The following is a 56,753-nucleotide window of genomic DNA, read 5'->3' on the forward strand; positions in this document are numbered from 1 at the left end:
GGACGGCCTGCGCGAACTCGGCGTTCTCCGACAGGAAGCCGTAGCCCGGATGGATGGCGTCCGCGCCGGACTCGCGGGCGGCGTTCAGGACCTTGCCGATGTCGAGGTAGCTGGTGGCGGGGGTGTCACCACCCAGGGCGAACGCCTCATCCGCGGCGCGGACATGCAGAGCGTCCCGGTCCGGGTCGGCGTAGACGGCCACGCTCGCGATCCCGGCATCCCGGCAGGCCCGGGCAACGCGGACAGCGATTTCGCCACGGTTGGCGATGAGCACCTTGCGCACGATGAGGCTCCCTCCTTGAAACAAGCCGAGTTTAGGGACTGCCGACACGGCACTTCGACCCGTCCCCAATGGTGAGCTTGCCCACACGGAGCGTGATGCGAGGCTTGCTCGACCCGCGAAATCCCTTGTCGCGGCACGATACGCAGGATTCCTCCGGGAAACCCTAGCCCTCCCATGTGGTCAAGGTCTCTGTGAGAGCGTGCCGCGCCCCACTCCGATTCTTTGTCGAGTCCCTACGAATGGCCCAATGATTCTTTGCTCCCGGCGCAACCCTTGTCCCGCGGTTTACCCGTTAGTAGCGTGCGCGATGTACTCGAACGTACTCGGGGTAACGGCCCCATGTGGCGGTACGGCGGTCGAAAGTGGGTGGGGACCGATGGTGCGCAGGCCGGTGGCGTGGATCGTGGCGCTCGTGCTCTTCGCCGAGGGGTGCGGCATCGCGGCGCTGCAGTGGATCATGGGGATGGTGGTCGACAACCAGGACATGTCCCTGGCGGGCCTCGACCCGGACGTGATGTCCCTGTCCTCGAAGATCGGCGGCGTGGTCTTCGGGCTCTTCTTCGTCCTGTGCGGCGTGGTCGCCCTGCTGGTCGGGGTGCGCGACCGGGCGCCGGCCGGCCTCGGGCGTGTCCTGCTGATCAGCGCGGCCGTGGTGCACGGCGTGCTGGGGGCGGTCGGCTGGGGGCTGGTGGGCCGCGGCGCGTTCCTGTTCATGATGGTGGTGATGGGCCTGCTCGTGCTGCTCCTGATGACGTACGACGGCCGGCGGCCCGCGTCCGAGGAGGCCGGGGACGGCCCGGACGGCACGGGGGACGCGCCGAAGGGCGGCTCCCCGGTCACGGACGCTCCGGTCAGCCCTCCGCCGGCGCCCACAACTCCGTGATCCCGACTCCCAGTTCCGCCAGCAGCCGGCGCACCAGGGGCAGGCTGATGCCGATCACGTTGCCGTGGTCGCCGTCGATGCCGTCGATGAAGGGCGCCGAGCGGCCGTCCAGGGTGAAGGCCCCGGCGACATGGAGGGGCTCGCCGGAGGCGACGTACGCGGTGATCTCCTCGTCGGAAGGATCACCGAAATGGACGACCGTGGAGGCGGTGGCGGACGCGTACCGCCCGCTGAGCGTGTCGTAGACGCAGTGGCCCGTCTGGAGGGTTCCGGCGCGGCCGCGCATCGCCTTCCAGCGCGCGGTGGCCTCCCCGGCGTCGGTGGGCTTGCCGAGCGCCTCGCCGTCCAGGTCCAGCACCGAGTCGCAGCCGATGACCAGGGCGCCCTTGACCTCGGGCCGGGCGGCCACCACGGAGGCCTTCGCCTCGGCGAGCGCGAGCGCCAGCTCGGCGGGCGTGGGCGCGGTGACGGCGTCCTCGTCGACGCCGCTCACGATCACCTCGGGATCGAGCCCGGCCTGCCGCAGCAGTCCGAGCCGGGCGGGTGACTGGGAGGCGAGCACGAGTCGGCGGCGCGGCTGATCAGTCATGCGGCCAGCGTATCGGCGTACTCCGAACGGCTCACCCCAGGCCGAGCACGATCATCGTGAGGACCATGGCCAGCGCCATGAGAACGCCCAGCCGCCGCAACATCTCCTGCATGTCACGCAGTTCCTTCGGCGGTTCGTTCTCCGGGTCGGACCACAGCATGCCCTCGATCGTGAGTCGGCCCTGCCGGGCGGCGCCTGAGTACGCGTACTCAAGTTGAATAAACGGTTCTCTGGTTCCGTTAAGCTAAAGGAACTGCAGTCCCGTTTGAAAGGTCGTGTGCCATGTTCACCACCGCCTGGACCGCCTCGCCCCAGCTCCCCAGCGAGGGCTTCACCCCCAACTGGTCCCGAGAGGGGTTCTGGCGCCAGTCGCTGCGCCAGGCCGTCCGGCTCACGGCGGGCGGCGGCAGGCTGCGCATCCGGCTGTCGAACGCGTACGGCACCTCACCCGTGCGGGTGGCGGGCGCCACGGTGGCGCGCGCGGCCGCCGGTGCCGCCGTCGAGCCGGGCTCGATCCGGCGGCTCACCTTCGGGGGCGCCCTGAAGGCCGCGATACCGGCGCGCGGGCACCTGGTGAGCGATGCCGCGGAACTCGCGGTGGGCGCGCGGGAGACGGTCACCGTGACGCTGCACTTCGACGCGGTCACCGGCCCCGCGACCTTCCACGCCCAGGCCTTCACCACCAGCTACCGGGGCCCCGGCGACCTCCTCACGGACCCCACGGGGGCGGGCTTCGGCGAGGTGACCGAGTCCTGGTACTTCCTCGCCGCCGTCGAGGTGGACGCCGGGCGCGCCGACGGGATCGCGGTGTTCGGCGACTCCCTCACCGACGGTTTCGGCTCCGCCCCCGGCACCGACCGCCGCTGGCCGGACGCGCTGGCCAGGCGCACGGGCCAGCCGGTGATCAACGCGGGGATCGGTGGGAACCTGCTGCTGAACGACTCGGCGTGGTACGGGGAGAAGGGCGTCCGGCGGCTCGGGCGTGACGTGCTCGGACACCTCGGGGTGGACACCCTCGTCGTGCTGCTGGGCGTGAACGACATCGGCTTCAGCGAGACGGACCAGCAGCCGACGTACCGGCCCGCTCCGGTGCTTCAGGCCGCGGAACTCGTCGCCGGGCACCGGGACCTGATACGGCAGGCGGCGGCAGCCGGGCTACGGGTGGCCGGCGCGACGCTGGTGCCCTTCGGCGGCTCCGGCCACTGGGGCGAGCACGCGGCCGAGGTGAGCCATGAGCTCAACGAGTGGATCAGGTGCTCGGGGGAGTACGACGCGGTGGTGGACCTGCACCGGGTCCTGGCCGATCCGGCGGACCCGGACCGGCTGGACCCGGCGTACGACTTCGGCGATCACCTGCATCCGAACGACGCCGGTCACGAGGTGATGGCCGAAGCCGTCGCGGACGTGCTTCAGGCCGGCCAGTAGGTGCGCGCCCACGCCGTCGGGCCCGCCGACGGCATGGGCCGGGCCGCGAGGCGGGCCGGGTCGGACCAGGAGTCCCGCGGACCGGGCGCGCCGGGCGGCAGGGCCGACGCCGCCGCGGCGCGGGCGCGGACCACCGCCAGGGCGGCGGCCAGCTCCTCCGGGGTCGGATTGCCCCGTACGACCTTGATCGTCATATCTGCTCCAGCAGGTCGGGGTCGTCTAGAGGGGGATGTTGCCGTGCTTCTTCGGAGGCAGGGATTCCCGCTTGGTGCGCAGTTGACGCAGGCCGCGCACGATGTGGCTGCGCGTGTCGGACGGCATGACCACCGCGTCGACGTAGCCCCGCTCCGCGGCGACATACGGGTTGAGGAGCGTGTCCTCGTACTCCTGGATGAGCCGCGCCCGGGTCGCCTCGCCGTTGCCGTCGGCCTCCGCCTCGGCGATGGTGCGGCGGTGCAGGATGTTGACGGCGCCCTGAGCGCCCATCACGGCGATCTGGGCGGTCGGCCAGGCCAGGTTGAGGTCGGCGCCCAGGTGCTTGGAGCCCATGACGTCGTAGGCGCCGCCGAACGCCTTGCGCGTGATGACGGTGATCAGCGGGACGGTGGCCTCCGCGTACGCGAAGATCAGCTTGGCGCCGCGCCGGATGATGCCGTCGTGCTCCTGGTCGACGCCGGGCAGGAAGCCGGGCACGTCGACGAAGGTGATCACCGGGACGTTGAACGCGTCGCAGGTCCGGACGAACCGCGCCGCCTTCTCGCTGGCGGCGATGTCGAGACAACCCGCGAACTGCATCGGCTGGTTGGCGACCAGGCCGACCGGGCGGCCCTCGACGCGGCCGAAGCCGGTGATGATGTTCGGCGCGAACAGCGGCTGCGTCTCGAAGAACTCGCCGTCGTCCAGGACGTGTTCGAGCACCGTGTGCATGTCGTACGGCTGGTTCGCGCTGTCCGGGACCAGCGTGTCCAGCTCACGGTCCTCGTCGGTGAGGGCGAGGTCCGCCTCCTCGGGGAACGCCGGGGGCTCGCTGAGGTTGTTGGACGGCAGGTACGACAGCAGTTGCTTGACGTACTCGATGGCGTCCTTCTCGTCCCCGGCCATGTGATGGGCCACGCCGGAGGCGGTGTTGTGGGTGCGGGCGCCGCCCAGCTCCTCGAAGCCGACGTCCTCGCCGGTGACCGTCTTGATGACGTCCGGGCCGGTGATGAACATGTGCGAGGTCTGGTCGACCATGATCGTGAAGTCGGTGATGGCGGGCGAGTAGACCGCGCCGCCCGCGCAGGGCCCGACGACCAGGCTGATCTGCGGGATCACGCCCGAGGCATGGGTGTTGCGGCGGAAGATCTCGCCGTACGCCCCGAGCGACGCCACGCCCTCCTGGATCCGCGCGCCGCCGGAGTCGTTGATGCCGATGACCGGACAGCCGGTCTTCAGCGCGAAGTCCATCACCTTGACGATCTTCTGCCCGTAGACCTCGCCGAGCGCACCGCCGAAGACGGTGAAGTCCTGCGAGAACACGGCGACGGGACGGCCGTCGACGGTGCCGTACCCGGTCACCACGCCGTCTCCGTAAGGGCGGTTCTGCTCCAGGCCGAAGTGGGTGGAGCGGTGCCGGGCGAACTCGTCCAGCTCCACGAAGGAACCCTCGTCGAGCAGCAGAGCGACCCGCTCACGCGCCGTCAACTTGCCCTTCGCGTGCTGCTTCTCGACGGCGCGAGCGGAGCCGGCGTGCGTCGCTTCCTCGATACGGCGCTGGAGATCCGCGAGCTTCCCCGCGGTCGTGTGGATGTCGATCTCGTGACGCTCTTGCAGCTCTTCCGGCTCGGACATCGGGATGCGGCTCCCTGCCTGCTCAAAAGGGGGGACGGTTACTCATCCGTAGCGTAGTGGGGTGCCTATCGATCGGCAGTGCGGCGTTTACCACACCTAGGGTGGCTTGCATGACGCCCCGAGATGCCTCAGACCCGAGCAACCGCTGGACCGATCTGGACCGGCCGCCCCTGAACGCCGCGGCCCTGCGCAAGGCGCTGGTGCGCGAGGGGGGCCTGTGGTCCGAGGTGCACGTGGTGCAGCGCACCGGCTCCACCAACTCCGACCTGGTGGCCCGGGCCGCCGAGGGCAGGGCGACGGAGGGGGCGGTGCTGGTCGCCGAGGAGCAGACCGCCGGGCGGGGGCGCCTCGACCGCCAGTGGACCGCCCCACCGCGCTCGGGCCTGTTCTTCTCCGTGCTGTTGCGTCCGGCGGAGATTCCGGTGGCCCGCTGGGGCTGGCTGCCGCTGCTCACCGGCGTGGCCGTGGCGACGGGTCTGTCCCGGGCGGCCGGGGTCGACACGGCACTCAAGTGGCCCAACGACCTGCTGGTCACCGTCGGCGGCGAGGAACGCAAAGCCGGCGGCATCCTCGCCGAGCGGGCGGCGGACGACGGCGTGGTCATCGGCGTGGGCCTCAACGTCACGCTCCGCGAGAAGGAACTGCCGGTGCCGACGGCGGGATCGCTGGCGCTGGCCGGGGCGGTGAACACGGACCGGGATCCGCTGCTGCGGGCCGTGCTGCGGTCGCTGGAGGAGTGGTACCGGCGCTGGCGGACGGCCGGAGGCGACCCGGCGGCCAGCGGCTTGCAGGAGACGTATGCCGCCGGGTGCGCGACGCTGGGGAGGGTGGTGCGGGCCGAACTGCCGGGAGACCGGTCGATCATCGGAGAGGCGGTCGCGGTGGACGGCGACGGACGGCTGGTGCTGGCGACGGCGCAGGGCGTGCAGGAGCCGGTCGGCGCCGGCGACATCGTGCACTTGAGGGGGGTTCAGTCGCGGTTCCGGGAGGAGTGACCTGGGGCACAGCTGACGTAAAGTTGGGGCCGGTCGAACCTGACCGCGGCAGATCGGAAGGGCAGCAGGCGTGACCGTCGACGACACGGGCTCCGGCATGGACCCGCAGGGCGCCGACTCCGGCGAGGACCCGCTCGCCCTGCGGCTCGAAGGGCTCATCCTGGGCGCCGAGCGGCGCTACACACCGTTCCAGGCGGCCCGCAGCGCGGGCGTCTCCATGGAACTGGCCTCCCGCTTCTGGCGTGCCATGGGCTTCGCCGACATAGGCCAGGCCAAGGCGCTCACCGAGGCGGACGTCCTGGCGCTGCGGCGCCTGGCGGGCCTGGTCGAGGCGGGACTGCTCAGCGAGGCGATGGCGGTGCAGGTGGCCCGCTCCACCGGGCAGACCACCGCCCGGCTCGCCGAGTGGCAGATCGACTCCTTCCTGGAGGGCCTGACCGAGCCGCCCGAGCCCGGCATGACCCGCACCGAGGTGACCTATCCCCTGATCGAGCTGCTCCTGCCGGAACTGGAGGAGTTCCTCGTCTACGTCTGGCGGCGCCAGCTCGCCGCGGCGACCGGGCGGGTCGTGCAGGCGGGGGACGACGAGGAGATGGTCGACCGGCGGCTGGCCGTCGGCTTCGCCGACCTGGTCGGCTTCACGCGGCTGACGCGTCGCCTGGAGGAGGAGGAACTCGGCGAGCTGGTCGAGGCCTTCGAGACCACGGCCGCCGACCTGGTGGCGGCGCGGGGCGGACGGCTGATCAAGACACTGGGCGACGAGGTGCTGTACGCCGCGGACGACGCCGGCGTCGCGGCCGAGATCGCGCTACGGCTCATCGAGACCCTGGCGAACGACGAGACGATGCCGGAGCTGCGGGTGGGTATCGCCTTCGGCACGGTCACCACCCGGATGGGTGATGTCTTCGGAACCACGGTGAACCTGGCCTCCCGGTTGACGTCCATAGCGCCACGGGACGCGGTCCTGGTCGACAGCGCCTTCGCCGAGGAGCTGATCCGCAGCGGTGAGGCCCCCGCCTCCGAGGCGGAGGCGGCCGAGGCCGCGGCGGCCGCGGAGAAGGAGGGCGAGGCGCCGCCGTCGTACCGCTTCGGGCTCCAGCCGATGTGGCAGCGGCCGGTGCGTGGGCTGGGCGTGGTCGAGCCGTGGCTGCTCACGCGGCGGGACGGTTCCTCGTAGCGGCGCTTCCCCTCGGTCAGCGCAGGCCCAGGCACAGGTCGACGATCGGCAGGCAGAGGCCGGGCCGGTCCGGCTCGGGGGCCGGGGCGCTGGGCGTGGGGGAGGGCGCCGGGCCGGCCGTGGGCGGGCGCGGCGGCGGAGTGGTGGGGCCACCGGTGGCCGAGGCGGACGGGACGCCCGGCGCGTGTGGAGCCTCGGGGACGTGCGGAACGGTCGTGGACCGGCCCGGGAGCGGGGCGGGGGCGTGCCCCTGAGGCCGTGCGGCGTCGCTCGGGGCCGACGGCGCGCCGGGGGCCGTGCCGTACACGTGCGGCATGTCCGGGCCGCCCTGGGCGGTGGAGTCCGACGGACCGGTGGTCCGGGTGTCCCCTGGGGCGGCGGGAACCGTGGCGACGACGTCGGTCGCCGGCTCGCTCCCGGCCACGGCCCCGGGGCTCCGCCCGGCCGCGCCGGCTGCGGGACCGCCGTTCCCGTACTCGGGCGTCCCGACGCGAACGACGCTCATCAGCCCGGCGGCCAGGACCAGCCCGCCGAGCGCCAGAAGCACCTTGCGCCGCCGTGGCCGCCGGTGCCGTCCGCGTCCACCGAGAGCAGCGGCGTCGGTCTCGCTGTCGTGGGCGGGCGGGGCGGCGGTCCGGGCAGAGGGCTCACGCGCGGGTCCGGCGGCGGGCGCTGGGGAGCGCCGCTGCCGCTGTGCGGGGCCGGTGGGGCTGTGCGCCGCGGGGTGAGGCGTCGTGCGCATGGTGGCGGTGATGCCGGGTGGGTGAGGCGTCGTGCCTCCGGCGGTGGGGCGGGGCGGCTCGGGTGCCGTGCCCGCGGTGGTGCCCGGCGGCTGCGGCGGCGTGCCTGTGGCGGTCGTGGTGCCGGGTGGTGGGGGCGTTTCGGGTCCGGCTGCGGTGGTGCCGGGCGGCTGGGGCGGCGTGCCTGTGGCGGTGGTGGTGCCGGGCGGCTGGGGCGTTTCGGGTCCGGCGGAGGGGCCGGGCGGTAGAGGCGCGGGTCCGGCGGTCGTGCTGGCCTTCGCCCGCTGATTGTCGCCGGGGGCGGTGGCCTCGCGCTTCTCGCGCTGGGGTTCGGTGGCCGTGGCGTCCGTGGGTGCGGAGGCGGGCGCGGTTCCGGCAGCCTCGGGCTGTGGCTCGGCCGGCCGCACGTGCGTGGGCCTGTTGAGTGTGACCTTGAAGTTGGCGGCGCGGCCGGGGCTGGGAATGCTGGTCGGCTGCAGCGCGGACCCGCCGGAGTGCGTGCCCATCGGCGGCCGGGGCGGTCGGGCGGCAGCTGGGGGCGTGCGCTTGGCCTGAGGTGCCGGCTGGGCGGGTGTGGGCGTGTCTTTCGGCTGAAGCGCGGACGCGGCAGTCGGCGTGCCCTCCGGCTGGCGTGGCGGCTCGGCGGTGGTGCCGCCCTCGTCCTGAGGAGTGCGCCCGGCGGTCGCGGCCTTCCGGGGCTCCGGTGCACGCGGGTGAGCGGGGGCCTGGGGTCCGCCGGGGGCGGTGGTCCCCGGCTGGGCGGGCGCCCCGGTGGTCGTCGTCCCTTCGGGCCGGGAGGCCGGGCGGGCGGGCGTGGCGCCTTTGGGTCGGGACGCCGGGCGGGCGGTGGCAGTGGCGCCCGCGGCGAGGGCTGCGTGCCCGGTGACGAGGGTGTTCCCGGGCCGGGGCGCGGGCCCTGCGGCTGTCGTGGCCCCGGCCTTGGGCGTGGCCCCCGCTTCCGTCGTGGCCCCGGGTGCGGGCCCCGTTCCCGTCGTGGCCCCGGGTACGGGACCCGGTCCCGTCGTCGGCCTGTGGACGGGTGCACCGGCTCTCGGCGTCGGAGTCGTGTGGACGGGTGCACCGGCTGCCGGCGTCCGCGGCGGCGAAGGCGTAGGCCCCGGATGTGCCGGCGGCGTGTTCGTCGTCCCCTTGGCGCGTGGCGCCGGGTCTGTGGGCTGTGAGGCTTTCGGGTGGGGTGGATGGCCGGTGGTGTGGAGGGGACGGGGCGTCACCGTCGGGCGCCCCGTGCCGCCGTCCTCCGCCGGGGCGGGCACGCCGTCGGCCGCTCTCGCGTCGTTCCTCTGAGCGGCCTTCCGGCCGTCCCTCGCCGGGTCGTCCGGCGATGTGTCGGTCCTCATGGCGGTCCCTCCCGATGCGCTCGCGCCCCCCGGTGCGCCGTCGCGGTGCGCACGCTATGCGCTCGCCCGGGGCGGGGGGAGCGAGACGGGCGGGATGTCACTCGAACGGGGTGTCGGTGGGTGAAGCGGGAACCGGGGGCGAGGGGGCCCGGGCTTCCCCCGGAGGGGTGCGGCTGGAATGATCGGGCCGAGCGTTGTTAACCCGCGTTAACCGGGAGGGTGTCATGGGCGAGGAGCGATTCGGGGAGTTCGTGCTGGTGCGGCGGCACGAGGACGGGCATGTCGCGGAGCTGGCCCTCGACCGTCCGAAGGCCATGAACGCCGTGTCGTCCGAGATGGCCCGGTCGATCGCCGGTGCCTGCGCCGCGCTGGGGGCCGACCGGGACGTGCGGGTGGTCGTGCTGACGTCCACGCACGAACGGGCGTTCTGTGTGGGCGCCGACCTCAAGGAGCGGAACTCGCTGAGCGACGCCGAGCTGGTGCGGCAGCGGCCGGTCGCGCGGGGCGCGTACACCGGCGTGCTGGAGCTGCCGGTGCCGACGGTCGCGGCGGTGCACGGGTTCGCGCTGGGCGGCGGTTTCGAGCTGGCCCTGGCCTGCGACCTGATCGTGGCGGACGGCACCGCGGTGGTGGGGCTGCCGGAGGTGTCCGTCGGTGTCATCCCGGGCGGCGGCGGTACGCAGCTGCTGCCACGCCGGGTGGGGGCGGCGCGCGCCGCCGAGCTGATCTTCAGCGCGCGCCGGGTGGAGGCGGCCGAGGCCCGGGAGCTGGGGCTGGTGGACGTGCTGGTGGAGGACGGGCAGGACCGGGGGGAGGCGCTGGCGCTGGCGTCCCGGATCGCCGCGAACTCGCCGGTGGGCCTGCGCGCGGCGAAGCGGGCCCTGCGGCTCGGGCACGGGCTGGATCTGCGGGCCGGCCTGGAGGTGGAGGACGCGGCGTGGCGCTCGGTGGCGTTCTCGGGCGACCGGGCGGAGGGCGTCGCGGCCTTCAACGAGAAGCGCAAGCCGCAGTGGCCGGGTGAGTGAGCCCGAGGAACCGGGTGGGTGAGCCGGTCGGGCCGGGTGGGTGAGCCCCGGGGTGCCGGGCGACTCACCCGATCGGTCGCGCACTGCCCACGCTTCCCCCTCTCACCCCACCGCCCCGCAAACCTCCCCATTCCTCCCGAATCTCCCTAGCCTGGGGTGATGGGTGAGGACGACCGGCTCGCGGCCGTGGTGGCGCTGGCGCAGGGGATGGCCGCGGCACAGTCCGTGCGTGACTCCTGGCGGGCCGCCGCGCTGGGGGCGTGCCGGGCGCTGGACGGGAGTTTCGCCGCGCTCTCGGTGTGGGAGCGGGACCTCGGGCGTTTGCGGGTGCTGGTGAACGTGGGCGAGCGGGCGCAGGACGAGGAGGAGTTCCCGGAGGACGAGGCCTACCCGGTGCACCAGTTCGCCGAGATCACCGAGTTCCTGCACGAGCAGTGGGCGGGGGGCGGTGAGCCCGACGCCTGGGTGGAGACCGCCGAGGGCCCCACCGCCGGGCGCGCCGGATTCTGTCATCAGCGGGTCGCCGCACTGCGGCGCCGAGGGCGGGGGTGCTGCGTCGTCGCCCCGGTCGTCCTGCACGGCCGGGCCTGGGGCGAGCTGTATGTCGCCCGGCCCCTCGGGGTCCCCGCCTTCCACCGCGGCGACGCCGACTTCGCCACCGTGCTGGCCGCGGTCGTCGCCGCCGGGATCGCGCAGACCGAGCGGCTGGAGGAGGCCCGGCGGCTGGCGTTCACCGACTCCCTCACCGGCCTCGCCAACCGCCGCGCCGTGGACACGCGCCTGGAGGAGGCCGTCGAGCGGCACCGCAGGGACGGGGCCGTGGTGAGCCTGGTCGTCTGCGATCTCAACGGCCTCAAGCGCGTCAACGACACCAGCGGACACGCCGTCGGCGACCGGCTCCTCGAACGCTTCGGCTCCGTGCTCTCCCTCTGCGGAGCCATGCTGCCCGGCACCCTCGCCGCCCGCCTCGGCGGCGACGAGTTCTGCCTGCTCGCCGTCGGGCCGCCCGCCGACGACGTCGTCAAAGTCGCCGACGAACTCTGCCGCCGCGCCGCCGAACTGGAACTCGGCGACGGTGTCGCCTGCGGCGTCGCCTCCACCGAGGACCCGATCGGCCAGGTCCGCTCCGCCCGCCGGCTCTTCCGGCTCGCGGACGCCGCCCAGTACCGGGCCAAGAGCCTGCGCGCCGCCAAGGCGGTCGTGGCCGGCCGTGAGGGCCCCGACGACCCCGTCGTACGACTCGCCGACGCGCCCCCCGAGGGCCCCACCCCTGAACGCCGCCGCTTCCGGGGCCGTCCCTGAGCGTGTGCCGCACCGCTCAGTCGTCGGGCGGAGCTGTCTGTTCCGCCCAGATGATCTTGCCGGTCGGGGTGTAGCGGGTGCCCCAGCGGTGGGCGAGCTGGGCCACGATCAGCAGGCCTCGCCCGCCCTCGTCGGTGGTCCGGGCGTGCCGCAGGCGTGGCGAGGTGCTGCTGGCGTCGGAGACCTCGCAGATCAGGCCGCGGTCCCGGATGAGGCGGAGGCAGACCGGTCCGGCCGCGTGGCGGACGGCGTTGGTGACCAGTTCGCTGACGATGAGCTCGGTGGTGAACTCCAGATCGGGCAGCCCCCACTCCCTCAGTTGCCGTGCGGCGAGTGCCCGGGCGTCGGCCACGGCTGCCGGATCGCTGGGCATGTCCCAGGAGACGACCTGGTCCGGGGCGAGGGCGCGGGTCCGGGCGAGGAGCAGGGCGGCGTCGTCGGGCGGCGGAGCGGTCAGCAGATCGTCGACGACTCTGCGGCCGGTCTCCTTGAGGGTCGGCAGGGGTTCCGCGAGGGCGGCGCCCAGCCGGGAGAGCCCGATGTCGATGTCCGGATCGACGGACTCGACGAGGCCGTCGGTGTAGAGCGCGACGAGGCTGCCCTCCGTCAGCTCCAGTTCGACCGACTGGAAGGGGAGGTATCCGAGGCCGAGTGGTGGCCCGGCGGGCAGGTCCAGGATCTCGGCGCCGCCGCCGGGACGGACGATCACCGGGGGGAGGTGACCGGCCCGCGCCAGCGTGCACCGCCTGCTGACCGGGTCGTACACGGCGTACAGGCAGGTGGCTCCCATGAACGCGGTGCCCGCGGCCTCTTCCTCGTCAGCCGGGGACGTGTCGTCGGCGTGTGCCCCCATGAGACCGATGACCAGGTCGTCCAGGTGGGCGAGGAGTTCGTCCGGGGAGAGGTCGAGGTTGGCGAGGGTGCGTACCGCGGTGCGCAGGCGCCCCATGGTCGCCGCCGCGGTGATGCCGTGCCCGGCCACGTCCCCGACGACCAGTGCGACCCGTGCCCCGGAGAGCGGGATCACGTCGAACCAGTCACCCCCCACACCGCTCGGGGCGTCCGCCGGGAGGTACCACGACGCCACCTCCAGGGCGGACCCCCCGGCCAGGTCCTGCGGCAGCAGGTAGCGCTGCATCGAGCGGGCCGCGGTGCGCTCCCGGGTGAAGCGCCGCGCGTTGTCGATGCACACCGCCGCGCGGGAGACGAGCTCCTCCGCGAGGCGTACGTCGTCCCGCTCGAAGGGGCCCAGCCGCCTGGACCGGGCGAAGGTCGCCGCGCCCAGGGTGACGCCGCGCGCCCGCACCGGAACCACCATCAGGGAACGGCAGTCGTAGTCGCGGATGGAGGCGCGCAGCGACTCGTCCTCGGTCACCCAGGGGCTGGAGCCCTGGTCCAGGACCCGCTCCACGAGGGTCCTGCTCTCCAGCAGGCAGCGGGTCACGGGCGAGAGGGGGGCACGCCGGATCGTCTCTCCGACCGCCAGCGTCGACTCCGGGCAGCCCTCGCGCACCGACTGCTGCCCCGCGCGCCGGATGACGGGCACCATGCCGACCGGGCCTGGGGCCGGTTCCTCTCCCGACATCACCGAGTCCAGCAGGTCGACGGCGACGAAGTCGGCGATGGCGGGCACGGCGTCGTCGGCCAGTTCCTGGGCGGTGCGCGTCACATCCAGGGTGCTGCCGATACGGGATGCGGCGTCGTTCAGCAGGGCCAGGCGTTCCTGGGCGCGGCGGCGCTCGGTGACGTCGATGACCATGTACCAGACGCCCACGTTCCGGCCGTGCCGGTCCGTCATGGCGAAGAAGGAGGCGGAGACCGCGTGGTCGGGTTCGCCTCCGTGGCCGGTGTCCGCCCAGGCGGCACCCTGGTACTCGAAGTCCATCACCGGAGTGCCGTTCTCCAGGACCTCGCGCATCTTCTCCTCGAAGGCCTCCGCCTCCGCCTGAGGCAGCACCTCCGCCATGCGCCGCCCCAGTCGCCGTTCGAGGGGGATCAGGCGGTCCAGCGGCTCGTTCACCCAGACGTAGCGCAGATCCGTGTCGAGGACGGCGATGCCGACCGGCGCGTGCATGAGGTGGGGGGTGAGCATCATCTGGCTGACACCGCCGCCCGGTATCCGCCAGAAGGCCCGCTTCGGAGGCCGCCCGACGAATCTGCCGAACACCAGGGCGGCGGCCGTGGCGACCAGGACGCCCGGGACCATCTCGTACACGTCCGATTCCAGCGGACCGAGCAGCGGATTGATCTCCTGCCACAGCAGCACCGTCGCCGCGCCGGACACGATCCCCGCCATGGCACCCGCCCAGGTCATGCGCGGCCAGTACAGCGAGAGCAGGACGACGGGTCCGAACGCCGCTCCGAAGCCCGCCCAGGCGTAGGCGACGATGCCCAGCAGCCCGCCGCCCCTGAACGCGATCATGAAGGCCACCAGGGTCACGACGACGACCGCGGCCCGGCCGACCCAGACCAGGGTCCACTGCGAAGCCCGGCGGTTGAGGAACGCGTGGTAGAAGTCCTCGGTGAGCGCGACGGACGACACGAGGAGCTGACTGTCCGCGGTCGACATGATCGCGGCCAGTACGGCGATCAGCATCACGCCGGCGAGCCAGGGGTTGAGCAGCGCCTGGCTGAGGCTGACGTACACCGTCTGCGGGTCGCCGAGCGGGGCCCCGGTCCGGGCGATCCCCACCAGGCCGACGAAGGTGGCGCCGGTGAGCACGACGACGACCCACGCCGTGCCGATGCGGCGCGCGGCGGGGATCGCGCCGGTGCTGCGGATGCCCATGAAGCGGGCCAGGATGTGCGGCTGGCCGAAGTAACCGAGGCCCCAGGAGAGCAGGGAGATCATCGCGAGCGCGCCGAGCGGCCCCGCGGCGGTCCACTGTCCGTCCAGGTAGTGGACCTCGGCGCCGAGGTCCAGCAGCTCGGGGTTCTTGCTGTCGAGGCCGTCGCGCAGTGCCTGGAAGCCGCCCAGTGCCCCGATGCCGACGGCGGGCAGCGCGAGCAGGGCGAGGAACATGAACGTGCTCTGCATGACGTGCGTGGTGCTCACGGCGAGGAAGCCGCCCAGGCAGGAGTAGACGACGATCACCAGGGCGGTCAGGGCCACTCCGAGTTCGAACCTGATGTCGAACGTGCTCTCGAACAGCAGTCCGCCGGCCACCAGTCCGCTGGCCACGTAGACGGTGAAGAACACGAGCGTGACCACCGCCGAGACCATGCGGAGCAGGCGCGTGCGGTCCTCGAAACGTTCCTCCAGGTAGGCCGACAGGCTCACCGCGTTCTCGGCGCGCTCGGTGTAGGTGCGCAGCCGCGGCGCGACGAAGAGCCAGTTGAGGTAGGTGCCGAGCACCAGGCCCGCCGCGAGCCAGCCCGCTCCGATGCCGGCCGCGTACACCGCTCCGGGGAACGCGAGGAACAGCCAGCCGGACATGTCGCTGGCTCCGGCGGACAACGCGGCGACGGGGGCGCTGAGCCGGCGGCCGCCCAGGGCGAAGTCGGCGAGGGTGCGCGTGCGGCGGTATGCCCAGACCCCGGTTCCGATCATGACGGCCAGGTACACGAGGAACGTGGCCACGATCGGTGCACTCAAGTCGAGCATGCTGCCTCGCCTGCGAGGTTCGTGAGCACGACGTGACCGCCGCACGTTTCGCGGTCGTGGACTCTACGCACAAATGTACAGATTCCCGGTCATCCACGGGACCCGGGCAGCCCGACCAGCAGCAGGGTCACGTCGTCGTCGTGCACGGCCGTGTCCGGAATGAGCGCTCCGATCAGCTGGTCCACCGCCCGCTCAAGGCTTTCGGCCTCCGGGGTGACGTCTTTCAGCGCCGTGTCGAGCGTGTGGGTGAGGATGTCGATCTGGGCCTCGATGTCGGTACCGGGCCGCTCGACCAGTCCGTCGGTGTAGAGCGCGAGCGCGCTGCCCGCGGGCAGCGGCTGGGTCGTCTGCCGGAACGGCACGCCGCTGCCGCACGAGTCGTTGACGCCCAGCGGCACCCCGACCGGTGCCTGCAGCCGGCGGGCCGCCTCACCGGGAGGCAGGAGGACGACCGGGAGGTGCCCCGCCGACGACACGGTGACCTCGTGCGCGCCTTGGTCGATCACCATGTAGACGCAGGTGACCAGCTGGTCGGCCAGGTCGCCGACGAACGCGTCCAGGCCGGTCATGAGGCCGCTGGGCGAGATGCCCGTGCGGGCCAGCGCGTGGGACGCGGCGCGCAGCTGGCCCATGACGGCCGCGGCCTCCAGACCCCGGCCCATCACGTCCCCGACGACGATGCCGGTGCGGTCCCGGCCCAGCGGGACGACGTCGAACCAGTCACCGCCGACCCCGGGGTCCTGGACGGACGCCAGATACCGGTGGGCGGTGGGCAGGCCTCGCAGCCGGGGCGGCTCCCCCATGAGGCTGTGCTGCAGGGTGTAGGCGATGCGCCGGTGCTCCTCGTAGCGCTCGGCCCGTTCGGCCTCGACCTGCCGGCGTTCGGTGATGTCCCGGACGGTCAGGAACACCAGCGTCTCCTCCTCGGCCTGGAGGCTGCTGACGCTGACCTCGACGGGGAACTCACCACCGTCGTGGCGCAGCCCGTACAGCCCCCGGTCCACGACGATCGGCTTCGGGTTCTCCTGCCCCAGGTAGGCGCGCAGGAGCGCGCTGTGCCGTTGCCGCGCGGGGCCGGGCACGAGGTCGACGACCGCCGCGCCGAGAAGGTCGGCCGGCGCGCGGCCGAACATGCGCTGAACCTGCGCGTTGGCCATGACGACGGCGCCCTGGCCGTTGGTGATCAGCAAGGCGTCGGGGGCCGCTTCCAGCAGCGCGACGAAGCGCCGGTTGGCCTGCCGGATCTCGCGCTGGGCCGCGACCTGTTCGGTGATGTCGGTCACGACACCGCCTACGGCGTACGGCCTCCCGGACGCGGTGCTGAGCGGGAACAGGCTGGTGAGGAAGTCGCGCGGGCCTTCGGGCAGGGCGAGCCGTTCCTCCCGCTGCAGGGGCTCGCCGCCCGCCAGCATGGCGAGGTCCGCGGCCCGCGCCTGATTCGCCAGGTCGGGCGGCATGACGTCCCGGTCCCGGTGGCCCAGCACCTGCTCGCGGGGCAGACCGATGCTCTCCTCGAACGTCGTGTTGACCGCCAGGAAACGGCCGTCCAGGTCCTTGATGAACACCACCGCGGGCGTGTGGTCCATGAACGCCTGCAGCAGTTCGTTCTGACGAACCTGCCATTCGGCACGGGCGTGCGCCACCTCGACACGGCGGCCCACGGACAGGACCGCGAAGACGACCGCGCCGAACACGATCACATGCCCGAACACCAGCAGTGCGGTACTGAGCCGTGTTCCGAACAGTCCCGCGTCCTCGCCCGCCAGGACGAGCCACCCCAGCAGCGGCGGCGCCACCAGGACGGTCGCGAACAGCCGGCGCCCCAGCGCGCCCGTGGTGCCGGCGTTCGTCAGCAGACTCGCGGGGCCCTCGTCAGGCCGGACGAGAAGGGCGGACGCGACCAGCAGCATCAGGGCCAGCCCGCTGTACAGGGCCATGCCCTTGTACAGCCCGAACCGTTCCAGCTCCGGCACGGCGTACGTGAAGCCGTACAGCCGCAGCATCCCCAGGGCGAGGACGACCAGGCCGGGGACCTGACTCGTCCAGGCGGGAAGCCGGGTGAGGCTCGCGCACAGCGCAGCCACGCCCGCGATCGTCAGCGCCAGAGCCGTGTTCGCCGACATCCGCCCGCGCGCCATGCCCCCGGGGGGCGCCGCGTCGTCCTTGACGACCAACTCGTCGATGCCCAGGCTCGTGCCGGTCAGGTACTCCACCAGGGTCAGCCCGCCGATCAGCGCGCCCAGGACCGCGGCCGCGCGGGCCGCGGCGACGAGCCATACGGGGACGCGTCCGCGGGCCGGCGCCAGGGCCGACACGAACAGGGAGGCGCCGAGCGCCAGCAGAGCCACGGTGGTGTTGGCGTCCATCGTCGCCCCGGCGCCGGGAAGCCGCCTGAGGGCCTCGAGGCCGGACACCCAGCCGGTCAGGCCCATGGCGCCGAGCGCGGCGCCCGCCAGGGCGGCACCCCGGGACACCGCGCGCGCGGTGTTCAGGGTGGAACGCTGGTACGGCAGGTCCGCGGCTTGCTCTGCTCCCAGTACGCCGTGCAGTTCGGGCGTCCGCTGTTCTTCCACGCCAAACACCCGCATATGTGAGGAAGTCGCCTGATATGCACTAATACCGTAAGCGCTGCGACCACCCGGTGCCCTGTCTCCGGCGGGCAGGGGTGGGGCAGTGCGGATCCCTGGAGTGCGGAGTCGTACGCATCGGGCGGTAAGGGTCACATCCCGCCCCCACTCGTGACATCTTCGAATTCACTGCGTACGCTCCTGAATATGGATATGCACACTGTGGTGGTGGGGACGTCCGGTGTCACCGCGTCCGACGTTCTCGCCGTGGCGCGCGCCGGCGCCCGCGTCGAGCTCTCCGGCGAGGCGGTGTCCGCCCTCACCGCGGCCCGCGAGATCGTCGACGCCCTGGCGGCCAAGCCCGACCCCGTCTACGGCGTCTCCACCGGCTTCGGCGCCCTCGCGACCCGGCACATCGGCCAGGAGCTGCGCACCCAGCTCCAGCGCAACATCGTCCGCTCGCACGCGGCCGGCATGGGCCCGCGGGTCGAACGGGAAGTCGTACGGGCGCTGATGTTCCTGCGGCTGAAGACCGTCTGCTCGGGCCACACCGGTGTGCGCCCCGAGGTCGCGCAGACCATGGCCGACGTGCTGAACGCCGGCATCACCCCCGTCGTGCACGAGTACGGCTCCCTCGGCTGCTCCGGCGACCTCGCGCCCCTGTCCCACTGCGCCCTCACCCTGATGGGCGAAGGGGACGCCGAAGGCCCCGACGGCGCCGTACGGCCCGCCGCGGAACTGCTGGCCGCGCACGGCATCGCGCCCGTCGAGCTGCGCGAGAAGGAGGGCCTCGCCCTCCTCAACGGCACCGACGGCATGCTCGGCATGCTGCTCATGGCCCTCGCCGACCTCGACACCCTCTACAAGTCCGCCGACGTCACCGCGGCCCTGTCCATGGAAGCCCTGCTCGGCACCGACAAGGTCCTCGCCCCCGAGCTGCACGCCATCCGGCCGCACCCCGGCCAGGCCGCCAGCGCCGCCAACATGCTGGCCGTGCTGAAGGGTTCCGGTCTGACGGGCCATCACCAGGACGACGCGCCCCGCGTCCAGGACGCCTACTCCGTCCGCTGCGCCCCCCAGGTCGCCGGCGCCGGACGCGACACCCTCGCCCACGCCCGACTCGTCGCCGACCGCGAACTCGCCTCCGCCGTCGACAATCCCGTCGTGCTCCCCGACGGCCGGGTCGAGTCCAACGGCAACTTCCACGGCGCCCCGGTCGCCTATGTGCTCGACTTCCTCGCCATCGCCGCCGCCGACCTCGCGTCCATCGCCGAGCGGCGCACCGACCGGCTGCTGGACAAGAACCGCAGCCACGGGCTGCCGCCCTTCCTCGCCGACGACGCCGGCGTGGACAGCGGGCTGATGATCGCCCAGTACACGCAGGCCGCGCTGGTGAGCGAGCTGAAGCGGCTCGCCGTACCGGCCTCCGCGGACTCCATCCCGTCCTCCGCGATGCAGGAGGACCACGTGTCGATGGGCTGGTCGGCGGCGCGCAAACTGCGCACGGCCGTCGGCAACCTCACCCGGGTCATCGCGGTCGAGCTGTACGCCGCCACGCGCGCCGTGGAACTGCGCGAGGGGCTCACCCCCGCCCCGGCCACGCGGGCCGTCATCGACGCCGCACGGGCCGCCGGGGTGGCCGGTCCCGGGCCGGATCGTTTCCTCGCCCCCGACCTGGCCGCGGCCGAGGCGTTCGTGCGCGACGGGCGGCTGGTCGAGGCGGTGCAGACGGTCACCGGCCCGCTGCGGTAACCGACGAGACGGCGGGGCCCCGGCGCACGTCGGCCGGGGCCCCGCGAGGGGCTACTTGAGCTTGGCGGCCTGGGCGTCGACCACCGCGGCGGGAATCTCGTACTTCTCGCCGGTCATCAGCGCGCCCATGTTGATCGTGTAGTAAGTCGCCAGCGTGCCGCCGTGCCGCGCCACTTCGGCGTGCACCGTGCCGGGCGCAGCCTGGCCCTCCATCTCCATGGACGCGGAGAACGCCACGGACTCGTCCCCGGTGCCGGAGCCCTTCTCGGTGGCGACCTTGAGGACCTTCTGCTCGGCGCCCTTGGCGGTGACGGTGAAGCCGCCCGCGCATGCGGCGATCGCGTCCGAGACGGACTTGAAGGTCGTCGCGGCGGCGTCACCGTCGTACGACGAGAGGCCGACGGCGGTCATGTTGACGCTCAGGGCGTCCGAGAACGCGTCCTCGAACTCGCCCTCCGTCATGTCCTGCATGGACTGGGAGGCCGTGTCGGTGGGGGACTTCTGCTCGGTCGCCATGTTGCGGGCGTCGCCGGCGGATTCGCCCGGCGCGAGACCGGACATCGCGTAGGCGAGCGGCTCGCACTCCGCCTTGTCGACCTGGACCTCGCTCTTGGACGCGGGGAACTGGGCGTCGGGCGCCTTGACGTCATACCCCTCGACATCGCCCTGGGCGATGATCAGCTTCTTCAACTCGGCGGCGCTCAGGGCCTTCGCGGCCGGGGCGGCGGAGGCCGGATCCGACCCCTTGGCGTCGTCCGAACCGCTCTCGGCGCATCCCGTGATGAGGGCGAGCGACAGGGCACCCACGGCAACCGTGGTGCACAGGCGCGCACCCGATGATCTGTTCATGATCGGACTATGAGGCGCTGGTCAAGGGCACGTCAAGCGAACTCTTCGCTGCGTGGTCCGCCGGTGTCCGGCGGTGCCGCGCCGGCGCTCCGTCAGAGACCGAGACGTTCGCGGCGCACCGAGTACGCCACGAATCCGGCACCCAGCGTGAGGCAGAACGCGCCACCGAGGACGTAGGGCGTGCTGTCGAAGCTGCCGGTGTCGGCGAGGCGGGTCCCACCGGCCCCGGACAGCTCCGTGTCCGCGACGGCGCCCGAGTCCGTGACGGCGGCCGTTCCGGCGTCCGTGGTGGCGGCCCTGGCCTGCGTCGTCATCACCGGCATGGCCCGCTCTCTCACCGGGGCGTCACCGGTCGCGTTCGCGGAGGGTACGAACCACAGGGCCCCCAGCAGGGTGCCCGCGGCGGTGGCGGTCAGCAACGGACGGCGAGCGGATGACACGGAATATCGATCCCCTTGTGACGCTGGCGAATTGGCCGTGTGGGGCGATGCTAGTGAAAGCCGCGGGTCGTGGGAAAGTCGCGGGGGCCCCTGGCCGTACGCTCCGGGCATGAGCACTCCAGAGACAGCAGGTTTTGTACGGCTTCGGGTGGAACTCGTCCTCCAGATCGACGACGCCCAGGCCGTGACCCGGGCGGCACAGCGGCGGATCTCCGAGGACGCCGATATGCAGGCCGAGGAACGGGTACATGCCGAGAGCGCTGTGACGGAAGACACCGCGGAGGCACTCGCGTATCTCGTGGACCCGTTCGACCTGGTCAGCGAGGTGCCCGGGATCGAGCTCCAGCAGGCCTCCTGGAGCAGCGAGCAGGTGGACTACGACCCTGATTCGCCGGACTGGGATCTCGACGAGGATGATGTGGACGACGACGAGGAAGAGCGGGTCGGCTGAAGCGGCTTGGGAAAATCGTGACCCCGGGCGGCAACCACCGCCCGGGGTTCGCTCGTCTCACGGGGCGCACGGACCGACACCAGCACCACGGGCCACCGGGCCGGTGAGGGTGGTGTGCCCCACACATCGAAGGAATGTGGAACGGGACGAACCGGTCGTAGCGTTGAACTTGGTTGATGGGGACTCTCGGGGTTCTGGGGATTCGGCAACGATGGAGAAGCGTGTGATGACGAACAGTAAGCGGCGCAGGGGCCTGACGGTCGCGTCCGCACTGCTCGGCGGCGTACTGGTGCTCTCGGCGTGTTCCGGCGGGGACGCCGCCGGCAGCGACGGCGGCAACGACAGCTCGCAGGCCAAGGTCGACGAGGCGGCCGCGCAGAAGACCTCAGAGGCCCAGATCAAGATCACACCCAAGGACGGCTCGGCCAACGCCTCCATCAACAACTCGGCGACCGTCACCGTGAGCAAGGGCACGCTCACCGAGGTGTCGATGACGACGGCCGACGGCACCGCCGTCGAGGGCGAGATCTCGGCCGACAAGACCAGCTGGAAGCCCAGCGTCCAGCTCGAGCGCTCCACGCGCTACAAGGTCGCCGTGACCGCGAAGGACGCCAAGGGCCTGGAGGCCCACGAGAACGCCTCCTTCACCACGGTCTCCCCGGACAACAGCTTCATAGGCTCGTTCACGCCGGACGACGGCACCACGGTCGGCGTCGGCATGCCGGTCTCGATCAACTTCGACAAGGCGATCACCAACAAGGCGGACGTCCAGAAGGGCGTCACCGTCTCCACCAGCAGCGGCCAGGAGGTCGCCTGCCACTGGTTCAACGCCAACCGCATGGACTGCCGCCCCGAGGACTACTGGCAGGAAGGCTCCACCGTCACGCTGAAGCTGGCGCTCGACGGCGTCGAGGGCGCCGAGGGTGTCTACGGCGTCCAGCAGAAGTCGGTCTCCTTCACCATCGGCCGCAACCAGGTCTCCTTCGTCGACGCGCAGACCAAGCAGATGAAGGTCACGCAGGACGGCAAGGTCGTCAAGACCATCCCGATCTCCGCGGGCTCGCCCGAGAACAAGACGTACGAGGGCCAGATGGTGATCTCCGAGAAGTTCAAGGAGACCCGGATGAACGGCGCGACGGTCGGCTTCACCGACGACGACGGCAAGGGCGAGTACGACATCAAGGACGTCCCGCACGCCATGCGGCTGTCCAGCTCCGGCACCTTCATCCACGGCAACTACTGGGGCGCCGACTCCATCTTCGGCAACGTCAACACCAGCCACGGCTGCGTCGGCCTGAACGACACCAAGGGCGCGAACGACCCGAAGACCGAGGGCGCGTGGTTCTACGACAACTCGATCGTCGGTGACGTCGTGGTCGTCCAGAACACCGGCGACAAGACCATCGCACCGGACAACGGCCTCAACGGCTGGAACATGAGCTGGGAGCAGTGGAAGGCCGGTTCCGCCGTCTGACGCCCGCTTCCTGACGCCCACGCAGCGACGAAGGCCGCCCACCCAGGGCGGCCTTCGCCTTTTCCCGCCACCGCGTGCCGAAGCCCTCCCCGCTTCCCGGCCCGCTTCTCATCCTTCTTTTATCCGTGCCTTATTCGGTCATCACGGTGCCTGCCTAGCTTGCGGCACATGTTCTTCACCTACCTGAGGCGCGAACTGCGCCGCCGCAGAAAGGCGGCCCTCGTCGTCGCCTCCGGACTCGCGTTGGGCATCGCGCTGGTCATCGTCGTCAACTCCGTGTCGTCCGGCATGGGACAGGCGCAGGACAAGGTCCTTCAGTCGCTGTACGGCCTCGGCACCGACATGACTGTCACCAAGGCCGCCGATCCCGCCGAGGAAGGGCAGGCACAGGGGCCGCGGTTCCGGTTCGACGCACGGGAGGACGGCTCCGGCGAGGAGCAGAGCAGCGACCGGGTCATGGTCCAGGGCTTCCAGACCCTGGCGAGCTCCACCGTGGCGAAGGTCGGCTCGCAGGACGGCGTCGCGCACGCCGTCGGCGGTCTGAGCCTTCAGGTCATCAAGGTCAGCGGCGAGTTCACCCGCGGTCAGCTGCAACAGGGCAGTGGCGGCACAGGCGGTGGCCGGCCGTCCGGACCAGCCGGCGAGGGCCGGGTCCAGGGCGGTGGCGCGGACTTCGGCGTCAACAGCTACTCCGTCTTCGGCACCGACGTCACCGAGCCCGCGCTCGGCCCGCTGACCACCTCGAAGATCACCAGCGGCCGTACCTTCACGTCCTCGGAGACCGACGCGAAGGTCGCCGTCGCCGACGCCTCCTACGCCAAGGAGAAGAAGCTGGCCGTCGACGACACGGTCACCATCAAGGACGTCACCTACGAGGTCATCGGCATCGCCACCCCCGACAGCGGCGAGGCGGCGGCCAACCTCTACATCCCCCTGAAGCAGGCCCAGACGCTCAGCGACTCGGCGGACAAGGTCACGACGATCTACGTCGAGGCGACCGACTCCCAGCGGATCGACGCCGTCAAGTCGCAGATCCAGCACAACGTCTCCGGCACCACCGTGACGACCTCCGCCGACCTCGCCGACACCGTCTCCGGCTCCCTGTCCACCGCCTCCGACCTGGCCGCCGGCGTCGGCAAGTGGCTGTCGATCGTGGTGCTGGTGGCCGCGTTCCTGGTCGCCGGGCTGCTCACCTCGTCCGCGGTGTCCCGGCGGGTGCGGGAGTTCGGCACTCTGAAGGCGCTGGGCTGGCGGTCGGGGCGGGTGACCCGGCAGGTGGTCGGCGAGGCCGTCGTCCACGGGCTGGTCGGCGGTGCGCTCGGCATCGCGCTCGGCCTGGCGGGGGCGTACGTGGTCACCGCGATCAGCCCGACCCTGCAGGCCGAACTCGGCGGCGCCGGGGGCGGAACGACCGGCCCCGGCGGTGGCTTCGGCGGCGGCCCGGCGAGGCAGACCGCGGGCCGCACGCTCGACGTCGCCCTGACGGCCCCCGTCAGCGTGACGACCATCGCCCTCGCGGTCGGGCTGGCCGTGACCGGCGGGCTCGTGGCCGGCGCGTTCGGCGGCTGGCGGGCGTCGCGCCTGCGTCCGGCGGACGCGTTGCGGCGCGTGGAATAGCCCGCCGCTCCTCGGGCCCGTCGCCGCAGTCGCGCCGGCGTAGCGCGCTCGTCCGCGTAGTCCGTGGCGCCCGCGCAGCCCGTCGCGTCCGCGCAGCCCGTCGCGTCCGCGCAGCCCGTTGTGCCCACGCGGCCCAGCCGCGCGACGACGCGGCCCCGCGCCCCTTCGGGCGCGCCTCCCACCCTCCGAAGCTTCCCAGGAGCCGCACCACCATGTACGAACTCAGAGGCGTCACCAAGCACTACAACCGGGGCAAGGACACCGTACGCGCGCTGGACGGCGTCGATCTCGTCATCGCCGACGGCGACCGGCTGGTCATCCAGGGCCCCACCGGCGGCGGCAAGTCGACGCTGCTGCAGATGCTCGGCGGACTCGACCGGCCCACCTCCGGCGAGGTCCTCCTCGACGGGACCGACCTGGCGAGGCTGCCCGAGGCACGGCTCACCCGGGTGCGCAGCGAGAACATCGGCTTCGTCTTCCAGAGCTTCAACCTGATCCCCACGCTCACCGCCCAGGAGAACGTCGAGACCGCGCTCGTACCGCTCGGCATCAAGGCCCGGGACCGGCGCGAACGCGCCGCCGAGGCGCTGGAGTCGGTCGGTCTCGGCGAGCGGCTCGGGCACCTTCCCGGGGAGATGTCCGGCGGCCAGCAGCAACGCGTCGCCATCGCGCGGGCGCTGGTGAAGCGGCCGAAGGTGCTGCTGGCCGACGAACCGACCGGAAACCTCGACGAGTCGATGCGCGACGAGATCATGGACGTGCTCGAACGCACCTGGAAGGAGCTGGGACTGACCTTCCTCATGGTCACCCACGATTCCGCCATCGCGAGAAAGGCCCCGCGGGTGGCGACGATCCGCAAGGGGCGGATAACGGTGAAGGAGAACGCCACCTCGTAGCGGAACGCGAGGTCCCGCACCAAGTTCGCGGCCTTGCCGCCGTCATGACCGAGTCGTGACGGGTCACTCTCTTGAGCTCGGTGATCACCCCCCGGCATACTGCGTGATTCCGGGGGGTGCACAGGCATATGTGCGAACGTCCCCCGATCCGGGTGAACGGGGAATTCACCCGGTTCCTCAACTCCAGGGGGAGTTTTGCGCACACAAGTGAAGAGAGCCGGTGCCACCGCGGTCGCCACCGCGGCCGCCGTCGCCCTCGCCGCGGGACTGACCAGCCCGGCGAGTGCGAAACCGGAGCAGAGCCCGAACGGCCCTGCGAAGCTCACGTCGCACCACCGCATCACCCTGATCACCGGCGACCGGGTCTCCGTGGACACCAAGGGGCGGATCGTCGGCCTGGACCGGGCCGAGGGCCGTGAACACATACCGGTGCAGATACGCAAGGCGAACGGCCACACCCTGGTGATACCCGCCGACGCGGCCCGCCTGGTCGCCGCCGGCACACTGGACCAGCGGCTGTTCGACATCACCGAGCTCAACAAGTCCGCGACCCGCAAGGCCCAGAGGAACGGCCTCAAGGTCATCGTCGGCTACCGGGGCACCGCCACCACCGCCAAGGCCGGCGTCCGCGACGCGGGCACGCTGCGCCGGAACCTGAAGACGCTGAACGCCGACGCCGTGCAGACGACGCACAAGGACACGCCCGAGCTGTGGGACGCGGTCACCAACGGCGACCGAACCGTCTCCGGCATCGCTCACGTCTGGCTCGACGGCGTCCGCAAGGCCACCCTCGACAAGTCCGTGCCGCAGATCGGCGCCCCCAAGGCCTGGGCCGCCGGCTACGACGGCACGGGCGTGAAGATCGCCGTGCTCGACACCGGAGTCGACGCCACGCACGCCGACCTCACGTCGCAGGTGGTGGCGTCGAAGAACTTCACCACCGCGCCCGACGCCACCGACAAGCAGGGCCACGGCACGCACGTGGCCTCCATCGCGGCCGGCACCGGCGCGAAGTCCGGCGGCAGGTTCAAGGGCGTCGCGCCCGGCGCCGAGATCCTCAACGGCAAGGTCCTCGACGACAGCGGCTTCGGCGACGACTCCGGCATCCTGGCCGGCATGGAGTGGGCGGCCGAGCAGGGCGCCGACGTCGTCAACCTCAGCCTCGGCGGCATGGACACCCCGGAGATCGACCCGCTGGAGGCCGCCGTCAACCGGCTGTCCGCCGAGAAGGGCATCCTCTTCGCCATCGCGGCCGGCAACTCCGGTCCCGAGTCGGTCGGTTCGCCCGGAAGCGCGGATGCCGCCCTCACCGTCGGCGCCGTCGACGACAAGGACAAGCCGGCCGACTTCTCCAGCACCGGCCCGCGCCTCGGCGACGGCGCCGTCAAGCCGGACGTCACCGCGCCCGGCGTGGACATCACCGCGGCCGCGGCCAAGGGCAGCGCCATCGGCCAGGAGGTCGGCGAGAGCCCGGCCGGCTACCTGACCATCTCGGGTACGTCGATGGCGACGCCGCACGTCGCCGGTGCCGCCGCCATCCTCAAGCAGCAGCACCCGGACTGGACGTACGCCGAGCTCAAGGGCGCGCTGACCGCGTCCGCCAAGGCCGGTGCCTACACGCCGTTCCAGCAGGGCTCGGGCCGGATCCAGGTCGACAAGGCCGTCAAGCAGACGGTGATCGCCGACCCGGTCTCCCTCAGCTTCGGCGTCCAGCAGTGGCCGCACACCGACGACACCCCGGCCACCAAGCAGCTGACGTACCGCAACCTCGGCACCACCGACGTCACGCTGGACCTGACGGCCACCGCCACCAACCCCAAGGGCCAGGCGGCACCGGCGGGCTTCTTCACCCTCGGCGCGACCGAGGTGACCGTCCCGGCGGGCGGCGAGGCCTCCGTGGACCTGACCGTCGACACCAAGCTGGGCGGCACGGTCGACGGCGCGTACAGCGCGTACGTGACCGGGACGGGCGGCGGGCAGAGCGTCCGCACGGCCGCCGCCGTGCAGCGTGAGGTGGAGTCGTACGACGTCACGGTCAAGCACCTCGGCCGGGACGGGCAGGGGACGGACGACTACAACACCTCGCTGCTCGGCTACGCGGGCCTGGGCAACGGCCGCGGCTACCAGGTGCCGGCCGTCGCGTCCGGCACCGCCACCGTGCGCGTGCCCAAGGGCACCTACCTGCTGGACGCCTGGATCGCCAAGGACTTCATCAATCTGGAGGGCGGCCTCGACTGGCTGGTCCAGCCGCGGCTGACCGTCACGAAGAACACCTCCGTGACCATCGACGCCCGGCAGACCAGGTCCGCCACCATCACGGTGCCCGACCCCGCCGCCAAGCCGCACTCGGCGACGGTCGGCTACTTCCTGGACAGCGCCGGCATCGGATTCGGCTTCGGCGCCCGCTCCTTCGCCGATCTGCGGATCGCCCACCTCGGCGGCGAGATCGCCAACGGCCTCACCCAGACCTGGGGCGGCCAGTGGACGAAGGGCGCCGCGACCGAGTACGACGTGGCGACCACCGCCGAGGTCAAGAAGATCCAGGGCGACAAGGTCCGCAAGTTCAGCAAGAGCGAACTCGCGACGGTGAAGGGCAACCTCGGGGCCTCCACCTCCGGCAAGACCGGCGCGCTCCTCGCCGTCGGCGTCTTCCCCGCCGACTTCTACGTGGGTGAGCCCGTCGAGCAGAAGCTGCCCGGCAGCCGCACGCTGTATCTGTCGACGACGCAGGGCATCCAGTGGGCGCTCGACTTCGAGCAGTACGGCGGCAGGGACTCCCAGGGCGCCCCGATCCCCGAGGCGTACTACACGTCCGGCAACCCGGTGACGTACAAGGCGGGCAAGTCGTACACGCAGACCTTCAACAAGGCCGTCTTCGGGCCCACCCTGAACACCGAGTTCGGCCTGTACCGCGAGGGCAACGACCTCTACGGCTATGTGCCGCTGTTCGCCGACGGCTCCCGGCACGCGGGCTCGTCGCTGTTCACCTCGGTGAACACGACCCTGTACCGCAACGGCGCCAAGGTCGGCTCCCACGACGACCCGCTGTTCGGGCAGAAGGCGTTCCGGGTCCCGTCCGGTGACGCCGAGTACCGGCTGACCACCTCGGTGAAGCGGACCGTCAAGGTCGCGGCGGCCGCCACGCGGATCGACGCCAGCTGGACGTTCCGCTCCAAAAAGCCGACCGGGGACGTGGCCAAGCTGCCCGCGTCGACGGTCCGCTTCAAGGCGCTGACCAGCCTGGACAGCCGCGTCACGGCCGGGCGCACGGCCACCTTCCCGGTCACCGTGGAGGGCTCGGCGGCGGGCGGCAACCTCAAGTCGCTGGGCGTGTGGGTGTCGTACGACTACGGCCAGACGTGGAAGAAGCTCACCGTCAAGAACGGCAAGATCACCGTGAAGAACCCGGCCAAGGGCAAGGCGATCTCGTTCCACGCGAAGATCACCGACAAGAAGAACAACAAGTCGACGATCTCGATCTACAACGCGTACTACGGGAAGTGACGGCTTCCCGCGGCGAGTCGGTGCGTCGCTTCGGGCGGTGCCGGTGAGGTCCCGCCGGTGACGTCCTGACGGCGTGAGGGAAAGCCCGCCGGAGGTTGAACCTCCGGCGGGCTTTGCCCTGCCGCCGCCGTGGTCCTCAGCCGTCGCTTCCGTAGGGCCGCGTGATGATCTCCAGGTTGTGCCCGTTGGGATCCTCGAAGTAGGCGCCCCGGCCCCCGTCGTTGTGGTTGATCTCGCCGGGCCGGGAGTGGTGCGGGTCGGCCCAGAAGGTCAGGCCGGCCTGCTCGATGCGGGCGAAGATCGTGTCGAAGTCCGACTCCGAGACCAGGAACGCGTAGTGCTGGGGCGTGATCTCGCCCGGCGTCTCCATGTAATCCAGAGTCACGCCGTTGGGGATCTCGACGGGGGCGAAGGGGCCGTACCGCGGGCTCACCGGCAGACCCAGGAGGCCGGCGAGGAAGCGGGCCGAGGCCTCCTTGTCGTGGGCGGCGACAATGGTGTGGTTCAGCTGGACGGTCATCGGTGACCTCCTCGGGTCTCCTCCGGTCACTTCCGGTCTGTTCAGACCTCGTCCGGTCCTCTTCTCATAACGCCGGGACCCGGGCGGCTCTTCCGCGCCGGGGCCCGCGAGACGGGGGCCCGCCCACAGCCGTCGGCGGCCCGGCGGTCCGGCACGACACCGGGCGCCGGGCCGCCGACGATCGGCGGGAACGGTCAGATCGTCGCGGTGTCGATCACGAACCGGTACCGCACGTCGCTCGCCAGCACCCGCTCGTAGGCCTCGTTGATCTGGTCCGCGCGGATCAGCTCGATCTCGGCGCCGAGGCCGTGCGCGGCGCAGAAGTCCAGCATCTCCTGGGTCTCCTGGATGCCGCCGATGCTCGACCCGGCCAGCGACTTGCGGCCGACGATCACCGAGAACAGGTTGAGGGAGATGGGCTCCTCGGGGGCGCCGACGTTCACCAGCGCGCCGTCGGTCTTCAGCAGGGCGAGGTACGCGCCGAAGTCGAGCGGCGCCGACACCGTCGACACGATCAGGTCGAAGGTGCCCGCCAGTTCCTCGAAGGTCCGCGGGTCGCTGGTCGCGTAGTAGTGGTCGGCGCCCAGCTTCAGCCCGTCGTCCTTCTTGCGCAGCGACTGCGACAGGACCGTCACCTCCGCGCCCAGCGCGTGCGCCAGCTTCACGGCCATGTGGCCGAGGCCGCCCATGCCGAGGACGGCGACCTTCTTGCCGGGACCGGCGTTCCAGCGCTTGAGCGGGGAGTACGTGGTGATGCCCGCGCACAGCAGTGGTGCGGCCTCGTCGAGGCCGATGCCCTCGGGGATGCCGACGACGTAGTTCTCGTCGACGACGATCTTCTGCGAGTAACCGCCGTACGTCGGCTGCCCGTCCTTGCCGACGCCGTTGTACGTCATCACGGCGCCCTGCGTGCAGTACTGCTCCAGGCCGGCCTTGCAGTTGTCGCACTCACGGCAGGAGTCGACCATGCAGCCGACGCCCACGCGGTCGCCGACGGCGAACCTGGTGACGCCGGTGCCGGTCTCGGCGACGACGCCGGCGATCTCGTGCCCGGGCACCATCGGGAAGATGGCCTCGCCCCAGCCCTCACGGGCCTGGTGAATGTCGGAGTGACAGATTCCGGCGTACTTGATGTCGATCAGGACATCGAACTCACCGACCTCCCGCCGCTCGATCGTGGTGCGCTCGAGCGGTGCCTTGGCGGCGGGGGCGGCGTATGCGGTGACAGTGGTCATGCCGGGGGGTCTCCTAGCGATGCTGTTGCGCACCCGGCTGCCTTCCTGCCGGGCACATCGTCCAGGCTGCCGCCGAACGGGACATCCACCCAGGCCACGGCTTTGCGTACGTCCGCTGTGCCTACCACTGGCGGGGGCAGGCTCGTGTGCGTACGACCGTGAATACTGGACGCATGGACGAACAGCCCGCGCACGTGGAGGAGCCCGGCGGCGGCCTGGACCGGCGTGCCGAGCTCAGCGAGTTCCTGCGCAGCCGGCGGGCCCGGCTGAAGCCGGAGGACGTCGGATTGCCGGACTACGGACGGCACCGCAGGGTCCCCGGACTGCGCCGCGAGGAGCTGGCACAGCTGGCCGGAGTGTCGGTGGCGTACTACACGCGGCTCGAGCAGGGCAACGGGCGGAACGTCTCGGCGGAGGTGCTGGACGCGATCGCGCGGGCCCTGCGGCTGACCGGCGCCGAGCATGCCCACCTCACCCACCTCGCCAGGCCGAAGCAGCACAAGAAGAAGGCGGCGGCGCGTACGCAGCATGTGCGGGGCGCGCTGTGGCAGCTGCTGGACACGCTCGACGGCGTCCCCGCCTACATCGTGGGGCGCCGCTCGGACATCCTGGTCTGGAACAGGATGGCGGCCGCCGTCTTCGGCGACTGGGCGGAGATGCCGGCGCAGGAGCGGAACTGGGCGCGGCTGGTGTTCCTGAGGCCCGAGTACCGCGAACTGTTCGTCGACTGGGACCAGAAGGCCTTCGACATCGTCGCCTTCCTGCGCATGGACGCCGGCTGCCACCCGGACGACCCGCGCCTGTCGGCCCTGGTGGGCGAGCTCTCCGTGAAGAGCTCGGAGTTCCGGCTTCTGTGGGCCACGCACGACGTCAAGGAGAAGAGCCACGGGGTCAAGCGGCTCCGGCACCCGCTGGTCGGCGACCTCTCCCTGTCCTTCGAGACCTTCCGCCTCCTCGACGACGCCGAGCAATCCCTCATCACCTACCACGCGGAGCCGGGATCCCCGTCCGCGGAGGGTCTGCGTCTCCTCGCCAGCTGGGGCAGGGACGCGACCCGGGCCGGGACGGGGTCGTCGACGTCGTCGAACTGAGCGGGGGCCGGTCGAACCGGACGGGGACCGGCCGAACCGAGCGCGAGCCGGTTGAACCGGGCAGGGACCGGTCGAACCGAGCCGGGCCTGATAGATGCCGTTCAGGCCCCACCACTCGCCGTAGGTCCGCCGGCCGGCCAGCAGGCCGCCGGTGTCCCGGCCCCGGTAGGCGACCAGCCGGCCCAGATGGCCCGGATAGCCGTCGATCACGTATTTCTCGTTGGTCACCGTGGCGAGCTGCCGTGGCGTCCGTCGCCGGAGAAGTCGCCCACCGAGAAGAGGTTCGCCATGGCGTTCCAGCCGCCGGAGCCGACCAGCTTGCGGGCGCCGAGGCGGGCGGTGGAGGTGCCCGGGTAGAGCCACAGCCTGCCCGTGGACGCCTCCCGCGTGTACAGGTCCGGACGGCCGTCACCGGTCGGGAGCCTCATGATCGAGGCCGTTCTAGAAGGTAACGGGGAGAGACGGCCGTGCTTCTGCCGGATTGTCGTGGTGCTGTGGGACTGCTGGGCTCACCCTTCAGCAGGCGCAACACCGATTGGGCAGGCCACGCCCGTCCCACCCAACCCGCAGTAGCCATCAATATTGCGCGAAAGGTACTGCTGGTGGTAGCCCTCCGCCGGGTAGAACGTGCGGTCCTCCGCCGGGAGGATCTCCGTCGTGATGCGGCCGTGGCCCGAACCGGTCAGGACCTTCTGGTACGCCTCGCGGGACGACTCAGCCGCCGCGGCCTGCTCGGGGGTGTGGGTGTAGATCGCCGAGCGGTACTGCGTGCCGACGTCGTTGCCCTGGCGGAAGCCCTGCGTGGGGTCGTGCGCCTCCCAGAAGGTCTTCAGGAGGCGGTCGTACGAGATCACCTTCGGGTCGTAGACCACGCGCACGGCCTCCGTGTGGCCGGTCAGGCCCGAGCAGACCTCCTCGTACGTGGGGTGCTCGGTGTGACCGCCCTGGTAGCCGACGAGGGTCGTCCAGACCCCCGCGGGCAGCTGCCAGAACTTGCGCTCGGCGCCCCAGAAACAGCCGAGGCCGAAGTCGGCGATCTCCAGGCCCTCGGGGTAGGGCCCGCTCAGCGGGTTGCCCAGGACGGTGTGGCGCTCGGGGACGGTGAAGGCGGGCTCCGCGCGGCCCTTCAGTGCCTGCTCAGCGGTGGGCAGGCTGGGCGTGCGGCGGAACAGCATGTCGGGCTCCTTCTGCCGGGGTCACTACGGTGCCCGCCCCGTCGCCGTCACACGGCGGGGCGGGTACTTTGTTGAACATTCCAACACCGCATGGCATTCCGGGCACCACGACGGGGGCACCCACTCCCCGTCCATCAGCCGCACCAGCCGGCTCCATCGACGGCTCGATCGCCGTCTCGCCTGCTCAGCGCAGCAGCGTCGCCGGGCTGCCGCCGTTCGCCTCGTAGCCCGCGACCGCCAGCGCCCGGTAGACCGCGAACTCCGAGGCCGGGTCCGGGGACAGCGTCCACGGGAGCGCCCCCACATGGCCGTCGATGTGTATCAGCTGGCTCATGGCCTCGGCCCAGCGCTCGGAGCGGACCAGGAAGAAGACCAGCAGATGACGCACGTGTGCCAGCATCGGGTCGTCGGCGCGGGCCGAGTGGACCGCGTGCAGGGCGCCGTGGATCGCCTTGGTCACGACCTCGCTCTGGTAGAAGCCGGCGACCAGGTTGACCTCGGGGAGGTGCTCGAAGACCGCGAACAGCGGCATCGCGGCCAGCAGCGAGCCCTGCGGGGCGCGGGCCGCCGCGGCCTCGGCGAACTGGGTGGCCAGCTCACGCGAGCCGTGCCACTTCTCGCACCAGTAGTGCAGCGCGGCCAGGTGCGCGCCCATGTGGTTCGGCGCGCGGTCCAGGATCTTCAGCCACAGCTGCTCGAACTCCGCGCGCGGGTACGCCAGGCCGCGGGCCACCGACAGCTCGACGATGTACGGGATCGGGTCACCGGGGGCGAGCAGCGCCGCGTCACCGCACGCGGCCTTCGCCTCCTCCATGATGATCCGGAAGTCGTCCGTGCCGGGCGTCGCCGTCCGCCACGCCTGCTGCACCAGGAACTCGGCGTGCACCGCCGCGCCGCCCGCGTCCTTGGGCGCCTGCGCCCGCCACACCCGCAGCCACTGGCCGCCCGGCGTGTCGCTGACGCCGCCCGGCCGCTGCTGCAGCTCCAGCGCCGCGGCGCCGGCGAAGGCCTGCACGCGCTGCCAGCGCAGCTCGCTCTCCGCCTCCGTGCCCGCGAGCAGTTGCGCCGCGGCCCGGTGGTCCTGTGTGCGCTGCACCAGGTCCAGCACGTCCAGCAGGTCCTGGTCGGGGCCGGGCATGCGGATGTCCAGCTCCTCCTGCCGCACGAACCCGTAGTTCGCGGGGTCCGCCGCGTCCGGGTGGCCCGGCTTGACCAGCTCTATCCCCCTGCGCCTGCGCATCATGACGGGACCGAGCACAAAGCCGATCATGAGCAGGGCGAACAGGACCCAGAGAATCTCCATGCCTCAAGCGAACCAGACGCCGACGACAATTGGCCAACCCCCTCCGCCCGGCCTGTGGAAAACTCCCGGCGAGCGGCGGGCGGGGCCCCTCCGAGCGGCCCGGAACCGCGGTCGAGCAGCGCCGAGTGTGCCGCGGGACCCGTCGAGATCCGGAAATACTCCGCCGAGAACTGCGGCATCCCCTGTGGAACGCCTACGCTCGGTTCCCATGAGCGACAGGCACATCAGTCAGCACTTCGAGACGCTCGCCATCCACGCGGGCAACACGGCCGACCCCCTCACCGGCGCGGTCGTACCGCCGATCTACCAGGTGTCCACCTACAAACAGGACGGGGTAGGCGGTCTGCGCGGCGGCTACGAGTACAGCCGCAGCGCCAATCCGACCAGGACCGCGCTCGAGGAGAACCTCGCCGCCCTGGAGGGCGGCCGCCGCGGTCTCGCGTTCGCGTCCGGACTGGCGGCCGAGGACTGCCTGCTGCGTACGCTGCTCAGCCCCGGCGACCACGTGGTCATCCCCAATGACGCCTACGGCGGCACGTTCCGGCTGTTCGCTAAGGTCGTCGCCCGCTGGGGCGTGGAATGGTCGGTCGCCGACACCAGCGACCCGGCCTCCGTACGGGCCGCCATCACGCCGAAGACCAAGGTCGTGTGGGTGGAGACCCCCTCCAACCCGCTGCTCGGCATCACCGACGTCGCGGCCGTCGCCCAGATCGCCCGGGACGCCGGCGCCCGCCTCGTCGTCGACAACACCTTCGCCACGCCCTACCTTCAGCAGCCCTTGTCGCTCGGCGCGGACGTCGTGGTGCACTCGCTGACCAAGTACATGGGCGGCCACTCCGACGTCGTGGGCGGCGCGCTGATCGTCGGCGACGTGGAACTCGGCGAGGAGCTGGCGTTCCACCAGAACGCGATGGGCGCGGTCGCCGGGCCCTTCGACTCCTGGCTGGTGCTGCGCGGCACCAAGACGCTCTCGGTGCGCATGGACCGGCACAGCGAGAACGCGACCAGGATCGCCGACATGCTCACCCGGCACGCGCGCGTGACGCGTGTGCTGTACCCGGGGCTGCCGGACCACCCTGGTCACGAGATCGCCGCCAAGCAGATGCGTGCCTTCGGCGGCATGGTCTCCTTCCTGGTGGAGGGTGGCGAGGAAGCGGCCGTCGAGGTCTGCAACCGCGCCAAGGTGTTCACCCTGGGTGAATCGCTCGGTGGCGTCGAGTCGCTGATCGAGCACCCGGGCCGGATGACGCACGCCTCGGTGGCCGGCTCGGCCCTGGAGGTACCCGGCGACCTGGTGCGCCTCTCCGTGGGCATCGAGAACGTCGACGACCTGCTGGAGGACCTGCAGCAGGCGCTCGGCTGACCCGGACCGCCGACTGCTACCAGCCGGTGAGCGGTGGAGTCGTCTCCGACGGCGGCTCCACCCAGGGGCGCTCGGTCATCGCCCAGACGGTGAACGCCACGGTCACCGCGAAGAGCAGCAGCCAGACCACACGCAGTGCGAGGGCCCGGCGCCGCAGCAGGCGGTCGCCGAGGCGTACGGCGTCGGCGCAGAGGCCGGGCGGCACCCGGGGCGGCGTCCGCTCCATGATCCGCCGTGCGGCGGACTCCCGGTCGGCCTGGCTCACGAAGACCTCCCGGTCATGATGCCGCCACCTCTGCCCCGGTCACCGCGGGCGTGGGCGGCCGGGGTGGGTGCAGCAGGGTCGCCGTCGCCCGGGCGCAGACGGCGCGGACGCGTTCGGTGGGCAGCCCGAGCAGTGCCGCGGTCTGTTCCTCGGCGACCCCCTCGTACAGCCTGAGGACTACGACCAGGCGCTCCTGCGTCGTCAGGCCGGCGAGCGCGCTGCCCGGGTGCGGGCGGTTCCGGCGGAGGGCGCCGTACTCGTGCCAGGCGCGGTGCGCGAAGCGGGTGGCCAGGTACGCGCGCGTGCGGACGTACGGGTCCTCGCCGCGCAGCCGGTCCCAGGAGGCGTACGTATGGGCCAGGGCCTGCGTGAGCAGGCGCCGCGCGCGTGGGTTGGCGTCAGGGGCCTCCGCGGTGAGCAGTGTGGCCGTGTGCAGCAGCCGCCCCGCGGCTCCGGCCACGAACGCCTCGAACTCCCGGGCCCGGCGGGCACCTTGGGACGCTTGCCGTTCTCGCATCGCGCCTCCCGCCTGAACCGACCTGAGGAAGCGGATCCCGCCGGGGCGCCGGCGCGTCCGGCGTACCGGCTGCGCACCGCGCACGCCCGCGGGGACCCGGTCTCATATGAGGGCAGGCGCGCCCGCTCGGTCAAGAGCTGCGACGGTGGATGACCCACGGAAAGGGGGTGGGCCGGGGCCCAGCACTGCCAGGCGGAACTCCGCCGGCCCCATGGACGCCGCGATCCCCAAGGCAGCCAAGATCGTCAGGAGGCCGCCGGCGCCTCCGCCCCCGGCACCCCCTGGGCCGCCATCCGCGACGACAGGGCGTGGTTGAAACGGGTGAGGAGCGTGCAGAACGCCTCGCGCTCCTCCGGCGCCCATTCCTGGGTCAACTCGGCCATCAACTGACGCCGTGACGAGCGCACTTCCTCCAGTCGCGCGGACCCGCGGGGGGAGAGCTGCAGCACCACCGCCCGCCCGTCCTCGGGGTGCGAGGTCCGCTTGACCAGGCCCGTGTCGACGAGCGGAGCGACCTGCCGGGTGACCGTCGACGAGTCGATACCCATGCTCGCGGCGAGCGCCTTGACGCCCATCGGCCCCTCCTTGTCGAGCCGGTTGAGCAGCAGGTACGCGGCGCGGTCCATGGAGTTGCGCACCTGTCCGACCCCGCCGAGCCGGGTCTGTTCGGCACGTCGGGCGAACACCGCCACCTCGTGCTGCAGCGCGTCGAGAAGGCCGGTGTCACCGACGGTCGTCATGTCCATCGACATTTCAGGTGTTGTGGGCATGGCCGGGGGCTCACTTCATGCTGGGTGCTGGGTTGGGGGACAGGGTACGCGGCCGGGGGGCAGGTCGTACCGGCGCTGCGCAAACCGGTCTCGGACGTTGGTCACACCGCGGACCGCGGCGTGTGAACTGCGAGACTTGAGTCATGAACTACCGCAAGGCCCCCTCCTTGCCCTCGGTCACCCTCGACGACGTACGCGGTGCGCAGAAGATGCTGAGCGGCGTCGCACGTGTCACCGCGATGGAGGGCAGCAGGTATCTGACCCAGCTGGTGGACGCCCCGGTCCACCTCAAGTGCGAGAACCTCCAGCGGACCGGCTCCTTCAAGCTGCGCGGCGCCTACGTCCGGATCGCCGGGCTGCTGCCCGAGGAGCGTGCGGCCGGAGTGGTCGCGGCGAGCGCCGGCAACCACGCGCAGGGCGTCGCCCTGGCGTCCACGCTGCTCGGCGTCCACGCCACCGTGTTCATGCCGAAGGGCGCCCCACTGCCCAAGATCAGTGCGACCCAGGACTACGGCGCCGAGGTGCGGCTGCACGGACAGGTGGTCGACGAGACCCTGGCCGCCGCGCAGGAGTACGCCGCAGAGACGGGCGCGGTGTTCATCCACCCGTTCGACCACCCGGACATCATCGCGGGGCAGGGCAGCGTCGGCCTGGAGATCCTGGAGCAGTGCCCGGAGGTGCGCACGATCGTCGTCGGCATCGGCGGCGGGGGACTGGCGGCGGGAATCGCGGTCGCGGTGAAGGCCGTGCGGCCCGAGGTGCGGATCGTCGGCGTGCAGGCGGCGGGCTCGGCGGCGTACCCGCCCTCGCTGGCCGCGGGACGCCCGGTGTCGATCGAGAACCCGGCGACGATGGCCGACGGCATCAAGGTCGGGCGGCCCGGCGACGTGCCGTTCGCACTCATCGGAAATCTGGTGGACGAGGTCCGGACGGTCAGCGAGGATGAGCTGTCCACCGCGCTGCTGCTCTGCCTGGAGCGGGCGAAGCTGGTCGTGGAGCCGGCCGGGGCGAGTCCGGTGGCGGCGCTGCTGAGCGATCCGGGTGCCTTCGAGGGCCCGGTCGTCGCGGTGCTGTCGGGCGGCAACGTGGATCCGGTCCTGATGCAGCGCGTGCTGCGGCACGGGATGGCGGCACAGGGCCGCTACCTGGCCGTTCGGCTGCGGCTGACGGACCGGCCGGGTGCTCTCGCGACGCTTCTGGGGGCGTTGTCAGTGGTGGACGCTAACGTCCTCGACGTGAGCCATGTACGGACCGACCCACGGCTCGGGCTCACGGAGGCGGAGGTTGAGCTGCACCTGGAGACGAAGGGCCCGGCGCACTGCGTCGAGGTCGGCGAGGCCCTGCGCAGGGCGGGGTACACCGTCATCGACTGAGTCGCCGCCGGACGGCGCGCCGCTCACGAAGGCCGAGGTCAGGCCGGCGTGGGGTCAAGATCGCCAACTCTTCGTCACTCATTCGGGCATCGTTCATTGAGCGACGCGATACATCGCGTTATGGTGTGTCTCGTGGCCCTACCCATCGGTCGGGACGAATCCCGCAGCCCCGGTGCTGACGAAGCACCTCACACGACGTGGAGACTCATATGCCAGGCGCCATCTACGCCGAAGGTCTGGTCAAGACCTTCGGCGACGTAAGGGCACTGGACGGCGTCGACCTCGATGTCCCCGAGGGCACCGTCCTCGGCCTGCTCGGGCCGAACGGCGCCGGCAAGACGACGACGGTCCGCTGTCTGACGACCCTGTTGCGCCCCGACAGCGGCCGTGCCGTCGTCGCGGGTGTCGACGTACTCGCGCACCCCGACCAGGTGCGGCGCTCGATCGGCCTGTCCGGCCAGTTCGCCGCCGTCGACGAATACCTCACCGGCCGGGAGAACCTCCAGATGGTCGGCCAGCTCTACCAGATGAGCGCGAAGGCCGCGAAGGTCCGCGCCGGCGAGCTGCTCGACCAGTTCAACCTCGCGGACGCCGCCGACCGGCCCGCCAAGACCTACTCCGGAGGCATGCGCCGCCGGCTCGACCTGGCCGCGGCGCTGGTGGTCTCGCCGCCCGTGATGTTCATGGACGAGCCGACGACCGGGCTCGACCCGCGCAACCGCCAGCAGCTGTGGGAGGTCATCAAGCAGCTCGTCTCCGGTGGTACGACGCTCCTGCTGACCACGCAGTACCTGGAGGAGGCCGACCACCTCGCGCACGACATCGCGGTGGTCGACCAGGGCCGCGTGATCGCCCGTGGCACCTCGGACCAGCTCAAGGCCCGCACCGGCGGCGAGCGCGTCGAGGTCGTGGTGCACGAGCGTGAGCACATGGCGGCGGCCGCCGAGGTGCTGGCCGGCTTCGGCAAGGGCGAGACCACCGTCGAGGAGCACACCCGCAAGCTGACGGTGCCCGTCACCGGCGGCGCCAAGCTCCTCGCCGAGGTGATCCGCGAGCTGGACGTCCGCGGGATAGAGATCGACGACATCGGCCTGCGCCGCCCGACCCTCGACGATGTGTTCCTGTCCCTGACGGGGCACGCGGCCGAGGTCAAGGACGAGGGGCAGGACGAGGCGGGGGACACCGCCGCCGACGCCAAGGGCCGCAAGCGCAAGAAGGAGTCCGTCAAGTGAGTGCCGTCACCGACGCCACCCCGCGGGCCGCGCGCCCGCATCCGTTCGGCCAGTCCGTCAGGGATTCCCTGATCGTCGCCAAGCGCAACCTGATCCGGATGTCCCGGATCCCCGAGATGATCATCTTCGGCCTGTTCCAGCCGATCATGTTCGTGGTGCTGTTCAGCTATGTGTTCGGCGGCTCCATGAACATCGGCGGCAGCACCGAGCCCGGCGTCTACCGCGAGTTCCTGATGGCGGGCATCTTCGCCCAGACCGTGACCTTCGCCACGGCCGGCGCGGGTGCGGGCATCGCCGAGGACATGCACAAGGGCCTGGTCGACCGGTTCCGTTCGCTGCCCATGGCCCGTGGGGCGGTGCTGACCGGGCGCACCCTGGCCGACCTCGTGCAGACGGCGCTCACCCTGCTGGTGCTCGCGATCGTCGCCCTGCTGGTCGGCTGGCGCACCCACACCAACGTGGGCGAGGTGCTCGGCGCGTTCGGGCTGCTGCTGCTGATGGGTTACGCCTTCACCTGGATCGGCGCGCTGATCGGCCTCTCCGTGCGGACGCCCGAGGCGGCCACCTCCGGCGGGCTGGTCTGGCTCTTCCCGGTCACCTTCGTGTCGAACGCTTTTGTGGACTCCAGCCAGATGACCCCCTGGCTGCGGCACATCGCCGAGTGGAACCCGTTCAGTGCCACGGTCCAGGCCAGTCGGGAGCTCTTCGGCAATCCCGGCGTCTCCCAGTCGGACGCCTGGCCCATGCAGCACCCGGTCGTGGCCTCACTGATCTACTCGGCCCTGATCATCGTGATATTCCGGACCCTCGCGGTGCGGAAGTACCGCTCGGCGACGGCGTGAGGCGGCGGAGCCCGGTTCGGTCGGCCGGCGGCTGCGGCTGACCTGAGCATGACGAAGCCCCCGGCGTCGCACGGACGCCGGGGGCTGTCAGGAACGGGCGGACCGAGGCCGACGCGGCAGTGGCTCCTCGCCGCCGCGCCTACGGGGTCAGCCGCTGTACGGCTCGGCCTTGAGGATCTTCACGGAGGCCTTCCTGCCGTTCGGCAGTTCGTACTCCGCGTCCTCGCCGACCTTGTGTCCGATCACGCCGGCCCCCAGCGGGGACTGCGGCGAGTAGGTCTCGATGTCGGCGCTCGCGTACTCGCGCGAGGCGAGCAGGAACGCCAGGGTGTCGTCCTCGTCACCGTCGAAGGCGATCGTCACGACCATGCCGGGTGCCACGGTGCCGTCCGTCGAGGCCGGAGCCTCGCCGACCTGGGCGTTCTCCAGGAGCTGGGTCAGCTGGCGCACACGAAGCTCCTGCTTGCCCTGCTCCTCCTTGGCCGCGTGGTACCCGCCGTTCTCGCGCAGGTCGCCCTCCTCGCGCGCGGCCGCGATCTTGGCGGCGATCTCCGTGCGCGCAGGACCAGTAAGGTACTCAAGCTCGTCCTTGAGCTTGTTGTACGCCTCCTGGGTCAGCCAGGTGACGTTCTCGCTGGTCTGGGTCACAGGTGCTCCTCGTCGGTACTGGGAATACAAAGCATCGCCCTACCCAGAAGAATGTTCCTTCATGAGTGGGCGAAACCACGAGCCTAACAATTCAGGGGCGGAAGGGGGAGGACATTAGTGCCTAAAATCACGTCAACGCAGGTCAAGGGCGGCAAATGACATGCGGTGTCAGTCGGCGTGGCAGCCCAGCAGCTCCGCCGTGGTCCCCGGCGCCGTCGTGCGCAGCGTGACCACCTCGGTGAGGCGCTCGGCGTCCCCGCCGAAGCGGAAGTCGGCCCGGCCGACCTCGGCACCGTCGGCCGCCTGGGAGCGGACCGTGCAGTAGCCCGAGGCGCCCGCGTCCTTCTCCACGGCCAGCTCCACCTTCACCGCGCTGTCCGAGAGGTCGAAGCTGATCACTTCGGCGCTCATTTTGTTCTGCGCGATGTAGTGATAGGCGAAATAGCCGATCACGGCGATGAGCAGGGCACCCAGGGCCACGCCGACGACCTTGAGAGTGCGGTCGGCACGCTCGTCCGAGGAACGGCCGTAACGGCCCTCGGGCAGTCGAGTGCTCGCCGTGCTCATGATCGTCCTTTCGGCCGGGGCGGGATCGAAGGTCCCGAAGGGGCTTCCGGGCCGTACCCCGGAATTAATCGCCCCCCGATTCGGTCACTATAGAAGCCGCCGTTCGCACCCGGTCACACCGGGCGCCGACCAAACGAGGATTGAGTCTTGACTGACCAGCTGCGACTGATGGCCGTACACGCCCACCCCGACGACGAGTCGAGCAAGGGAGCGGCCACCATGGCGAAGTACGTGTCCGAGGGGGTGGACGTGCTGGTGGTGACCTGCACGGGCGGGGAGCGCGGCTCCATCCTCAACCCCAAGCTGCAGGGCGACAAGTACATCGAGGAGCACATCCACGAGGTACGCAAGAAGGAGATGGACGAGGCGCGCGAGATCCTCGGCGTCAAGCAGGAGTGGCTCGGCTTCGTCGACTCGGGCCTGCCCGAGGGCGACCCGCTGCCGCCGCTGCCGGACGGCTGCTTCGCCCTCGAGGACATCGACAAGGCGGCCGGTGAGCTGGTGAAGAAGATCCGCTCCTTCCGTCCCCAGGTGATCACCACCTACGACGAGAACGGCGGATACCCGCACCCCGACCACATCATGACCCACAAGATCTCGATGGTGGCGTTCGAGGGCGCGGCGGACACCGAGAAGTACCCGGAGTCCGAGTACGGCCCGGCCTACCAGCCGCTGAAGGTGTACTACAACCAGGGCTTCAACCGGCCGCGCACCGAGGCGCTGCACAAGGCGCTGGTGGACCGTGGCCTGGAGTCCCCCTACGGCGAGTGGCTCAAGCGCTGGGACGACTCCGGGCACAAGGACCGCACCCTCACCACGCACGTCCCGTGTGCCGACTTCTTCGAGGTCCGCGACAAGGCACTGATCGCGCACGCCACGCAGATCGACCCCGACGGGGGCTGGTTCCGGGTTCCGCTGGAGCTCCAGAAGGACGTCTGGCCGACCGAGGAGTACGAGCTGGCGAAGTCTCTCGTGGATACCTCCCTCCCCGAGGACGACCTCTTCGCGGGCGTCCGCGACAATGCCTGACATGAGCGCAAGCGCGAGCCTGGCAATGACCCACCTCGTCCCCCTCGCCAAGGAGCTGGACGAGGACAAGGTGACCCCCGGCGTCCTCGGCTTCATCGTCTTCGCGGTGATGGCCCTGGCCGTCTGGGGTCTGATGAAGTCGATGAACCGGCACATGGGCCGGGTCGACTTCCATGAGGCCCCGGACCCGGCGGGGGTCTCCGGCAAGGACTCGGCGGAGGCGGGCACCCCGGGTAAGTCGTCCGGGGCCTGAGCCGCCGTCCCGCCCGGACGGCGGCGGCCGCGTGGTCCGCGGGCGCGGCGGAACAGGACCGCGCCCGCCGATCCACGCACGGCCGTGGGCTGCCGGCCGACGGCCCCCGTGTCAGGGAGCCGTGACCACCGGCACCCCCATCACCTCGCGGGCGTGACGGCTGGGCGCCATCCCCAGGCGCCAGGCCTGCCAGCCGTCCTCCAGTTCCACGCCCCGCTCCAGCAGCAGCTGGTACGCCTCCACGTAGTCGTCCAGCTTCTCGTCCCGTGCCGGGTGGCCGGCCCTGGCCAGCTGTGCCAGCTCTTCCTGCGCGACCGCCGTACCGACCTCCACGCCGCCGGGAGCGGCGTACGGCAGCAGGGTGGAGCGCAGGAAGCGGGCCCAGTCCTCGCCACGGCGGTCGCCGTACGACGCGAACAGGCCCACTGCCTCGTCGCACAGCGCCAGCGCAGCCGCCGTGCGGGCGTTGCCCGCGTCGACGACCGCGAGCTCCAGGCAGGTCCAGGCCTCGCCGTGGGCGACGCCGATGCGGTGGAAGTCGGCGCGGGCGTCGACCAGGAGCTGCCGGGCGAAGCCGGAGTTGCGCAGCGAACCCGTCTGGGCGGCGCGCTGGTCGCGGGTGGCGCGCGCCGAGTGGTGCCGGGCGCACGCCAGACCGTAGACGTCCCGTATGCGGGAGAACATCGTGCGGGAGCGTTCCAGTTCGCGGACCGCCTGGTCGAGGTCGCCCGCCTCCTCCAGTGACTGGCCCAGGTAGTAAAGGGTCCACGCCTCGCCGCGCGCGTCCTCGTTGTCCCGGTGCCGGGCCGCCGCCCGGCGCAGCTCCTCCACCGCCGGGAAGGCGTCACCCGCGACCAGCCGGGCCCTGGCGAGCTGGGTCAGGGCCCACGCCTGGCCACGGGCGTCGCGGGTACGGCCGTACAGGTCGAGGGCCCGGCGCAGTTCGGTTTCGGCGGGCGGTACGTCACCGAGGCGCAGATGGAGCTGGCCGAGCTGGAAGTGGGCCCAGGCCTCACCGTGCAGGGACTCGCCGGCCCGGTGCAGCTCCAGGGAACGCGTCAGCAGGTCGAAGGCCTCGGCGAGGTGCGCGCGGTCGCGTTCCACGGCCGCCAGCGCGTGCATCGTCCAGGCCCGGTCCGTGGCCAGCGAGGGCGCGGCCTGCATGTCGAGGGCCTCCCGCAGCCGGGCCGCCGCCTCGGTGAGGTTGCCCTGGTGGTGCAGGGTGATGCCGAGGGAGCACAGGGCGCGGGCCGCGCCCGCGTCGTGGTGCGCCTCGCGGTACAGGTCGACCACCGACGTCAGCGTCGTGCGCGCCTTGTCCAGCTCGCCCAGCTGGCGGGCCGCGATGCCGGTGCGCCACTGGACCGAGCGGATCAGCAGGCCCTGGTCGACGGCCTGGGCGAGTTCGCTGATCTCGCCCAGGCGGTAGAGGTCGCCGCGCAGCAGGCAGTAGTCGCACAGGGCGCCCAGCAGGTTCAGCACGGCGCCCTGGTCGACGCCCTCCGCGTGCCGCAACGCCGCCGTGATGAAGCTGGACTCGTCGTCCAGCCAGCGCAGCGCCTCGTCCAGGGACGTGAAGCCGTGCGGGCCGAAGCGGTCGGAGCGGGTCGACATGTTGCCGTCGACCAGGCGCAGCACGGAGTCGGCGAGGTCGGCGTAGTTCACGATCAGCCGCTCCTGCGCCGCCGACCGCTCGTGCGTCTCCTCCTCGTCCACCAGCCGGGCGTGCGCGAAGGCGCGGACGAGGTCGTGCAGGCGATAGCGGCTGCCGCGGACGTGGTCGATCAGGCCCGCCCGGGAGAGCGCGACGAGATGCCGGTTGGCCTCGGCCTGGTCGGTGGCGAGCAGCGACGCGGCCGCGGCCACCCCGAGCGAGGCCCGCCCGGCCAGGGCGAGCCGCCGCAGCAGCCGCCGGGCCGGTTCGGCCTGGTCGGTGTAGCGCAGCCACAGGGCGCGCTCGACGGGCTCGACGGGACCGTACGCGCCGAGGTCGGAGGCCAGCCGGCGGGGCGAGCGCGCACCCAGCGAGGAGCCGGCGATGCGCAGCGCCAGTGGCAGGCCGCCGCACAACTGCCGGATCGTGTCGGCGGATTCGGCGTCGTACGGCCCGCTCTCGCCCTGCGCCGCCGCGCCGATCAGCTCCTTGGCGCCGGCCGCGTCGAGTGGCTCGACGGGCAGCTGGTGGACCCACGCCGGCAGGTCGCCGGGGAGGTCGAGCGGCGCCCGGGCGGTGACCAGGACCAGGCTGTCGGACCGCTCGGGGATCAGCGCACGCACCTGTTCGGGGTCGGAGGCGTCGTCGAGCACGACGGTGACGGGTACGCCGGTCAGATGGTGGTGGTACAGCTCGCTCAGCCGCTTGACCTGCTGGTCGGCCGACGAACGCTCCCGGAACAGCAGTTGCTCGCGCGGCGCGCCCAGCCGGTTCAGCAGATGCAGCAGGGCCTCGCGGGTGGACAGCGGCGGCTCGTCCCGGCTGTCGCCGCGGAGATCGACCACGCACGCGCCGCGGAACTGGTCCTTCAGGTCATGGGTGGCGCGCACCGCGAGGGTGCTGCGGCCGGTGCCGGGTTCCCCGTGCAGGACGACCACGGTGGGCCGGGTCTGCGTACTCGCGCGCGCCGCCTGCACCCACTGCCTGATCCGCGCCAGCTCCTGCCGCCGGCCCGCGAACGGACCCACCGGTTCCGGGAGTTGCCCGAACGACTGCTGCAGCACGTTCCGCCCGCGTGCCGCACCGCTCTTGTCGGCGCCCAGCAGCTTGGGCCCGGACTTCTTCGGCCCGGTCGACGCGGCGAGCACCCGCTGCTGGTCGAGGAACGGGCGGATGCCGCGCACCTCCAGCGCCGTCAGCCACTGCAGCCGCAGCTGTTCCGGTCCACCCGGCTGGCCGACCGCGCCGGCCCGGTGGTGCGCGGCCGGCAGATGCGAACCGGCGACCTTCACCACGGTCGTCGCCGCACCCACCACCCCGACGGTCACGCCCGCGCCGAGCGCCGTGGACGTCCCCGTGCCGAGGGCCAGATCGGCCACCACCGCCGCCACCGCGGCGACACCCGCCACGACAAGTGGCGTGCCGGCGCCTTCACGCGCGTAGCGCTGGCCGAACGTGAGCCGGCCGGCCTCCGTCTCGTCCAGGGCCCGGGTGTAGGCGTCGTACTCCTCGGCGGCGGTCCGCGCCATCGCGTCCAGTTCGCCGCGCGCCCGGGCCAGGAGGACCTTGCCGTCGGTACGGCCCCCGGAGCGCCGTACCTCCTCCTCCACCGCCCGCGTCAACAGCCGCTCGGCCTCGGCCCGATGACCGTCCCGCATGTCCCGTCCCCCTCCGGCGTCGACTGATTCGCCTACGAGTGTCCTTGCGCGGGCCCGCGATGGCGAGAGGGGCACGATCAACGGTTCTCCACCGTGCGACCTGACAGCCACTCGATCGTTCAGTGGGAACGTCGGGCTGATTGCCGGTAGGGGGCTCACGGCCCGGAGTGCGGCGAAGTACGGATCGAAGCCGTGCGGTCGCTGGAGGCGGCGTGGGGACCAGGTCTGGGACTACTCGTGGGTACGGACCGTATGGCGTTGCGCGGATCGGGCGAGGCCGGGAGGGGCGGCAGGCCGAGGGGCACGCCGTCGTGGGACGGAGGGGAGCGGGTCGGGCAGGATGGAGGTATGCCGAACCGACTGGCGCACGAGACGTCCCCGTACCTGCTGCAGCACGCCGACAACCCCGTCGACTGGTGGCCCTGGTCGCAGGAGGCGTTCGAGGAGGCACGGCGGCGCGACGTCCCCGTGCTGCTGAGCGTCGGATACAGCAGCTGCCACTGGTGTCACGTCATGGCCCACGAGTCCTTCGAGGACCACGCCACCGCCGCCCACCTCAACGAGCACTTCGTCAGCATCAAGGTCGACCGTGAGGAGCGGCCCGACGTCGACGCGGTGTACATGGAGGCCGTGCAGGCGGCCACCGGGCAGGGCGGGTGGCCCATGACCGTGTTCCTCACGGCGGAGGGGAAGCCGTTCTACTTCGGGACGTACTTCCCGCCGGCGCCCCGGCACGGAATGCCCTCCTTCCGGCAGGTGCTGGAAGGTGTCAGCCAGGCCTGGCGGGACCGCCGCTCCGAGGTCACGGACGTGGCCGGGAAGATCGCCCGGGACCTCGCGGAGCGGGAGATCGGGTTCGGTGGCAGCGAGGCGCCCGGTGAGCAGGAACTGGCGCAGGCGCTGCTCGGACTGACCCGGGAGTACGACGCGCAGCGCGGCGGCTTCGGCGGGGCGCCGAAGTTCCCGCCGTCCATGGTCCTCGAGTTCCTGCTGCGCCATCACGCCCGGACGGGCGCCGAGGGCGCGTTGCAGATGGCGCAGGACACCTGTGAGCGGATGGCCCGGGGCGGGATCTACGACCAGCTCGGCGGCGGCTTCGCCCGGTACTCCGTCGACCGGGACTGGGTGGTGCCGCACTTCGAGAAGATGCTGTACGACAACGCCCTGCTCTGCCGGGTGTACGCGCACCTCTGGCGCGCCACCGGCTCGGAGGCGGCCCGCCGGGTCGCGCTGGAGACGGCCGACTTCATGGTCGCCGAACTCCGCACCGAGCAGGGCGGTTTCGCCTCCGCCCTCGACGCCGACAGCGACGACGGGACGGGCAGGCACGTCGAGGGCGCGTACTACGTCTGGACGCCCGCGCAGCTTCGCGAGGTCCTCGGCGGCGACGCCGAACTCGCCGCGCAGTACTTCGGTGTGACCGAGGAGGGCACCTTCGAGGAGGGCGCCTCCGTCCTGCAACTCCCCCAGTCCGACAGCGTGTTCGACGCCGGGAAGGTCGAGTCCGTCAAGGGGCGGCTGCGGGCGGCGCGCGCCCAGCGGCCGGCCCCGGGACGGGACGACAAGGTCGTCGCCGCCTGGAACGGCCTCGCGATCGCCGCGCTGGCCGAGACCGGCGCCTACTTCGACCGTCCCGACCTGGTGGAGGCCGCGCTCGCCGCCGCCGACCTGCTCGTCCGCGTCCACCTCGACGACCAGGCCCGGCTGGCCCGGACCAGCAAGGACGGCCGGGCCGGCGGCAACGCGGGCGTCCTCGAGGACTACGCGGACGTCGCCGAGGGCTTCCTGGCGCTGGCGTCCGTCACCGGGGAGGGCACCTGGCTGGAGTTCGCCGGGCTGCTGCTCGACCACGTCCTCGTCCGGTTCACGGACGAGAAGACCGGCGGCCTGTTCGACACCGCGGCCGATGCCGAGAAGCTGATCCGCCGCCCCCAGGACCCGACCGACAACGCCACGCCGTCCGGCTGGACCGCCGCCGCGGGCGCCCTGCTGAGCTATGCCGCCCAGACCGGCGCCGAGCCCCATCGCACCGCCGCCGAGGGGGCGTTGGGCGTGGTGAAGGCGCTCGGGCCGCGCGTGCCGCGGTTCATCGGCTGGGGCCTCGCGGTGGCCGAGGCCCGTCTGGACGGTCCGCGTGAGGTCGCCGTCGTGGGGCCGGCGCTCGACGACGAGGCGGCGAAGTCCCTGCACCGTACGGCGCTTCTGGGCACGGCGCCGGGCGCGGTGGTCGCGTACGGGGTGCCGGGGAGCGAGGAGTTCCCGCTGCTCGCCGATCGTCCGCTGGCCGGCGGTGAACCGACTGCGTACGTGTGTCGTAATTTCACCTGTGACGCGCCGACGACGGATCCGGAACGGCTGAGTGCCGCGCTGAATGCCTGATCAGACACCGGTTCAGGCTGCGCAATTGGGCATGTGTTCGGACACGTCCCCCTAGGCGCCGTACCGTTCCGAAACAAGCTATTTATCGGAACAGCTACCGCGCTTCACAGTTCCCCCCTACTCTCTCCACAGTGCCGCGGCGGACGAACTGCTCCGCCGTGCCTGGGGGGATTTTTGAAGATCTGGGGGGATCTTTTGCTGACGTCTGTCTTCATTGCCGCCGTTTCGCTTGCCCTGTTCTGGATGGCGGCCTTCACCCTGTGGTGGCAGATGCACGCGTGGCGTACGCCCGAAGTGCTCGCCTCCACCCGTTTCAGCCGGCCGGACGGCGCCGAGCACGTGTCGTTCTCGCTGCTGCTTCCGGCGCGGCACGAACAGGCCGTGCTCGACCACACCATCCAGCGCCTGCTGGAGTCCACCCACACCGACTTCGAGATCATCGTCATCGTCGGGCACGACGACCCGGAGACCACCGCGGTGGCCCGGCGGGCGGAGGCCCGTGACCCGCGTGTGCGGGTCGTCGTCGACACCCACGAGAAGAAGAACAAGCCGAAGGCCATGAACACGGCGCTGCCGCACTGCCGCGGCGACGTCGTCGGGGTCTTCGACGCCGAGGACCAGGTACATCCCGAACTGCTCGCCCATGTCGACCACGCGTTCCGGTCCACCGGCGCGGACGTGGTCCAGGGCGGGGTACAGCTGATCAACTTCCACTCCAGCTGGTACAGCCTGCGCAACTGCCTGGAGTACTTCTTCTGGTTCCGCTCGCGGCTCCATCTGCACGCCCAGAAGGGGTTCATCCCGCTCGGCGGCAACACGGTCTTCGTCCGCACCGAGGTGCTGCGCGAGGCCGACGGCTGGGACCCCAACTGCCTGGCCGAGGACTGCGATCTGGGCGTGCGGCTGTCCAGTGTCGGCAAGAAGGTCGTCGTCGCCTACGACTCCGACATGGTCACCCGCGAGGAGACCCCCGGCAGCCTGATGTCGCTGCTCAAGCAGCGCACCCGCTGGAACCAGGGCTTCCTCCAGGTCTACCGGAAGAAGGACTGGAAGCAGCTGCCCGGCTTCCGTCAGCGGCTGCTCGCCCGCTACACCCTGATGACGCCGTATCTCCAGGCGATCTCCGGCGTGATCATCCCGCTCAACGTGGCCATCGCGCTGTTCCTCGACGTGCCGGTCGGCGTCGCCTTCATCACCTTCCTGCCGGCCGTGACCGCGCTCGTCACCTTCGTCTTCGAGCTCGTCGGACTGCACGACTTCGGCAAGCAGTACGGGCTCCGGGTCCGTCTGGTGCACTACCTGAAGCTGATCATCGGCGGGCCCTTCTACCAGGTGCTGCTCGCCGGGGCCGCTGTCCGCGCAGTGTGGCGTGAGCAACGCGGCCGTAACGACTGGGAGTTGACCAGCCACGTCGGCGCACATCTCGCGCACGTGAACCGAGAGGACGTTCCTGCGTGACCTCCACACTTCCCGCGGCGACCGGAGTCAAGGTCCCCGCGCAGCGCACAGCTGCGCCCAGAACCGGTGCGACACACCGGGCAAAGCCGCCCAAGAGACTACGTTCCTCACGTCCCGACCTCATCCTGTGCGGCCTGCTGCTCGTGGCGACCCTCGTCGTGCAGGGCTGGAACATCGCCGACTACCCGACCCTCAGCGACGACGAGGGCACCTACCTCGCCCAGGCCTGGGCCGTGCAGGAGGGCCGGGGCCTCGCCCACTACACGTACTGGTACGACCACCCGCCGCTCGGCTGGATCCAGATCGCCCTGCTGACCTGGATCCCCGCGCACTTCGCCCCCGAGTCGATGACCGTCGGCTCGATGCGCGCGATGATGCTGCTGATCAGCGCGATCAGCGCGGTCCTGGTGTACGTCCTCGCACGCCGGCTGTCGCTGCCCCGCTGGGCGGCCGGGCTCGCCATGGCGCTGTTCGGGCTCTCCCCGCTGTCGGTCGTCCTCCAGCGCGAGATCTTCCTGGACAACATCGCGGTGATGTGGACGCTGCTCGCGTTCACCCTCGCCGCCTCCCCGAGCCGGCACCTGTGGCATCACTTCGGGGCGGGCATGGCGGCCGCGGCCGCGGTGCTCACCAAGGAGACGATGCTGCTCGTGCTGCCGGCCGTGCTGGTCACCATGTGGCGGCACAGTCATCGCGACACCCGCAAGTTCGCCATCACCGGCGCGGTCACCGCGTGCGTCCTGCTGGGGATCTCGTATCCGCTCTTCGCGTTGCTGAAGGGCGAGTTGCTGCCGGGCAGCGGCCATGTCTCGCTCTGGGACGGCATCGTCTACCAGATGAGCCGCCCCGGCTCGGGCTTCATCCTCGAACAGGGCACCGGCTCCTACGGCGTGCTCCAGTCCTGGCTGTACTACGACCGGGTGCTGCCCCTCGGCGGACTCGCCGGCGCGCTGCTGCTCGTCGTCACCTGGCGCTGGTCGGTGACCGCGCGGGCGCTCGCCGGGCCCGCGCTCGCCGTGGCGATCCTCGCGGGGATGGCGCTGCGGCCGGGCTATCTGCCCGCCATGTACATCATCCAGGCGCTGCCGTTCCTCGCCCTGGTGCTCGCCGGGGGCACCGCCTCCGTCGCCCACGCCGTCCTGCGCCGGAGGCGCCGGCCGGGTGAACGCACGTACCTGACGGGAGGCCGGTACGCGCTCGCCGTCGCCCTCGCCCTCGCCGCGGCCGCCTACGTGGTGCCGCGCTGGTACGACGGCGACCGCACCGCCATGACCGCCGACGCCAACGCCCCCTACCGGGCGGCCTCGCGGTGGATGGCCACCGAGGTGGACAGGCCCGAGGACACCCGGGTGCTCGTCGACGACGCGATGTGGCTGGACCTCGTCCACGAGGGCTACGAGCCGGGGCTCGGCGTCATCTGGTTCTACAAGGCCGACCTCGACCCGGCCGTCACCAAGACCATGCCGAACGGCTGGCGCGACCTCGACTACGTGGTCGCCTCGCCGACGGTACGACGGGACGCGGTCGATCTGCCGAACGTCAAGGCCGCCATCGAGCACTCGACGCCGGTCGCCGTGTTCGGCGCCGGTGAGGACCGGATCGAGATCCGGCGGATCGGGAGCGCCGGCACGGGAGGCGAGCGATGAGCCAGGAGTCCGTGGTCCCCGGCGAGCTGGGTGATCCGGCGGCGTACGCCGCCGAGGTGCCCGAGCCGGGCGCCGTCACCATCGTCGTACCGACCTTCAACGAGTCCGCCAACATCCGTGAACTGCTGCACCAGATCACCGAGTCGGTGCCGTCCCGGCTGCCCTGCGAGGTCGTCTTCGTCGACGACTCCACCGACGACACCCCGAAGGTGATCGAGAAGGCCGCCCAGGACTGTCCCTTTCCGGTGACCGTGCTGCACCGCGAGGAGCCCGTCGGCGGGCTCGGCGGCGCGGTCGTCGAGGGCATCAAGGCGGCCGGGTCGGACTGGATCGTCGTCATGGACGGCGACTGCCAGCACCCTCCCTCACTGGTGCCCGAGCTGGTCGGGACGGGGGAGCGGGCGAACGCCGGACTGGTCGTCGCCTCCCGCTACATCAAGGGCGGCAGCCGCGCCGGACTCGCCGGCAGCTACCGCGTGGCGGTCTCACGGGGGGCGACCTGGCTGACCAAGTCGCTGTTCCCGCGCAGGCTGCACGGCATCAGCGACCCGATGAGCGGCTTCTTCGCCATCCGCCGCAGCGCCGTCACCGCCGAGGTGCTCCAGCCGCTCGGCTACAAGATCCTTCTCGAACTCGCGGTGCGCAGCCGCCCCCGCGAGGTCACCGAGGTCCCGTTCGTCTTCCAGGACCGCTTCGCCGGGGAGTCCAAGTCGACCGCGCAGGAGGGGATGCGCTTCCTGCGGCATCTCGTCGGGCTGCGCACCGCCTCCCCGCTGGCCCGGATGATCGTCTTCGGCCTGATCGGGCTGACCGGCTTCGTGCCGAACCTCGCCGGACTGTGGGCGCTGACCTCGGCCGGCATGCACTACCTGCCCGCCGAGATCCTGGCCAACCAGCTCGGCGTGGCCTGGAACTTCCTGCTCATCGAGAAGCTGCTGTTCCGTGAGCGGCGGCAGTTCCGGCACTGGGCCGACCGCACCGCGCGGTTCGCCCTGCTCGCCAACGCCGACCTGCTGGTGCGTATCCCGCTGATCGCACTGCTGGTCGCCACGTTCGGGATGGGCGCGCTCCCGGCCACCGCGCTGGCGCTCGTCATCACCTTCGTCCTGCGCTTCGTGGGGACCGAAGCGCTGGTGTATCTCCCGCGCCGTTCAGGCCGGCACGGAAAACGGAGCCGCACAGCAAGGAGCACCACATGAGATCAAGACGCAGAACCGCACTGCTGGCCGTGGCCGGCCTGACCGGTGGGCTGCTGCTGACCGCACCCCAGCCCGCGTCCGCCGCGAATCTCATCAAGAACCCCGGCTTCGAGACGGCCGGCACCGGCGACATGCCGTACTGCTGGTCGAAGTCCGGCTGGGGCGACAACGACTTCACCTTCGAGACGGTCGCCGACGCCCACACCGGCGGCAAGGCCATGAAGGTCACCCTCACGCGCCGCCTGGAGGGCGACCGCAAGGCGCTGATCACCGAGTCCGCGGCGTGCGCCCCGGTCGTCACGCCGGGCAAGCAGTACGACCTGGGCCTGTGGTACAAGACGACCACGCCGGACGCCAACATCACCCTGTTCCGGCACGACGCCACAGCCGGCTGGCAGTACTGGACGGACCTGAAGACGCTGGACATGGCGGGCACCTGGACCGAGGCGACGGTGCGTACTCCGGAGGTCCCGGCCGGCACCGACCGCATCTCCTGGGGTGTCTCCGTCTACGGCACGGGCTCGGCCACCACCGACGACTACACGATGGAGCAGGTCGCCGAGCCGGTCCCGGAGCCCGAGTGCACGGGTACGGCGCAGGAGTGTGCCAACGGCCGGTGGGACGTGCTGCCGGTGCAGAACCCGGTGCGCTCGATGCACTCCGTGGTGCTGCACAACGGCAAGGTGCTGCTGATCGCGGGCTCCGGCAACAACACCGACATGTTCGAGGCGGGCACGTTCACCTCCGCGGTCTACGACCCGCAGACCGGCGACTACGAGGTCATCCCGACGCCGGACGACATGTTCTGCGCCGGTCATGTGCAGCTGTCCGACGGACGGGTGCTGATCATGAGCGGCAACAAGGGCTACCCGTCGGCGGACGGCACGATCGGCTACCAGGGGTACAAGGACTCGTACATCTTCGACCCCGCCACCGAGACGTACGTCAAGACCAACGACATGAACGACGGCCACTGGTATCCGTCGGCGACCATCCTCGGCAACGGCGACGTGATCTCCTTCGGCGGGCTGAAGGAGGACTCCACCGGGTCGGTGACCGCCGAGCTGTGGTCCGAGGACGAGCAGCAGTGGCAGCCGCTGTGGAAGGTCAACCAGACCTGGTCGTACTGGGGCCTGTACCCGTCGATGATCCTGATGCAGGACGGCCGCCTCTTCTACTCGGGCAGCCATGTGTTCGGCAACAACATCCCCGGCACCGGCTCGGCGATCTACGACTACGGCGCCAACACCATCACCCAGGTGCCCGGGCTGCAGAACAAGGACCAGCGCGACCAGTCGGCGAGCGTGCTGCTGCCCCCGGCGCAGGACCAGAAGGTCCTCACCCTCGGTGGCGGCAACATCGACTCCAACCCGGTGGCGAACCGTCTGACGGACGTCATCGACCTGAAGCAGCCGAACCCGTCGTACGTCGCCGGCCCGCCCATCCCGCAGGGCACCGTCGACCTCGGCAACGGCCCCGTCCCGCAGACCGGCAACCAGGGCAAGATGTATGTCTCCGCCGTGCTGCTGCCCGACGGCAAGGTCCTGGAGACCGGCGGCGCCCTGCACAACCGGGCCAACCCGGTCTTCGAGACGTCGATCTACGACCCGGAGACGAACACCTTCGACCCGGTGGCCGCCGACCCCGAGGCCCGTGGCTACCACTCCTCGGCGTTCCTGCTGCCCGACGGCCGCGTGATGACCACCGGTGACAACCCGGGCAACGGCACCTGGAACCACAACGTGTCCATCTACACCCCGCCGTACCTGCTCAAGGGCGAGCGCCCGGCGATCACTTCGGTGATCGACACCGAGTGGAACTACGGCGACACCCAGCGCATCACGGTCGACCGGCCCATCGCGAAGGCCGAACTGATCCGCCCGGCCGCGGTGACCCACTCCTCCGACCCGAACCAGCGGTTCGTGGACCTGCCGCTGAGCGTGGACGGCAACAACATCGACCTCAACGTGACGAGCAACCCCGACCTGGCCCCGCCCGGCTGGTACATGCTCTTCGCGGTCGACGCGAACGGCGTGCCCTCGGTGGCCAAGTGGGTGCATCTGACGGGCCCGCAGGCCCTGAAGGCCACCGACGCCTCCGCGCACGTCCACTCCTTCGCCGACGACCTGTCCGGCAAGGTCACCAAGCCCGGCAAGAAGCGGGCGTCGCAGAAGGTGCCCACCACGATCGCCGGCTGCGACCGCCACTACGGCTCGGCCAACGTCTGCGTCCCGACGGCCTTCCCGAAGGACGTGAAGAGGACGACGGCGGCCCGCTGCACCTGGCTGAAGAACCACGACTACGGCCGTCTGAAGGTCAACGGCAAGGACGACCCGCTGCGCCTCGACCCGAACCGGGACGGCGTGGCCTGCGGAAAGGGTGATGTGCGCCGGGCCTAGCCCCGGCCGTCGAACTCGGTGAGGGCGCGCTCCACGATGGCCACCAGCTGCTCGTGGTGCGCGCCCTTCCAGTACGCCCGCCCGCACGCGCGGCACTGCGCGAAGACGTCGTAGGACCGCTGCGTCCCGCCCTTGAGCTGCTCGGCCACCTCTTCCTTGGTGGCGTCGCGCAGCATCCCGTTGCAGGCGGTGCACCGGGTCCAGGGGCGCAGCTCGGGGGAGAACCGGTCGAGGACGTCGCGCAGTTGGTCCTCGGGGCGGGTGCTGTACACGTACGCGCCGGCCCACAGCTCGCGGCGGCGCAGCAGGCCGCGGTCGCGGCTGAGCATGACGCGGCGCTCGGCGGCCGAGCGGGCGGCGAGCGCCGGGTCGCCGATGTCGGTGGACTCGTAGGCCGTGTCCACGCCGAGCAGGCGCAGCCGGCGGGCGAGGGTGCCGAGGTGGACGTCGAGGAGGAAGCGCAGCGGGGCACCCGTGACCTGCTGCGGGCGCCGGACCGCGCGGACGGTGATCGTCTCCCCGTCCTTCGGGACGTGGGCGGGCGGCACCTCGCGGCCGTCGACGACGAGCGCGCCCACCTCGGTGAGCGGGACGCCGAGCGACTCGACGACATGGCCGAGCGTCGAGATCCCGTCCGTCGCGACCGGGGTGGGGCCGCGGCGCCGGCCGTGCGGGACGAACAGGCGCAGTTCGGCGGCGAATTCGACGTGGATCTCGGGTCGGTTCACTCGATCAGCATCGCACGGGGGACGCCGCGGGCCTCAGGGATTTTCGGCGCCGAGGCCCCGGTGGTGCACGGCCAGGGCGCGATCGGCCAGGTCGGCCGGGTCGTCGCGGAAGCCGGTGCGCGCCCAGTACTGGGCCGCCTCGGCCAGCCCGCCGACGAGGGACATGGCGAAGACACGCACCTCCAGGCTCTCCGGGTCCCGCCCGGAGCGCTCGCCGACGGCGGCCGCGAGGGTGTGCCCGGCTCCCGCCATGGCCTCCAGCATCCGGGAGCGCACCATGGGGACCTCCGCCATCAGCCGGCAGCGCAGCCGGGTGACCTCCGGCCGTTCGCGGGTCTCGCGTGTGACGGCCTCACGCACGACGTGCCGCAGGGACTCCGGCCAGGGCTCGCCGGCCGGACGGGCCCGGAACGCCTCGGCCAGGGCCGCCCCCTGCTCGTCGCAGAGGACGATGTCCTCCTTGGCCGGGAAGTAGCGCAGGACGGTCGACGGCGACACCTCCGCGCGCTCGGCGATCTGCTCGATCGTCGTGGCGTCGTACCCCTGCCGCCCGACCAGCGCGAACGCCGCCGACCGGATCGATTCGCGGGTTTTGATCTTCTTCCGCTCCCGCAGCCCCGGCAGGGGGCCGCCCGCAGGGGTGGAACGCACCGTAACCATGAAGTGACAGTAGCTGCCACAAAGGGCC

General features: G+C 71.5%; 47 protein-coding genes. 24 read left to right on the forward strand and 23 right to left on the reverse strand.

Features of this window, described 5'->3' with window-relative positions; all coding sequences use genetic code 11:
* Positions 1-283: biotin carboxylase N-terminal domain-containing protein (locus ACIHCM_RS28475; protein ID WP_399901689.1), on the reverse strand; the 283-nt coding region annotated here is incomplete at its 3' end.
* Positions 284-659: 376 nt separating this feature from the next.
* On the opposite strand from ACIHCM_RS28475, the gene ACIHCM_RS28480 reads away from it, so the two are divergent.
* Positions 660-1,166 carry a hypothetical protein gene (locus tag ACIHCM_RS28480; protein WP_399901692.1) on the forward strand — a complete coding sequence of 169 codons (507 nt, stop codon included), beginning with the start codon at positions 660-662 and terminating at the stop codon, positions 1,164-1,166.
* Here the strand turns inward: ACIHCM_RS28480 and ACIHCM_RS28485 are convergent.
* Together ACIHCM_RS28485 and mmpB are read right to left on the reverse strand one after the other, a co-directional pair.
* Positions 1,135-1,755 carry a Maf family protein gene (locus tag ACIHCM_RS28485; RefSeq protein WP_399901695.1) on the reverse strand — a complete coding sequence of 207 codons (621 nt, stop codon included), beginning with the start codon at positions 1,753-1,755 and terminating at the stop codon, positions 1,135-1,137. The two genes, ACIHCM_RS28480 and ACIHCM_RS28485, sit on opposite strands and share 32 nt — an antisense overlap.
* Before the next feature lie 31 nt (positions 1,756-1,786).
* On the reverse strand, positions 1,787-1,915 hold the full coding sequence (mmpB, locus tag ACIHCM_RS28490; protein WP_399901698.1) for a morphogenic membrane protein MmpB: 129 nt from the start codon (positions 1,913-1,915) through the stop codon (positions 1,787-1,789).
* 122 nt (positions 1,916-2,037) lie between these two features.
* Between mmpB and ACIHCM_RS28495 the strand changes: the two genes are divergently transcribed.
* Positions 2,038-3,180 carry an SGNH/GDSL hydrolase family protein gene (locus tag ACIHCM_RS28495; protein WP_399901701.1) on the forward strand — a complete coding sequence of 381 codons (1,143 nt, stop codon included), beginning with the start codon at positions 2,038-2,040 and terminating at the stop codon, positions 3,178-3,180.
* On the opposite strand, the gene ACIHCM_RS28500 is transcribed toward ACIHCM_RS28495, so the two are convergent.
* Positions 3,165-3,374, reverse strand: coding sequence for an acyl-CoA carboxylase epsilon subunit (locus ACIHCM_RS28500; RefSeq protein WP_399901703.1), 210 nt, complete (start codon positions 3,372-3,374; stop codon positions 3,165-3,167). The genes ACIHCM_RS28495 and ACIHCM_RS28500 overlap by 16 nt on opposite strands.
* 25 nt (positions 3,375-3,399) lie before the next feature.
* Positions 3,400-5,010 (reverse strand): acyl-CoA carboxylase subunit beta, encoded by a 1,611-nt coding sequence (locus tag ACIHCM_RS28505; protein ID WP_399901706.1) that lies wholly within the window; start codon positions 5,008-5,010, stop codon positions 3,400-3,402.
* Positions 5,011-5,120: 110 nt separating this feature from the next.
* Between ACIHCM_RS28505 and ACIHCM_RS28510 the strand changes: the two genes are divergently transcribed.
* Together ACIHCM_RS28510 and ACIHCM_RS28515 are read left to right on the forward strand one after the other, a co-directional pair.
* Complete coding sequence (locus ACIHCM_RS28510; RefSeq protein ID WP_399901709.1) at positions 5,121-6,005, forward strand: biotin--[acetyl-CoA-carboxylase] ligase; 885 nt, start codon at positions 5,121-5,123, stop codon at positions 6,003-6,005.
* A 70-nt stretch (positions 6,006-6,075) separates the two neighbouring features.
* Positions 6,076-7,182 (forward strand): adenylate/guanylate cyclase domain-containing protein, encoded by a 1,107-nt coding sequence (locus ACIHCM_RS28515; RefSeq protein WP_399901712.1) that lies wholly within the window; start codon positions 6,076-6,078, stop codon positions 7,180-7,182.
* A gap of 16 nt (positions 7,183-7,198) precedes the next feature.
* Here the strand turns inward: ACIHCM_RS28515 and ACIHCM_RS28520 are convergent, their stop codons facing one another.
* Positions 7,199-8,428 (reverse strand): hypothetical protein, encoded by a 1,230-nt coding sequence (locus tag ACIHCM_RS28520; RefSeq protein WP_399901715.1) that lies wholly within the window; start codon positions 8,426-8,428, stop codon positions 7,199-7,201.
* Between the two features lie 1,076 nt (positions 8,429-9,504).
* On the opposite strand from ACIHCM_RS28520, the gene ACIHCM_RS28525 reads away from it, so the two are divergent.
* Positions 9,505-10,305 carry an enoyl-CoA hydratase/isomerase family protein gene (locus tag ACIHCM_RS28525; RefSeq protein WP_399901718.1) on the forward strand — a complete coding sequence of 267 codons (801 nt, stop codon included), beginning with the start codon at positions 9,505-9,507 and terminating at the stop codon, positions 10,303-10,305.
* 159 nt (positions 10,306-10,464) lie between these two features.
* The gene (locus tag ACIHCM_RS28530) at positions 10,465-11,607 is read left to right on the forward strand and encodes a diguanylate cyclase domain-containing protein (protein ID WP_399901721.1); all 1,143 of its coding nucleotides are present in this window, start codon (positions 10,465-10,467) and stop codon (positions 11,605-11,607) included.
* 16 nt (positions 11,608-11,623) lie between these two features.
* Here the strand turns inward: ACIHCM_RS28530 and putP are convergent, their stop codons facing one another.
* Entirely contained in the window at positions 11,624-15,211 is a 3,588-nt protein-coding gene (putP, locus tag ACIHCM_RS28535; protein ID WP_399901725.1) for a sodium/proline symporter PutP, read from the reverse strand.
* A gap of 89 nt (positions 15,212-15,300) precedes the next feature.
* Positions 15,301-17,784, reverse strand: coding sequence for a SpoIIE family protein phosphatase (locus ACIHCM_RS28540; protein WP_399901728.1), 2,484 nt, complete (start codon positions 17,782-17,784; stop codon positions 15,301-15,303).
* 207 nt (positions 17,785-17,991) lie between these two features.
* On the opposite strand from ACIHCM_RS28540, the gene hutH reads away from it, so the two are divergent.
* Positions 17,992-19,530: a histidine ammonia-lyase gene (hutH, locus tag ACIHCM_RS28545; protein ID WP_399902109.1), complete on the forward strand. Its 1,539-nt coding sequence runs from the start codon at positions 17,992-17,994 to the stop codon at positions 19,528-19,530.
* A 51-nt stretch (positions 19,531-19,581) separates the two neighbouring features.
* Here the strand turns inward: hutH and ACIHCM_RS28550 are convergent, their stop codons facing one another.
* Entirely contained in the window at positions 19,582-20,379 is a 798-nt protein-coding gene (locus ACIHCM_RS28550) for a hypothetical protein (protein WP_399901731.1), read from the reverse strand.
* A 92-nt stretch (positions 20,380-20,471) separates the two neighbouring features.
* The gene (locus ACIHCM_RS28555) at positions 20,472-20,819 is read right to left on the reverse strand and encodes a hypothetical protein (protein ID WP_399901734.1); all 348 of its coding nucleotides are present in this window, start codon (positions 20,817-20,819) and stop codon (positions 20,472-20,474) included.
* Between the two features lie 109 nt (positions 20,820-20,928).
* Here ACIHCM_RS28555 and ACIHCM_RS28560 point away from each other — a divergent pair, with 109 nt between their 5' ends.
* The 5 genes from ACIHCM_RS28560 to ACIHCM_RS28580 all read left to right on the forward strand — a co-directional run bounded on the left by ACIHCM_RS28560 (position 20,929) and on the right by ACIHCM_RS28580 (position 28,761).
* Positions 20,929-21,270, forward strand: a complete 342-nt coding sequence (locus tag ACIHCM_RS28560; protein ID WP_399901737.1) for a hypothetical protein — start codon at positions 20,929-20,931, stop codon at positions 21,268-21,270.
* 226 nt (positions 21,271-21,496) lie between these two features.
* Positions 21,497-22,744: an Ig-like domain-containing protein gene (locus tag ACIHCM_RS28565; RefSeq protein WP_399901740.1), complete on the forward strand. Its 1,248-nt coding sequence runs from the start codon at positions 21,497-21,499 to the stop codon at positions 22,742-22,744.
* Positions 22,745-22,912: 168 nt separating this feature from the next.
* On the forward strand, positions 22,913-24,361 hold the full coding sequence (locus ACIHCM_RS28570) for an ABC transporter permease (RefSeq protein ID WP_399901743.1): 1,449 nt from the start codon (positions 22,913-22,915) through the stop codon (positions 24,359-24,361).
* A gap of 212 nt (positions 24,362-24,573) precedes the next feature.
* A complete protein-coding gene (locus ACIHCM_RS28575) occupies positions 24,574-25,257 on the forward strand; it encodes an ABC transporter ATP-binding protein (protein ID WP_399901746.1) in 684 nt (227 codons plus the stop codon).
* 207 nt (positions 25,258-25,464) lie between these two features.
* Complete coding sequence (locus ACIHCM_RS28580; RefSeq protein ID WP_399901749.1) at positions 25,465-28,761, forward strand: S8 family peptidase; 3,297 nt, start codon at positions 25,465-25,467, stop codon at positions 28,759-28,761.
* Between the two features lie 136 nt (positions 28,762-28,897).
* Here the strand turns inward: ACIHCM_RS28580 and ACIHCM_RS28585 are convergent, their stop codons facing one another.
* Positions 28,898-29,281: a VOC family protein gene (locus ACIHCM_RS28585; RefSeq protein ID WP_399901752.1), complete on the reverse strand. Its 384-nt coding sequence runs from the start codon at positions 29,279-29,281 to the stop codon at positions 28,898-28,900.
* 194 nt (positions 29,282-29,475) lie between these two features.
* Complete coding sequence (locus tag ACIHCM_RS28590; RefSeq protein WP_399901754.1) at positions 29,476-30,516, reverse strand: NAD(P)-dependent alcohol dehydrogenase; 1,041 nt, start codon at positions 30,514-30,516, stop codon at positions 29,476-29,478.
* Between the two features lie 173 nt (positions 30,517-30,689).
* On the opposite strand from ACIHCM_RS28590, the gene ACIHCM_RS28595 reads away from it, so the two are divergent.
* Positions 30,690-31,607, forward strand: coding sequence for a helix-turn-helix domain-containing protein (locus ACIHCM_RS28595; RefSeq protein WP_399901757.1), 918 nt, complete (start codon positions 30,690-30,692; stop codon positions 31,605-31,607).
* A 224-nt stretch (positions 31,608-31,831) separates the two neighbouring features.
* Here the strand turns inward: ACIHCM_RS28595 and ACIHCM_RS28600 are convergent, their stop codons facing one another.
* The 3 genes from ACIHCM_RS28600 to ACIHCM_RS28610 all read right to left on the reverse strand — a co-directional run bounded on the left by ACIHCM_RS28600 (position 31,832) and on the right by ACIHCM_RS28610 (position 34,085).
* Positions 31,832-32,035, reverse strand: coding sequence for an FG-GAP repeat domain-containing protein (locus tag ACIHCM_RS28600; RefSeq protein ID WP_399901760.1), 204 nt, complete (start codon positions 32,033-32,035; stop codon positions 31,832-31,834).
* An 81-nt stretch (positions 32,036-32,116) separates the two neighbouring features.
* Complete coding sequence (msrA, locus tag ACIHCM_RS28605; RefSeq protein ID WP_399901763.1) at positions 32,117-32,782, reverse strand: peptide-methionine (S)-S-oxide reductase MsrA; 666 nt, start codon at positions 32,780-32,782, stop codon at positions 32,117-32,119.
* 184 nt (positions 32,783-32,966) lie between these two features.
* A complete protein-coding gene (locus ACIHCM_RS28610) occupies positions 32,967-34,085 on the reverse strand; it encodes a hypothetical protein (protein ID WP_399901766.1) in 1,119 nt (372 codons plus the stop codon).
* A 208-nt stretch (positions 34,086-34,293) separates the two neighbouring features.
* Here ACIHCM_RS28610 and ACIHCM_RS28615 point away from each other — a divergent pair, with 208 nt between their 5' ends.
* Positions 34,294-35,448 (forward strand): cystathionine gamma-synthase, encoded by a 1,155-nt coding sequence (locus tag ACIHCM_RS28615; protein ID WP_399901769.1) that lies wholly within the window; start codon positions 34,294-34,296, stop codon positions 35,446-35,448.
* A 16-nt stretch (positions 35,449-35,464) separates the two neighbouring features.
* On the opposite strand, the gene ACIHCM_RS28620 is transcribed toward ACIHCM_RS28615, so the two are convergent.
* The 3 genes from ACIHCM_RS28620 to ACIHCM_RS28630 form a co-directional block, all read right to left on the reverse strand.
* A complete protein-coding gene (locus tag ACIHCM_RS28620) occupies positions 35,465-35,674 on the reverse strand; it encodes a hypothetical protein (protein WP_399902112.1) in 210 nt (69 codons plus the stop codon).
* 52 nt (positions 35,675-35,726) lie between these two features.
* Complete coding sequence (locus tag ACIHCM_RS28625) at positions 35,727-36,230, reverse strand: sigma factor-like helix-turn-helix DNA-binding protein (protein ID WP_399901772.1); 504 nt, start codon at positions 36,228-36,230, stop codon at positions 35,727-35,729.
* A 245-nt stretch (positions 36,231-36,475) separates the two neighbouring features.
* Positions 36,476-36,982, reverse strand: a complete 507-nt coding sequence (locus tag ACIHCM_RS28630; RefSeq protein WP_399902115.1) for a MarR family winged helix-turn-helix transcriptional regulator — start codon at positions 36,980-36,982, stop codon at positions 36,476-36,478.
* 161 nt (positions 36,983-37,143) lie between these two features.
* Between ACIHCM_RS28630 and ilvA the strand changes: the two genes are divergently transcribed.
* The 3 genes from ilvA to ACIHCM_RS28645 all read left to right on the forward strand — a co-directional run bounded on the left by ilvA (position 37,144) and on the right by ACIHCM_RS28645 (position 40,447).
* Positions 37,144-38,373: a threonine ammonia-lyase gene (gene ilvA, locus ACIHCM_RS28635; protein ID WP_399901775.1), complete on the forward strand. Its 1,230-nt coding sequence runs from the start codon at positions 37,144-37,146 to the stop codon at positions 38,371-38,373.
* A 209-nt stretch (positions 38,374-38,582) separates the two neighbouring features.
* Entirely contained in the window at positions 38,583-39,605 is a 1,023-nt protein-coding gene (locus ACIHCM_RS28640) for an ATP-binding cassette domain-containing protein (RefSeq protein ID WP_399901778.1), read from the forward strand.
* Positions 39,602-40,447: an ABC transporter permease gene (locus tag ACIHCM_RS28645; protein ID WP_399901783.1), complete on the forward strand. Its 846-nt coding sequence runs from the start codon at positions 39,602-39,604 to the stop codon at positions 40,445-40,447. The genes ACIHCM_RS28640 and ACIHCM_RS28645 overlap by 4 nt, the downstream gene beginning before the upstream one ends.
* 147 nt (positions 40,448-40,594) lie before the next feature.
* On the opposite strand, the gene greA is transcribed toward ACIHCM_RS28645, so the two are convergent.
* Together greA and ACIHCM_RS28655 are read right to left on the reverse strand one after the other, a co-directional pair.
* Positions 40,595-41,095 carry a transcription elongation factor GreA gene (gene greA, locus ACIHCM_RS28650; RefSeq protein ID WP_393110048.1) on the reverse strand — a complete coding sequence of 167 codons (501 nt, stop codon included), beginning with the start codon at positions 41,093-41,095 and terminating at the stop codon, positions 40,595-40,597.
* Between the two features lie 168 nt (positions 41,096-41,263).
* Positions 41,264-41,662 carry a DUF4307 domain-containing protein gene (locus ACIHCM_RS28655; RefSeq protein WP_399901786.1) on the reverse strand — a complete coding sequence of 133 codons (399 nt, stop codon included), beginning with the start codon at positions 41,660-41,662 and terminating at the stop codon, positions 41,264-41,266.
* 168 nt (positions 41,663-41,830) lie between these two features.
* On the opposite strand from ACIHCM_RS28655, the gene mca reads away from it, so the two are divergent.
* Together mca and ACIHCM_RS28665 are read left to right on the forward strand one after the other, a co-directional pair.
* On the forward strand, positions 41,831-42,691 hold the full coding sequence (mca, locus tag ACIHCM_RS28660) for a mycothiol conjugate amidase Mca (protein WP_399902118.1): 861 nt from the start codon (positions 41,831-41,833) through the stop codon (positions 42,689-42,691).
* On the forward strand, positions 42,684-42,944 hold the full coding sequence (locus ACIHCM_RS28665; protein WP_399901789.1) for a hypothetical protein: 261 nt from the start codon (positions 42,684-42,686) through the stop codon (positions 42,942-42,944). The genes mca and ACIHCM_RS28665 overlap by 8 nt, the downstream gene beginning before the upstream one ends.
* A gap of 111 nt (positions 42,945-43,055) precedes the next feature.
* On the opposite strand, the gene ACIHCM_RS28670 is transcribed toward ACIHCM_RS28665, so the two are convergent.
* Positions 43,056-46,256 (reverse strand): tetratricopeptide repeat protein, encoded by a 3,201-nt coding sequence (locus ACIHCM_RS28670; protein WP_399901792.1) that lies wholly within the window; start codon positions 46,254-46,256, stop codon positions 43,056-43,058.
* A 348-nt stretch (positions 46,257-46,604) separates the two neighbouring features.
* On the opposite strand from ACIHCM_RS28670, the gene ACIHCM_RS28675 reads away from it, so the two are divergent.
* From ACIHCM_RS28675 to ACIHCM_RS28695, 5 genes are all read left to right on the forward strand, one after another.
* Positions 46,605-48,635, forward strand: a complete 2,031-nt coding sequence (locus ACIHCM_RS28675) for a thioredoxin domain-containing protein (RefSeq protein WP_399901795.1) — start codon at positions 46,605-46,607, stop codon at positions 48,633-48,635.
* 195 nt (positions 48,636-48,830) lie between these two features.
* A complete protein-coding gene (locus tag ACIHCM_RS28680; protein ID WP_393110038.1) occupies positions 48,831-50,093 on the forward strand; it encodes a glycosyltransferase in 1,263 nt (420 codons plus the stop codon).
* Positions 50,090-51,739 (forward strand): ArnT family glycosyltransferase, encoded by a 1,650-nt coding sequence (locus ACIHCM_RS28685; protein WP_399901798.1) that lies wholly within the window; start codon positions 50,090-50,092, stop codon positions 51,737-51,739. The genes ACIHCM_RS28680 and ACIHCM_RS28685 overlap by 4 nt, the downstream gene beginning before the upstream one ends.
* The gene (locus ACIHCM_RS28690; RefSeq protein WP_399901801.1) at positions 51,736-52,938 is read left to right on the forward strand and encodes a glycosyltransferase; all 1,203 of its coding nucleotides are present in this window, start codon (positions 51,736-51,738) and stop codon (positions 52,936-52,938) included. Before ACIHCM_RS28685 ends, ACIHCM_RS28690 begins: the two co-directional genes overlap by 4 nt.
* The gene (locus ACIHCM_RS28695) at positions 52,935-55,337 is read left to right on the forward strand and encodes a galactose oxidase-like domain-containing protein (RefSeq protein WP_399901804.1); all 2,403 of its coding nucleotides are present in this window, start codon (positions 52,935-52,937) and stop codon (positions 55,335-55,337) included. Before ACIHCM_RS28690 ends, ACIHCM_RS28695 begins: the two co-directional genes overlap by 4 nt.
* Here ACIHCM_RS28695 and ACIHCM_RS28700 read toward each other — a convergent pair.
* Together ACIHCM_RS28700 and ACIHCM_RS28705 are read right to left on the reverse strand one after the other, a co-directional pair.
* Positions 55,334-56,065: a Mut7-C RNAse domain-containing protein gene (locus tag ACIHCM_RS28700; RefSeq protein WP_399901807.1), complete on the reverse strand. Its 732-nt coding sequence runs from the start codon at positions 56,063-56,065 to the stop codon at positions 55,334-55,336. The genes ACIHCM_RS28695 and ACIHCM_RS28700 overlap by 4 nt on opposite strands.
* A 33-nt stretch (positions 56,066-56,098) precedes the next feature.
* The gene (locus ACIHCM_RS28705; protein WP_399901810.1) at positions 56,099-56,725 is read right to left on the reverse strand and encodes a TetR/AcrR family transcriptional regulator; all 627 of its coding nucleotides are present in this window, start codon (positions 56,723-56,725) and stop codon (positions 56,099-56,101) included.
* Between the last annotated feature and the right edge of the window lie 28 nt (positions 56,726-56,753).

The sequence above is a fragment of the Streptomyces sp. NPDC052023 genome, assembly GCF_044548465.1.
Taxonomy (GTDB): Bacteria; Actinomycetota; Actinomycetes; order Streptomycetales; family Streptomycetaceae; genus Streptomyces.

Bases quoted from the DNA above. Each gene is read 5' to 3' on its own strand.
- ACIHCM_RS28615 (WP_399901769.1), top strand. From the start codon at position 34,294: ATGAGCGACAGGCACATCAGTCAGCACTTCGAGACGCTCGCCATCCAC.
- ACIHCM_RS28630 (WP_399902115.1), bottom strand. From the start codon at position 36,982: ATGTCGATGGACATGACGACCGTCGGTGACACCGGCCTTCTCGACGCG.
- ACIHCM_RS28625 (WP_399901772.1), bottom strand. From the start codon at position 36,230: ATGCGAGAACGGCAAGCGTCCCAAGGTGCCCGCCGGGCCCGGGAGTTC.
- ACIHCM_RS28505 (WP_399901706.1), bottom strand. From the start codon at position 5,010: ATGTCCGAGCCGGAAGAGCTGCAAGAGCGTCACGAGATCGACATCCAC.
- ACIHCM_RS28665 (WP_399901789.1), top strand. From the start codon at position 42,684: ATGCCTGACATGAGCGCAAGCGCGAGCCTGGCAATGACCCACCTCGTC.
- ACIHCM_RS28520 (WP_399901715.1), bottom strand. From the start codon at position 8,428: ATGGGCACGCACTCCGGCGGGTCCGCGCTGCAGCCGACCAGCATTCCC.
- mmpB (WP_399901698.1), bottom strand. From the start codon at position 1,915: ATGCTGTGGTCCGACCCGGAGAACGAACCGCCGAAGGAACTGCGTGAC.
- ACIHCM_RS28485 (WP_399901695.1), bottom strand. From the start codon at position 1,755: ATGACTGATCAGCCGCGCCGCCGACTCGTGCTCGCCTCCCAGTCACCC.
- ACIHCM_RS28575 (WP_399901746.1), top strand. From the start codon at position 24,574: ATGTACGAACTCAGAGGCGTCACCAAGCACTACAACCGGGGCAAGGAC.
- ACIHCM_RS28500 (WP_399901703.1), bottom strand. From the start codon at position 3,374: ATGACGATCAAGGTCGTACGGGGCAATCCGACCCCGGAGGAGCTGGCC.
- ACIHCM_RS28480 (WP_399901692.1), top strand. From the start codon at position 660: ATGGTGCGCAGGCCGGTGGCGTGGATCGTGGCGCTCGTGCTCTTCGCC.
- ACIHCM_RS28655 (WP_399901786.1), bottom strand. From the start codon at position 41,662: ATGAGCACGGCGAGCACTCGACTGCCCGAGGGCCGTTACGGCCGTTCC.
- ACIHCM_RS28495 (WP_399901701.1), top strand. From the start codon at position 2,038: ATGTTCACCACCGCCTGGACCGCCTCGCCCCAGCTCCCCAGCGAGGGC.
- ACIHCM_RS28675 (WP_399901795.1), top strand. From the start codon at position 46,605: ATGCCGAACCGACTGGCGCACGAGACGTCCCCGTACCTGCTGCAGCAC.
- ACIHCM_RS28585 (WP_399901752.1), bottom strand. From the start codon at position 29,281: ATGACCGTCCAGCTGAACCACACCATTGTCGCCGCCCACGACAAGGAG.
- mca (WP_399902118.1), top strand. From the start codon at position 41,831: ATGGCCGTACACGCCCACCCCGACGACGAGTCGAGCAAGGGAGCGGCC.
- msrA (WP_399901763.1), bottom strand. From the start codon at position 32,782: ATGCTGTTCCGCCGCACGCCCAGCCTGCCCACCGCTGAGCAGGCACTG.
- putP (WP_399901725.1), bottom strand. From the start codon at position 15,211: ATGCTCGACTTGAGTGCACCGATCGTGGCCACGTTCCTCGTGTACCTG.
- ACIHCM_RS28695 (WP_399901804.1), top strand. From the start codon at position 52,935: ATGAGATCAAGACGCAGAACCGCACTGCTGGCCGTGGCCGGCCTGACC.
- ACIHCM_RS28690 (WP_399901801.1), top strand. From the start codon at position 51,736: ATGAGCCAGGAGTCCGTGGTCCCCGGCGAGCTGGGTGATCCGGCGGCG.
- ACIHCM_RS28560 (WP_399901737.1), top strand. From the start codon at position 20,929: ATGAGCACTCCAGAGACAGCAGGTTTTGTACGGCTTCGGGTGGAACTC.
- ACIHCM_RS28640 (WP_399901778.1), top strand. From the start codon at position 38,583: ATGCCAGGCGCCATCTACGCCGAAGGTCTGGTCAAGACCTTCGGCGAC.
- ilvA (WP_399901775.1), top strand. From the start codon at position 37,144: ATGAACTACCGCAAGGCCCCCTCCTTGCCCTCGGTCACCCTCGACGAC.
- ACIHCM_RS28525 (WP_399901718.1), top strand. From the start codon at position 9,505: ATGGGCGAGGAGCGATTCGGGGAGTTCGTGCTGGTGCGGCGGCACGAG.
- ACIHCM_RS28550 (WP_399901731.1), bottom strand. From the start codon at position 20,379: ATGAACAGATCATCGGGTGCGCGCCTGTGCACCACGGTTGCCGTGGGT.
- ACIHCM_RS28570 (WP_399901743.1), top strand. From the start codon at position 22,913: ATGTTCTTCACCTACCTGAGGCGCGAACTGCGCCGCCGCAGAAAGGCG.
- ACIHCM_RS28705 (WP_399901810.1), bottom strand. From the start codon at position 56,725: ATGGTTACGGTGCGTTCCACCCCTGCGGGCGGCCCCCTGCCGGGGCTG.
- hutH (WP_399902109.1), top strand. From the start codon at position 17,992: ATGCACACTGTGGTGGTGGGGACGTCCGGTGTCACCGCGTCCGACGTT.
- ACIHCM_RS28590 (WP_399901754.1), bottom strand. From the start codon at position 30,516: ATGACCACTGTCACCGCATACGCCGCCCCCGCCGCCAAGGCACCGCTC.
- ACIHCM_RS28595 (WP_399901757.1), top strand. From the start codon at position 30,690: ATGGACGAACAGCCCGCGCACGTGGAGGAGCCCGGCGGCGGCCTGGAC.
- ACIHCM_RS28610 (WP_399901766.1), bottom strand. From the start codon at position 34,085: ATGGAGATTCTCTGGGTCCTGTTCGCCCTGCTCATGATCGGCTTTGTG.
- ACIHCM_RS28600 (WP_399901760.1), bottom strand. From the start codon at position 32,035: ATGAGGCTCCCGACCGGTGACGGCCGTCCGGACCTGTACACGCGGGAG.
- ACIHCM_RS28620 (WP_399902112.1), bottom strand. From the start codon at position 35,674: ATGGAGCGGACGCCGCCCCGGGTGCCGCCCGGCCTCTGCGCCGACGCC.
- ACIHCM_RS28670 (WP_399901792.1), bottom strand. From the start codon at position 46,256: ATGCGGGACGGTCATCGGGCCGAGGCCGAGCGGCTGTTGACGCGGGCG.
- ACIHCM_RS28565 (WP_399901740.1), top strand. From the start codon at position 21,497: ATGACGAACAGTAAGCGGCGCAGGGGCCTGACGGTCGCGTCCGCACTG.
- ACIHCM_RS28530 (WP_399901721.1), top strand. From the start codon at position 10,465: ATGGGTGAGGACGACCGGCTCGCGGCCGTGGTGGCGCTGGCGCAGGGG.
- ACIHCM_RS28510 (WP_399901709.1), top strand. From the start codon at position 5,121: ATGACGCCCCGAGATGCCTCAGACCCGAGCAACCGCTGGACCGATCTG.